A 57,671-nucleotide genomic window follows, 5' to 3' on the forward strand; every position below is an offset into this window, starting at 1 on the left:
GATTACAAACAGAAAGCGCTTGCCACTTGGCAAGCGCTTTCTGTTTTACATAAGGTCTAGATTTTTTACAAAATCCGCGGAATCCGAGCGAATCCGTGGTTCAAACAGTTATTTTTCTCGCTCGATGGTGTAGTTAATCAGCTGTTCCAACGATGTGCGGGCTGGCGAGGCCGGAAACGTGTAGAGCAGTTGTAGCGCCTCGTCGCGGTAGCGCTGCATGGTTTGGATGGCGTAGTCGAGGCCACCGGATTTCTTCACGAAGTCGATAACGGCCTGGATACGGTCTTTACGGCCGTCGTTGTTTTTGACGTTGTAGATCACGCGCCGCTTGGTAAGCCAGTCGGCTTGTTGCAGGGCGTAGATGAGTGGCAGCGTCATCTTTTTCTCTTTGATATCGATGCCCACTGGCTTGCCGATTTCGGCCGTGCCGTAGTCGAACAAGTCGTCTTTGATTTGAAAGGCGATGCCTACCTTTTCGCCGAACAAGCGGGCTTGCTCAATAGTAGCGGCATCGGCGCCGGCCGAAGATGCGCCTACAGCGCAGCAAGAAGCAATCAGCGAGGCCGTTTTTTGGCGAATGATGTCGAAGTACACGTCCTCGGTGATGTCGAGCCGGCGCGCCTTCTCGATTTGCAGCAGTTCGCCCTCGCTCAGCTCGCGCACGGCATTGCTCACGATTTTGAGCAGAGCGTAGTCGTCGTTTTCGAGACTGAGCAGCAGGCCCTTGCTGAGGAGGTAGTCGCCTACTAATACGGCTATCTTATTCTTCCAGAGCGCGTTGATGGAGAAGAACCCGCGCCGGTAGTTCGATTCATCTACTACATCATCATGCACTAAGGTAGCGGTGTGTAACAACTCGATGAGGGCCGCCCCGCGGAAGGTAGCTTCGGGCAGTGGGTCGCCGCCACAGATTTTGGCCGAGAAGAACACAAACATCGGCCGAATCTGCTTGCCCTTGCGCTTCACGATGTAGCCCATGATCTTGTCCAGCAGCAGGACATTGGACTTCATGGACTGGCGGAACTTGTGTTCAAACTCTACCATCTCGCCCGCAATAGGGGCTTGTATTTCGTCCAGGGTTACTTTCATGCGGGCAAATTGGGCGCTGCAATGATACGGTGAAAAACGATGAGATATTGTGCCTTTCTCTACCATTACATTCGTATGAGTACCGCCGAGGCAGCGCAGTGCAGCCACAAGCCCCCCTTTGTTGGTTCACTCCTCTCCTTCTCCTTGGTTTTATGCGCGGTATTGCCTCTCTTGTGCTGCTCACAATCTCCAACCTGTTTATGACATTTGCTTGGTACGGCCACCTGCATTTGTTCAAGAAAATGCCCTGGTTCGCCAAATTGGGACTGGCAGGCGTAATTTTAGTGAGTTGGGGATTAGCCTTGTTTGAGTATATTTTTCAGGTGCCAGCCAACCGCCTGGGCTTTGTAGAGAATGGCGGGCCGTTCAGTCTGTTTCAGCTCAAAGTGATACAAGAAGTCATAACGCTCACCGTCTTTACGTTGTGCGCGGTCTTCGTCTTTAAAACTGATAAGCTAGGCTGGAACCATGTGGTAGGCTTTGCGCTGCTGATAGCGGCCGTCTATGTCATTTTCAAAAAATGGTGAGCTACTGCCTCGTTGATTGGTTGTAGTGTACCTTCGCTTTTATGGCTTCTTCTACTCCCATTTCCACCGATTTTCTACTCCGTAACCCCAACCACACGCGCCCGTTTGCGGCCGATGCCCGCTACCTGCCCGATGGGCAAGCCAAGCCGGTGGTAGTGTTTGTGCACGGATTCAAGGGCTTCAAAGACTGGGGCCACTTCAACGTATTGGCCGATTACTTTGCCCAACAAGGCTTTGTATTCATCAAGCTGAACCTTTCGCACAATGGCGTGGTGGTAGGCGGCAGCGGCGATTTGGAGGATATGGAAGCCTTCGGGCACAACAACTTCAGCCTGGAACTAGACGACTTGGGCGCCCTGCTCGACGCGCTGTACACGCCCGGCGCCACGCCCCTACCCCCCGCCGAACTGGACCTAACGCGCCTAGCCCTCATCGGCCATAGCCGCGGTGGCGGGCTAGTGTTGCTGAAAGCCGCCGAAGACGCCCGCGTGACAGCCGTGGTCGGCTGGGCCGCCATCAACGACATCGACCAGCGTTGGAGCCCCGACCTGATGCAGCGCTGGCAGGCCGACGGCGTGCAATACATTGACAATGCCCGCACCGGCCAGCGCATGCCGCTCTACTACCAGCTAGCTGAGGATTACCAGCGCAACAAGGTTCGCCTCGATATCCCTACCCTGGTGCGCACCCTGCGCCAGCCCCTACTCCTGCTCCACGGCGACCAAGACGAAACCCTACCCGTACGCATGGCCCACGATTTACAAGATTGGCAGCCGCGCGCTAAACTGGTAGTAGTGCCCGGCGCCAACCACGTATTCGGCGGCCGGCACCCTTGGGAGGAAAACGGCCTACCCACCGACGCCCAGCGCGTAGCCGACGAAACCATTGCTTTTCTACGGTAGGGGCGCCTTGCATGCGCCTGTCGTTGAACGGTATTGCATGCAAGAAATAACCTTCCTAACGCCACAGGCGCGTGCAACGCGCCCCTACCTATGCCTACCCTCATCTACCTCCTACTCGGCAGCAACCTCGGCAATCGGCAGGAAATTCTGCGCACAGCCGTAGCGGAGCTGCACCAGTTGGCCGGCCCCATCGTAGCGCAATCTGGCCTTTACGAAACGGCCGCCTGGGGCCTCGCCGACCAACCCGCTTTCTTGAACCAGGCGGTAGCCGTGGCTACCTCGCTGCCGCCCGAAACGCTACTCGCCGCCTGTCAGCAAGTAGAGCAGCAAGCCGGGCGCACCCGCGAAATCCGCTGGGGCGCCCGCACCCTGGATGTAGACATTCTACTTCATGGGCAGAAAATCATCGACACCCCCACCCTACAAGTGCCCCACCCGCGCTTGCCGGAGCGTCGCTTCGCGCTAGTCCCGCTAGCGGAAATTGCGCCGGAGGTAGTTCATCCTGGGTTGGGTAGGACGGTAGCGGAATTGCTGGTGGAGTGTGAGGATATATTAGAGGTAGAGCAGATCAGTAAATAACTTCTGTAAATATATATTAATTACAATTCGTTTTCAACGTCTTATATTCCTTCTTATTATGATAAAAAAACTCACAGAAAATGAGTTATCCTTAATTAAAAAAAATCTTACAAAAATTAAGAATCAACTGTATAAAGATAGAGCATTATATCATAGAGTATGCATCAGCATATTTGAAAAATGGTTGAACGCGGATGAATGCGAAAGGATTTATGAAACTAATCCGAGCATATTATCTGATTGGCGAGGCAGGTTAGAAAATGTAATAAATGAGTTTTATAACTTGACACCTATCTATTTATGGAGACACAAGAATAATTACCGCATCGTTTTCCATAAACCGAAGAACTTAAAGCACCTACACAAAAAATGCAATATCAGAAATCAGACTTGGAGTAGCGGCCAGCGGTATGATTTACTCATGCCCGAATATTCTGCTGTCTACAGTGAAGAATTCGATTGGACCACTATTATTTGGTATAATGATTTCGAAAAAATACAACCTTTACTAGAACTAGTCAGAAAATCAGGATTGCATATTCTTCCCTAACCAGGTATAGAAAAGCCCGTCAGTTGTTGCTGACGGGCTTTTCTGTACTGCTATCATTCCCTACGCTACCGCCGAAGCCACCGCCACAGTCGGCGCAATCTTCTTCACCAGGCCTTGCAACACCTTACCAGGGCCGCATTCTACGAATTCAGTAGCACCGTCCTGAGCCATGCGCTGCACGCTCTGAGTCCAACGGACGGGGGCAGTGAGCTGGCGTACTAGGTTCTGGCGAATTTCGTCGGGGTTGGTGTGGGGGGCAGCGTCCACGTTTTGGTAGATGGGGCAGATGCCGGGCGAAAAGGTCGTTTTCTCGATGGCATCGGCCAGCGCTGCTTCGGCCGACTGCATCAGCGGGGAGTGGAAGGCCCCGCCTACCGGCAGGGGTAGGGCACGCTTGGCACCGGCGGCTTTCAGTTGCTCGCACGCCAACTCAATACCGCGTTGCGAGCCGGAAATCACCAGCTGACCGGGGCAGTTGAAGTTGGCGGCTACGACCACGTTGCCGGCATCCGTAATTTCCTGGCAGATGCGCACAGTGATATCGTCATCAAGGCCGAGGATGGCGGCCATGGTGCCGGGCTGCTCCTGGCAGGCGGCCTGCATGGCCTGGGCGCGCTGGGCTACCAGCCGCAGCGCATCAGCAAACGTGAGCACTTTGGCGGCAACCAGGGCCGAAAACTCGCCCAGCGAGTGCCCAGCTACCATGTCGGGCTGGAGGCCAGGTAGCACGGCCGCTTGCACCACGGAGTGTAGGAAAATAGCAGGCTGGGTAACGTCGGTGCGGCGCAAGTCCTCGTCGGAACCGGAGAACATGATGTCGGTGAGCGAGAAACCCAGAATGTCGTTGGCCTGGGTCATGAGAGCCTTGGCCTCGTCGTGCTGCTCGTACAAGTCGCGGCCCATGCCGCTGAATTGGCTGCCTTGGCCAGGGAAAATAACTGCCTTCATTCGGTAGAAAGGTGGGATTGGGTTGTTGATTTGATTCTGGTTGTCATTCCGAGCGGAGCGAGCGAAGAATCTGCGTAAGCAACAGAGGGATATTCAGATTCCTCGCTTCGCTCGGAATGACAAAATGTGCCTACTTCACGGGCTGCACCGTCACGACGCCGGTTTGCTTGTCCACGTTGAACGCAGCTTTGTTGGGCATGCGGCCAGCCCAATCGGTGCGGGGCACCAGCACCTGAAACTGCGCGTCGGACTCCACCACGCTAGCCGAATCGACTTGGTACACGGCGCGGTTGGGTAGCTCCTGCACGTAGTCGCGGACGGCAGTACGGGCGGCCGCTTCGGTACCAACGGATGTATTCGGCATGGTTGCAGTAGCGGGCGCCGCTGCCGAATCAGCAGTTATAGCATCGGTGGTGGTGGGGGTATCCTGGGTGCGCTGGCAGCTGCCAAGCGTGCACCCAAAGCCTATCAGAAGGGCAGGAATCGTCTTCATCATACCGCAAAGAAAAACAAAAGGAGCAGACCAGCCGGCCCGCTCCTCTTGCTACGTGCAGGGTAGGCCTGCTAGCGGTTGATTTGCACCCAGCCTTTATAGGTGCGCTTGGTACGGTTCAGATCGTTGAATTCCACCTCGGCTAGGTAAAAGTACATGCCATCCGAAAGCTGAGGGCCGCTGCTGCGCTCCTCGCTACTGCCGCCTCCGTCCCAGTTGATGAAGGGGTCTTGGTCGCCCTCATACACCTTCACGCCCCAACGGTTGAACGCCGTGAAGTGCGTGCGGCGTAGGCTGCTAGTCACTTTCGGTCGGAACGTGTCGTTTACACCGTCGTTGTTAGGAGTAAAAATATTAGGCAGCAAAAACAGCTGACACTCATCGTTGCAGGCCTCGTTGCTGAAGGCGCTCAGCTCGCCATTGCTACCTACCGCCCGCACCTGGTAGCAGCCCGATACGGTAGTAAGCCCCATGTGCACATAGTTGGGCTCCACGGTAGTAGCCAACAGCTGATACTCCGTGGCATCGGGGCTTCGGTAGTACACTTGGTACCCAGTTACGGCCAGGTTGCAGTTGGGCGGCGAGTTGGCGTCTAACTGCCAGCGCAAGTAGTTGGTGTAGCGCTGATTGGGTCCGATAACCGTAGTAGGTAACGCGTACAGATTGGCGGCCAGGCTGTCGCAATTTGTTGTCTGCAAGGTCAGGATGGGCCGGCACGGCACCGGCGCAACGCATATTTCCTGACTGGAATTCAGCAGATTAGGCAGATTAGGCGAGGTATATGCGCCGTTGGTTTGTACGTAGTAGCAGTAGGTTTCGCCCGCGACAAGGGGGTTGGCCGCCGAGCCACGGTCGGTGTAGGTGCCACTGGTGGCAGTGCCCGCCACCGTAGCCAGCAGCGTGAAGGTAGGGCTGCCTGGCGCCCGACGGTAGATGGTGGTGGGCTGCAGGGTGTTGTCCCAGGGCACGTTGTAGATCCAGGTCAGCACGTTGCCGGACGCGGCTTCATCGGCCCTACCCGACAGGCGCACACTAGAAGCCGGAGCTGTCGTCTCCCTGGTTTCGGCAGCGTTGGGGCTGGTATTGTCGCGGCTGAAAAACTCCAGCTTGTAGGTGAAAGCGCTATCTATTGTGTTGCGGCCCGCATCTACGAAAGTTGTTTCCGTGAGAGAATTCGTAGCGAATACCCGCTTGAAGGCAGTAGAGGTAGCTGCCACATTCTGACCCGGCGCCCGGTAGAGGCGGTAGCCTGCCGGCTCGGTAAAGCCCGCCTGGTTGAGAGGCGGCGTCCATTTCACGGTTACCTGGCCATTGGCGGCGGTGCGGTCTACCGTTACGTTGGTGAGCAAGGCACTGGTACCATCGAGGGTCACGCAGGCTTCGGCCGAGGCAATGCTTTCGCCACCTTTGGGCAACGGAAATATGGCGTAGATGCGGTAGCAGTACGTTTTGCCGCGCTCCAGGCCCTGTCCATTGTTATCATCCAGAAAAGAACTCAGCCCAGCATCAATGGCCCCAATCTGCGTGTAGCCTGCTGTGGCCGGAATCCCGATCTGGCAGTCGCCGGGTACAAATCCCGACGTTTCTTCCTTCCGGAAAATCAGCATTTGGCTTGCCTGCGTGCATTGGTACCGGTCCCAGGTGAGTACCACCCGCGTGCTGTTGCCCTGGCGCTGTGCTTGCAAGGTTTGGGGCGGCGGCCCAATTACACGCACCCGCCATATCTTTTCGTCAATCAGGGGCGGGTTGCCGCCAGTGGGTACGTCCTGGGCTTTGAAGGTGAACAGGTAGGGGTCGCGGCGCACATCCTCGCAGCTGGTCACCCACCGAAACGTACCACGCGCCGTGGGCGGCCCCGTGGCCGTTTGTTGAAACGTGATGGGCGGAAACGTGCCGTAGGCAAATAATTGCACCGGGTTGCGGTCGGGGTCGGTGGCCGTGATAGCGCCGTTCACCGTTGTGCCCGCTACCACGCAAATATCTTCCGGAATGGTCACCTCGGGCCGCAAGTTGGTGCTGGGTCCTACTACAATCTGCATATCCCGGATAACAGTACCGATAAGCCGGGGCCGGGCACCCGCCACGTGTCGCCATTCCTCTACCACAAAAGCAAAATTGTACTCACCGATACTCTGGCTACTCGGCGCATTCCAGACAATTAAGCCCGTATTGACGTCCTGTTGGAAGTCTGCTTGCCCACCGGCTGGCGTACCCAAATACGCTACTCGTTGGCCATTGGTGTCGTACTTATTAGGATACTGAAAGCCAGGTACGGTACTCGTATCTACTACTCCACCCCGCGTAATAATAGTAGCTGGAGTTGATGCCCGCTTACTTGGCCGAAGTTTAAAAGCTAACGAATCTCCGTCCGCATCATACGCTCCAGGACTGTGCAAAAACACTTGATTTGCCGTAGCCTGATCAATAGCCGGGGCTGTCAGGACTGGCGAGCGGTTGATACCCAATGCCGGATCAATGGTAATGCTAGTTCCTAAGTAAAACGCTTGGCTAGCTGGATTACTCAGATTGCGCACCTCTTTATTACGATACTCCCCGACAAAGCTGACCAGGTATTGCCCTGGTGCATTGTAAATGTGTTCGAAGTAATACACATTGACTTTGGTATTAGGCGCAGAAGGGATAACAGTTCCGTTGCCTACACGCTGCACTTTGTCTATTCCGGTGCTCGTACCATCGCCGAAGAAGATAGTAGCGTTTGGCTGGTCTGCCACATCACGACTCGGTAGTTTGGTATACAGCACCATCTTAAAAAAGACACGGCGCGGGTTGCGGGCAGCCGTAGTATCGGACTTAGCCTGAATGTCGCCGGCCCGGATGTGCGAAGCATGGGTAGCCAGCGGTAGTAGCCACAAAATAAAAAGGGTTACCACTGCGAGTGGTAACCCTTTGTGCCAAGTAGGTAGGCTTACGTTCATAATAGGATGGCTGATAAATGCAACTAATAACCTGATGGTTACAAGTTAACGATTTATCTGCACCCAACCCTTATACGTTCGCTTGGTGTTGTTGAAATCCAAGAACTCTACCTCGGCTTGGTAGAAATACATGCCATCGGCTAAGCGTGGCGTGCTGCTACCTTCGCCCACATTACCACCGCCACTCCAGTTGATGCGAGGGTCCTGGTTGCCTTCGTACACCTTCACGCCCCAGCGGTTGAACGCCCGGAACGTAATGCGCCGCACGGGGCTGGAAATCTTCGGCACGAAGGTGTCATTCACACCGTCGCCGTTGGGCGTGAAGATGTTGGGCAACAGGAAGAATAAGCAGTCCTCGGCACAGGCCTGGTTGCTGAGGTTGCTGCGCTGCCCAATGTTATCCACGGCCTGCACCTGGTAGCACCCTGCGGAGGAGGGTAGGTTGCGGTGCACGTAGCTCATGGTCGTCACCGAGTCGATGAGCGCGAAAGGAGCGTCAGCCGTGGCTTGATAGAAGATACGGTAGTACACAATGCCATTGGGGTTGCAACCCGCCGGGTTGTTGCTGTCTAGTGTCCAGGTGAGGCGGTTGGTGTAGGTGAAGTCCGCCGGCGGGAAAGCGACGTTCGAGGCTGAGCCTACCGAACTCAGGCTGTCACAGTTCAGGGAGCGGAGCGTGAGCACCGGCGTACAAGGTACCGCCCGAATGCACAGCTCCTGGCTCAAGTTGATGAGGTCTTTGGGTAGATTCTCGCCGCTGTATGAGCCAATGGTCCGCACGTAGTAGCAGTACGTATCTCCCGATGTCACGCTCCGGTCGGTGTAAGTGCCGCCCGTGGCAGTGCCAGTCACGGTAGCCAGTTGCGTGAAGGTAGTACTGTTCTGCTCGCGCCGGAAAATGACGGTTGGTTGCAGTGCGTTGTTCCAGGGCACATTATATGTCCAGTTCAACACGTTGCCGGCTGCACCCTGGTCGGGTCTACCGGTGAGCAGCACACTGCTGGCCGGCCCTACCGACTCGGGGGTAGTAGATGCCGCCGTGAAGAACTCCAAGCGGTAGTTGTAGCCCGTTCCAACGGTGTTCAGGCCAGTATCTACAAATACCGTGTCATTCAGATTGGTGGTTGTATACACCTGCTGGGTAGGGTTGGCGCTCTGCCCCGTGGCCCGGAACAATCGGTAACCGGCCGGCTCCGTGAAGCCCGCGCTGCTGGTCGGCTTCGACCACCGTACCGTTATCTGCCCATTGGCGTCGGTGCGGTCTACCGTTACGTTGCGCATCAGCGCCGAGCGGCCGGAGATGGTCACGCAGGCCTCGGCCGAGGCGATACTCTCGCCGCCTTTGGGTAGCGGAAACACGGCGTAGATGCGGTAGCAATAGGTTTTGCCCCGTTGCAAACCCTGGCCATTGTTATCATCTACAAACGAGCTGAGGTTAGCCCCTACCGCCCCTACCTGCACAAAGCCCAGGCCGGCCGGAATACCTGTAGTACAGGAATCAGGGTTGAAATTCGATGGTCCTTCCTTGCGGAAAATTAGAATTTGGCTGGCCTGCTGGCAGATATATCGGTCCCAAGTAAGGGTAGCCCGCGCTCCGCTACCGCTGATGAGCTGTGCCTGCAAATTCTGCGGCGGCGGCCCCACTACCCGAATGCTCCACACCTTCTCGTCAATCAGGGGCGAATTGCCGCCAACAGGTCGGTCCTGTGCCTTAAACGTTACCAGGTAGGGGTCACGACGCACATCGTTGCATTCCGTATTCCACTGGAAGGTGCCCCTGGCTGTGGGTGGCCCAAGGGACGTTTGCCCGAAGGTAGCCGGTGGGAAAATTCCACCGTAAGCAAACAGGTCTACCGGATTGCGGTCGGGGTCGGTGGCCGTCACAGCGCCGTTCACTGTCGTACCCGCTACCACGCAGATGTCGCGTGGAATCGTTATTTCGGGGCGCAGGTTGGTACTGGGTTCTACGATAATTTGCATATCCCGAATTACCTGCCCAATCAAACGCGGCCTTGCCCCTGCTACACGACGCCATTCCTTTACTATGACCTGCGTATTATATTCTCCTACGCTACTAGAGCTAGGGGCATTCCATACCAGCAAGCCAGTGTTTCTATTTATTTGAAATATGGATTTAGCTCCAACAGTAGCATTCACGTAAGGCACCTGAACTCCGGGTGCGTCTCGCGTATTAGGATACTGAAAACCAGGTATATCAGTAGGCCTAACGATGTTATTGTAAAGTTTAATAATATCATCTGCCAAAGACCCGGTACGCTGACTAGGCGCTAACTCATACGTAAGAGAGTCTCCATCTGCATCATAGGCCGCTGGATTGTGCAGATATACTTGGTTGGTAGCTGCTTTGTCAATGGCTGGCGCCGTTAGAACTGGGGCACGATTGATACCCAGGGCGGGGTCAATGGTAATGCGAGTGGCGATGTAAAACTCGTATCTATCCGTGGGGGGCGACATATTCAAGATATTAGCCTTGCGCAGTTCGCCCACAAAGCTTACATTATACTGACCGAGCGCATTATACGTGTGTTCAAAGTAGAAAACGTTGATGTCCGTATCAGCAGAAACTTGCGCAAACCCCGTACGGGGCACGTTTTGAATATTGGTGCCATCGCCAAAGAAAAAAGTCGCGCTTTCCTGCTTCACCGGTGAACTACGAGCAGTATACAGAATCATCTTGAAGAAGATGCGGCGCGGGTTGCGGGCAGCCGTGGTATCGGACTTCGCCTGAATGTCGCCGGCCCGGATGTGAGAGCCTTGCGCGCGCGGCACCAGACCCAGCAACAGCAAGAAAGCCAATGTAAGCCCCAGAAATAGCCTGCGGCCCCAGCAGAGTAGCGAAAGGTTCATATAGTGAACTTAGAGAGCGGGAAGAAGAGTAGGAGAATATCAGGAAAAATCCGGTGGAAAACCAACAAATCTAGGACCGTTAGTGTTGCCAAATGGTTTTAGGGTTCTAACGGCGGTAGCACCGGATAGATTCATGAACGACGAAACCCCTATCTAGATTGTTTCCTAGTAGGTCGGGGTGTACCTTTGGCCGTTGCAATTGAATCACCTTCGCAAACCATTTCGCAGCTTCTAAATGAGTTGGATTAGTAAAACATTTTCCAGCAGCATCGGTCGCAAAATCATTGTGGCCATCACGGGCTTGTTCCTGTGCTCCTTCCTTGTTGTCCACTTGATTGGCAACCTGCAACTATTTAAGCATGATGACGGCGTTGCCTTCAACATCTATTCCCACTTCATGGGAACGAACCCCGTTATCCGCACCGTAGAGTGGGTGCTGCTACTGGGCTTCGGCTTCCATATTTATGAGGCTTGGGCACTGTTCAGCCGCAACAGAAGTGCTCGTAGTGTTGCATACGTGTCAAACCACTCCGAGCAGAACAGTAGATGGCAGTCGCGCAACATGAGTTTGTTGGGCACTATCATTCTCGTTTTCCTGTTAGTGCACTTGTACAACTTCTTCTACCGGGCCCGCTTCGGTGAGCTGGATCCAGACATCAACAACAATGATGACTTGTACACACTAGTAGTAAGCTCGTTTCACCAGTGGTGGTACGTGGCCCTGTACGTGCTGGCACAGGTAGCCTTGTGCTACCATCTGCTACACGGCTTTAAGAGCGCCTTCCAAACGCTGGGGCTCAACCACCGCAAGTATACACCTGCCATTGAGGTTATTGGCTACGCCTTTTCAATCATTGTTTGCTTAGGTTTCGCCATTATGCCGCTGTACTTTTTCTTCTTCACCAACGAACAGGGCGAACCGCTTTCGGCGGTAGCACCCTTGGTTGATTCCATTAACCTAGCGCTGAAGTAATGTTCCCGGACTCAAAAATTCCCGAAGGCCCTATAGGCGAAAAGTGGGACAAGCATAAGTTTGATGTTAAGCTGGTCAACCCTGCCAACAAGCGTAAATACGATATCATCATCGTAGGTACTGGCTTGGCGGGTGCATCGGCTGCGGCTTCCCTAGCCGAGCTAGGCTATAACGTAAAAGCCTTTTCCTTCCACGACTCGCCCCGACGTGCGCACAGCATTGCCGCGCAGGGGGGTATCAACGCTGCCAAAAACTACCAGAACGACGGTGACTCTGTATTCCGTCTGTTCTACGACACTGTAAAGGGTGGCGACTACCGCTCCCGTGAAGCTAACGTATACCGCCTAGCGCAGGTATCGGTGAACATCATCGACCAGTGCGTGGCGCAAGGTGTGCCGTTCGCCCGCGAGTATGGCGGGTTGCTGGCTAACCGCTCGTTTGGTGGTGCGCAGGTGTCGCGCACGTTCTACGCCCGTGGACAGACTGGACAGCAGTTGCTATTGGGTGCCTACTCGGCCCTGAGCCGCCAGATTGCCTACGGTAAGGTGAAGATGTACACCCGCTCCGAAATGCTGGATTTGGTGGTAGTAGACGGCAAGGCCCGCGGCATCGTGACGCGCAATCTGATTACCGGCGACATCGAAACGCACGCTGCTCACGCTGTTATTTTGGCAACAGGTGGTTACGGGAACGTGTTCTACCTGAGCACCAACGCTAAGTATTGCAACGTAACGGCAGCATGGCGCGCTCACAAAAAAGGCGCTTTCTTTGCCAACCCCTGCTTCACGCAGATTCACCCTACCTGCATCCCTGTATCGGGCGATTATCAGTCGAAGCTGACACTGATGTCGGAGTCGCTGCGTAACGACGGGCGTGTGTGGGTGCCTAAAGAGAAGTCTGTTGCCGAGCGTTTGCGCAAGGGCGAGATTCGCGTGGCCGATATCAAAGAAGCCGACCGTGACTACTTCTTAGAGCGTAAGTATCCTGCTTTCGGTAACCTGGTACCCCGTGACGTAGCCTCGCGCAACGCCAAACTGATGTGCGACGAAGGCCGTGGCGTAGGTTCTACGGGCTTGGCTGTGTACCTCGACTTTGCCGACAGCATCAAGCGCAACGGTGCCGACTGGGTAGCCGCTAAATACGGTAACCTGTTCGAGATGTATGAGAAGATTACGGGTGAGAATCCGTATGAGCTTCCCATGCGCATCTACCCTGCTGTGCACTACACTATGGGTGGCCTGTGGGTAGACTATAACCTGCAAACCACGGTACCCGGCTTGTACGCGGCCGGTGAATGTAACTTCTCCGACCACGGCGCCAACCGCCTCGGTGCTTCGGCACTGATGCAAGGCCTGGCTGATGGCTACTTCGTTATTCCTTACACCATTGGTGACTACCTAGCTAAAACGCCGCCAACCCCTGTTACCACGCAGGACCCCGCCTTTGCGGAGGCCGAAGCCGGTGTACGGGCGCGCATCGATCAGCTGATGAGCATCAACGGCACGCGCACGCCTACCGAATTCCACAAAGCTCTAGGCCATATTATGTGGGAGTACTGCGGTATGGCTCGCTCTGCCGAAGGTCTGCGTCATGCGAAAGCTGAGATTCAGAAGCTGAAGCGCGAGTTCTGGTCTGACCTGAAAGTAGTTGGCGTAAATGCTGACCTCAACCAAACCCTGGAGAGTGCCGGCCGTGTAGCCGACTTCATCGAGCTGGGCGAGTTGATGGTGGACGACGCCCTGGACCGCAACGAAAGCTGCGGTGGTCACTTCCGCGAGGAGTACCAAACGCCGGAAGGCGAGGCGCTTCGCAACGATGACGACTACGCGTACGTGGCGGCTTGGGAATACCAAGGCGAAAATCAGCCGGAGAAACTAAACAAAGAGGAGTTGCAGTTTGAGAACGTGAAGCTCACGCAACGCAGCTATAAGTAATTTTCGAGCTGTTAGCCACTAACTGTTAGCTATTAGCGATATGCTGGTAGTTTCACAGTCCACAAAAGCTAACAGCCATCAGCTAACAGCTAATAGCCAAAAAATAAAATGGCCGGAAGTAACCCCAACGCCAAGCCGATGAACCTCACCCTAAAAGTGTGGCGGCAAAAAAATCGTAACTCGGAGGGTAAGATAGTGGACTATCAGGTGAAGGATATTTCGCCGGATATGTCGTTTCTGGAGATGCTGGACGTGCTCAATGAAGACCTTCTGCATAGAGGGGAAGAGCCGGTGGCTTTCGATCACGACTGCCGTGAGGGCATTTGCGGATCGTGCAACCTGTTCATCAATGGGCGGGCGCACGGACCAGAGAAGGGCACCACTACCTGCCAGCTTCACATGCGCAAGTTCAGCGACGGTGATACTATTACCATCGAGCCCTGGCGCGCCAATTCTTTCCCCGTAAACAAAGACCTGAGCGTAGACCGCTCGGCTTTTGACCGCATTATTCAGGCCGGTGGCTACATCAGCATCAACACGGGTGGCACCCCCGACGCCAACGAAATTCCCATTCCGAAAGAAATTTCGGATCGGGCGTTCGAGGCGGCTACCTGTATCGGTTGCGGCGCGTGCGTAGCAGCCTGCAAAAATGCTTCGGCCATGCTGTTCGTATCGGCTAAGGTGTCGCAGTTGGCACTGTTGCCTCAGGGCCACGTGGAGCGTAAGTCACGCGTGGAAAACATGGTAGCGCAGATGGACAAGGAAGGTTTTGGTGCCTGCACCAACATCGGCTCGTGCGCCGCAGAGTGCCCAGTGGGTATTTCGCTGGAAAACATTGCCATCCTGAACCGCGAATTTTTGGCCGCTAAGGCTACCTCGAATAACCTATCGTAGGCAGCGCGGTTGTACTATATGGAAAGGCGAAGTGGAGTTCCACTTCGCCTTTTTGTTTTCCCTAGTTTCTTTACGCGCATGATTACCATTATCGCAGGCACCAATCGGCCTAACTCCCGCGCCCGGCTGGTAGCCGACTTATATGGCCAGTTGCTGGCCGATTTGGGGGCAGACTACCAACTGTTGGATTTGGTAGAACTGCCAGCCGATTTCATCGAAACGGCCCTATACGCGAATACCGGCCAGCACGCTGGTTTCAACCAGTTGGCCGCAAAAGCGGCTGCGGCTGAGAAGCTAGTGTTTATCGTACCTGAATACAATGCGTCGCTGCCTGGGGCGCTGAAGGGTTTTATCGATGGTCTACCCTACCCCGGCGGCATTCGCGGCAAGAAGGCTGCAGTGGTGGGGCTGGGTACTGGTGCGCAAGGCGGGGCGCTGGCACTCTGCCACCTTACGGATATTTTGATGTATCTGGGCACAGTGGTGCTTCCTACCCGCGTGCGCCTACCCTTTATCGACCAATACCTTACGCAGGATGGTACGCTTAGCCATGAGCTATATATGCAGTTGCTACGCGAGCAAGCGGCTCAATTCCTAGCTCTCTGAGAAGCAATCTGGTTGCCAGTATCACTTCGTACAACAAGGTAGATACACTCATTCTCCTTTGGTTTTGCCGTGATGTGTCTACCTTTACGAACGTTTTTGCTGCCGCACTTGCCTGTATGACTCGCTGGTTTGCTGTTTTTTTCACTGCCTTGGTGCTTCTTCAGACGTTCAGTCAGGAGTTGCGGGTGGTGGATTATCAGCTACACAAAGAGCGGATTACGGAGTTATTCTGCGTGAACAAGGCCCGGCCGCAGTTGCATTGCAACGGCAAGTGCCATTTGGCCAAACAACTCCGCAAAGCTGCCGACGAGGAAAGCAAAGCGCCTAATGGGGCTAAGGTCAAGCTTAAGTTTGAGGCCCTACCCTTGCTACGTGTGTACGCTGCCCAACAGGCTTTCTATCCTGTCGTAGTGCAGCAGTTTGCACCGCTACGCGCTGTGCACTACACATTTTCGCCGGAACACGGCATTTTCCATCCTCCAAGCTTCTGGGCTTAGTTTTCGAATAAGACGTGTTGCCATACGGCAAGCGTCCTATAGCGCGTTTCTTATAAGAAGCGCGCTCGATTATCTATTTGCTTTTCAGAAGTTTACCGATGAAATTTTCCCTACCTACCTTTTGGGTAGCCGCTGTGGCTATCCTATTTTCTCTGGCTGGCTGCGACGATAAAGAAAAAGACGCTCAACCTGCCGTAGGCACGCTGGATGTTGAAATGGAGCACGTAGTGGGTAATAGAGCATTAGCTCTCAACACCACTACTTACACCAATCCAGTTAGCAACGAGCAGTTCACCATTTCCCGCTTCAACTACTACGTTTCCAACGTTAAGCTGCAAAAAGCCGACGGTACGGAGTACGCACAGCCCGAGAGCTACTACCTAGTGCAGGAGTCAGATGCTGAATCGAAACACCTGCACTTCAAGGACATACCTACCGGCGATTATACGGGCATTTCCTTCGTGGTAGGCGTGGATAGTGCCCGCAACACGGCCGGGGCCCAAACCGGCGCTTTGGACGTGAACAATAACATGTTCTGGAGTTGGAACACGGGCTACATTTTCTTTAAGATGGAAGGCAACTTATTGGCTTCCAGCTCCTACCCTGCCAAAACCTTTCTGATGCACGTAGGTGGTTTCACCAAACCGTACAACGCCGTGCGCACCGTGAAGCTGACGTTTCCGAGCAGTAACCTGCTGGTGCGCGCCGACCACAGTCCCGAGCTACACTTAAAAGCAGATGCTCTGAAAGTGCTGAATGGCCCTCAACCCATTCAATTGGGCACCTTTATGGGCGCGCACATGCCGGGCAGCAATGCCATGCAGGTAGCCAACAACTACGCGGCAGGCATGTTCTCGGTGGAGCACATTCACGCTAACTAGCAGTGAGCGTATCCATTTCGCGGACTCTAACAGCCTCGCTAACCCTATTCATGGGGCTGGCGGGGCTGCTGGTGGCCGGTTGCCAACCCGACGCGGACATCCTAAAGCAACAGGCTGTACCGGGCGATACGCTCCCCAGCAATTTTCCTACCCCTGCCTACGCGCTCGAAACCAACCCACCCGACCGGGCGACTTTTGAGTTGGGCCGCACGCTGTTTTACGACCCGCGCCTGTCGCGCACCGGAGACGTGTCGTGCGGCTCGTGCCATCAGCAATTTGTCGCTTTTGCCCACGCCGACCACCGCGTGAGTCATGGCGTGGATGGCTTGCTGGGGCCGCGCAATGCGCCGGCGCTGCAAAACCTGCGGTGGCGCCGGGAGCTGTTGTGGGACGGCGGCGCCAAAAATCTCGAAACCATGCCACTGGCCCCGCTCACCAACCCCGTGGAGATGGACGAGACGCTCGACAATGTGCTCAAAAAGCTCAATGCCGATGCCGACTATCAGCGCCGGTTTGCAAAAATCTATGGCAAGTCGCCCATCGATTCGTACCAGTTTCTGCGGGCGCTGGCGCAGTTCACGGCCGCGCTGACCTCGGCCAACTCGCGCTACGACCACCACGTGCGCGGCGAAGCTGGCGGGCAGCTGAGCGAGCCGGAGCTGCACGGCCGTGCGCTGCTCGCGCAGAAATGCACGCCCTGCCACAGCACCGATTTATTTACCGACGAGACCTACCGCAACAACGGTCTGGACCGGGAGTTTTCGGCCGACTCGGGTAGGGCACATATTACCAACGTAACGCAGGATCGGGGCCTTTTTAAGGTGCCGTCCCTGCGCAACGTGACCAAGACCGCGCCCTACATGCACGATGGCCGCTTTGCTACCCTGGCGGAGGTATTAGCCCACTACGACCACGGCGTGCAGGTCTCTCCTACCCTCGACCCGCTCCTGCGCCGCCCCAATGGACAGTTGGGTATTCCGCTCACAGCCCAAGAACAAGCCGATTTGCTGGCGTTTCTGGAGACGCTGACTGACACGGAGTTTTTGCAGGACCGCCGCCTGGCCGAGCGACAGTAAGCGCCTACGGCAGCCGCACGGCTAGCCGCTTCTCATCTCTTTTTTGCTTTTTCTTATGAAGAAAATAGTACTGCCTACCCTGGCTTTTCTATTGCTAGCCGCGCCTGCCTGGGCCTGCGATATTTGCGGTTGCTTTATGGGCATCACGCCCTACGACAACCAAAGCGGCTTCTCCATCATGCACCGCTACCGCGTGTTCAATGGCTACCAGCTCCTCGGGCAGCGGCACCGACTTTTTCCGACAGGTGTGCAGCCCTTTTTTCCATCGAACCCAAACTCTGACACAGGCTACAAACACAGCCACCAAGGTGACCCAACCGATTACGAAGCCTACCGCGTAGTAGAGCTACGCGGTAAATATTTTCTAGCCAAGCGGCTGGAGCTGAACGCCTTTGTGCCCTACGTGATGAATACCACCCAGAGCAACGGCCAGCAGCTAAACGTAGCCGGCGTGGGCGACATAACGGTTTTTGCGGGCTACCATCTCATCCGCAACATTGAAACGCTGGGTATTCAGAGTCGTTTGATTGTGGGCGGCGGTGTGAAGTTTCCTACCGGCGACTACCGCCGCACCAACGCCGACGGCCAGCGCTACGCCATGCTGAACCAAGTAGGCACCGGCACTACGGATGGGTTTGTGTATGCCAACTACATCGGCAGTTTGCACAGCTTTGGGCTGAGTGTGAATGCCAGCTACCGACGCACTACGCGCAACAGCTTCCAAAACAGCATCGCGCCCAGCGCTACCAACTTTGCTACCCTATTCTACCGCCTACCCCTGGGGCCTAACTGGCAGGTTTATCCTTCGGCGCAGTTCTACTACGAGCGCACCAAGGGCGAAATGTTGGACGGTCAGCTCACGCACGAGCACGAGATGAACGACGCCCTACTCGGCCCTGGTCTTGATGTGTACTACAAGAACTTCTCTTTGAATACCAGCGTGCAGCTCCCCGTCTACACCGCCCTCACCGACCACCCCGCCAGCGCTGGCCGCATCGTGCTGGCTGTTGGGTATAGTCTCAAGCAGACGAAGTATTTGGTGAAATGATGGAGTGGTGAGTTTGTAAAGTGGTGAGATGGTCAGTGAAAAAGCACCTGTCAACCTGAGCTTGCGAAGGACCTTATGTTAGTTGAACGAGTCGTTGGTACGAGCATCGTGCTGACGTGAGAAGGTCCTTCGCAAGCTCAGGATGACAGGTGCTTTTTCACTGACCATCTCACCACTTTACAAACTCACCACTTCATCATTTCCCTATAATTCCCGCAGGTGCTTGCCGGTTTGCCTACTCCAAAGTCCGTGCTTGCTTTCGCCTACTATCTGGGCACTGTAGATGCCTTGGTGCCCTGAGAACAAGTAGCTAACTACGCAGGCCAGGCCAATATACAGCCCACCTTCGGCCCCGAATAACTCCAGTCCCATGAGCGTGCAAGCCAATGGCGTGTTGGCCGCCCCCGCGAAAACCGCCACGAAACCCATGCCCGCCAGCAGCGGCAAAGGCAACGGCAGCAGCAGCGCCAAAGCGTTGCCCAGGGTAGCGCCCACGAAAAACAACGGCGTCACTTCGCCCCCCTTGAAGCTAGCACCTAGTGTAAGCGCCGTGAGCAAAATCTTGAGCGCAAACGCATACGCCGGTAGCTGCACGCTGAACGACTTCACTATTACGGGCACGCCTAGCCCAATGTAGCGCGTGGTACCCAGCGCCCACACCAGCAATGCCACCACGGCTCCGCCTACTACCGGGCGCAGGGGTGGGTAGGCAATCAGCTTTCTGTAGAAGCCACTCACCAGATGAGTAGCCGAGGCAAACGCCCTACCTGCCAGACCAAAGGCAATACCTGCCACAGCCGCACTCAGCAAGCCTAGCACACTGGCCGTAGGCGCTACCATGTGGGGATAGTGCGTGTGGCCTAGGCCATGTATATCAGGAAGATACAGACCCCACCAGCGCGTTACGTAATCGGCGCTAATGGCGGCCAGGAAGCTGGGCAGGATGGCATCGTAACGCAGGCGACCAATCAGAAACACTTCCAGCCCGAAAACCGCCCCGGCCAGCGGCGTGCCGAAGATAGACGCAAAGCCCGCACTAACGCCCGCAATGAGCAGCAGCTTCCGCTCGCGCCGATGCAGGTGTAGGGGGAGCATAAGCTGGTCGGCGAGGGTGCCACCCATTTGCACGGCCGTGCCCTCGCGGCCCGCTGAGCCGCCAAACAGGTGCGTGAGTACCGTGCCCAGGAGTACCAGCGGCACCATGCGCAGGGGCAACGTATCCTGGGGCTGGTGGATTTCGTCCAGAATCAGATTGTTGCCTTTCTCGGCCCTACCCGCCAGGTGATGATACATCAGGCCGATGAGTAGGCCGCCCGCTGGCAGCCACCAGATAATCCAGGGGTGTAGCTCGCGCCAGTCGGTAGCCCAGGCTAGCGCCGCCAGAAACCCCGCTGAGGCAGTGCCGGCCAGCAGTCCGATAAGCGTACTCAGTAGCAGCCAGCGTAGCAGAAAAAATACCTGCGAACGGTATTCACTCAGAAAAACCAACGGAAAGTAGCGCATAGTGCGCTCAAAATACGCAATTGCCAGGGGTAGGCGTTATGCCAATGGCACACTGTTGCTCGGCGATAAGGAGCGAGAACCATTTGCCCAACGCGCAACGTTGCGACCTTAGCTTGTATCTTGCTTACTGCATGACCTTTTCTACCCTGCCGATGGCTCTTCTGCTCCGTTTTGTGCGTGCGCGCTTCTGGCTCGCTATGCTGGTATTGGCGGTGGCGTGCAGTCCGAAGGGCACGATGGATGAGGAAGAGGACCCCATAGTAGCGCCTACCCCGTACACGCTTACCCTGCCAGCTACTTTTCCGCAGAGCCCTACCATCCCAACCGATAACCCACTCACCAACGAAGGCGTAGCGCTGGGTCGGATGTTGTTCTACGAAACGCGCCTTTCGCGCAACAATACTCTATCGTGCGGCTCTTGCCACCAGCAGAGCAAGGCCTTCACCGACGGCCGGGCGCGGGCGATGGGCGTAGACGGGCGTCAACACCCGCGCGGTTCCATGTCGCTGACCAACCTGCTCTGGGAAACTACCCTGAACTGGGACGGCGCCGCCACGACCCTCGAAACGCAGGCCCGCATCCCCATTGAGAACGAGGTAGAGCTGCACCAGTCGCTGGCCGCAGGCGTAGCCAAGCTTCAGCAAACCGACCTCTACCCGCCTCTGTTTCTGAAGGCGTTTGGCTCGAAAACCATTACGGAGGAAAACACACTGAAGGCGCTGGCACAATTTGAGCGTACACTGATTTCGGCCAATTCGCGCTACGACCGCTACTACACGGGCAACCGGTCGGTGCTGACGCCGGATGAGGTGCAGGGCCTGATGCTGTTCAACAACCACCCCGAGCCCAGCCACGGTATTGCGGGGGCCAACTGCTTTCACTGCCACGGCGGTACGCTGTTCACGGCTCGAGACTTTTTCAACAACGGCCTCGACCTCAGCTTTGCAGATAACGGCCGCGGCCAAGCCACCGGGCAAGCCTTCGACAACGGCAAGTTTCGGGCACCCACCCTGCGCAACATTGCCCTCACGGCCCCCTACATGCACGATGGCCGTTTTGCTACCCTAGAGGAAGTGGTAGACCATTACAGCGACCATGTGCAGCGCCAGAGCCCCAACCTCGACCCCAATATGCTGGACGCTACCAACGTGCCATTTGGCAGTCAGCTCAGCCTTTCGGCTACTCAAAAACGGCAACTCGTAGCCTTCTTAAAAACCCTGACTGACACGACGTTTGTGCAGGACAAGCGCTTCGCCAATCCGTTTACTCCCTGATTGGCAAGCACTAACCGGTTGCTTGCGGGCAAATTGTGTACTTTGCACACATGAAACGCTGGTTTGCCTACGTGCTGCTCCTGCCGGGGCTCTTCTTGTTGATGGGCTGCTTCACCACAGCGCGGGAGCCACACTCACCGGCCACACGCCCAGCCCGCGCCCCCCGCACGCTCACCCCCGACCGGGAAATTGCTGAACCTGCGCAACCTGAAAAGGAAACCCCGCCTAAGTCGTAGCGTGGTGTGGCCGCAAGTAGTGTTGCTACAACGGCGGAATATTCACTGGCTTCTGTGTGCCAATACGTTGCGTTAGTACGATCCGCTACTTTCTGCTCCTACCCTTTCTATGTCCCGATTACTATTTCTATCCTTACTGGCCGGCTTATCGCATAGCCCCGCCTTTGCTCAGTCGCAGCCCGCTACCCCTACTACCTTAGATTCGCTGAAGCTGGTCTATATGGGTTCTTCCGTACCTGCCGGTGTAGGAGCCACCAATCAACACGGCTACACGGCGCTTTACTCTGATTTGCTGACGAAACGAGCCGCAGCTGGGGTAGGGCTACCTTGGAAAACGGCCAATATCAGCATCTCCGGCAATAACACTATTGCCGTGATGAAGCGCTTTGATGCTGATTTGCTGCCGCAACACGCCAAGTATGTGGTATTTGCGCTGGCGCTTGGCAACGAGGGTATAAAGGAAAAGGGCCAGCCAATTTTTGAGCAGTTCAAGACCAATCTGGTCACGCTTATCAACCAGGCGCGGGCACTTGGCATGGTGCCCATCATCACCAACGGCTACACGCGCAACGACTACGGCCCCGAACAGTACGAGTTCACGCGCCGCATGAACTTGCTGATTCAGGGATGGAATGTGCCCAGTATTAATCTGCTCGGTGCTGTCGACGATGGGCAGGGCCGCTGGACCACGGGCTACTGGTTCGACGGCCTGCACCCCAACGACCGGGGCCATGCGGAAATGGCGCATACCATTGTGCCTTCGCTGTTTGATGCTCTGCATGCGGGCAAGCCGCAGCCCACGCGCCGCACCAGTATGGGCATCAAGCTCACCAACACCGCCAGTCGGCCAGCGCCTACCATCCGGTTGGTGCCCGAGGATGTGGTGCACCCTTTCACCACCATTATCCGCTTCAAAACCGGCACCGCAGGCCAACTACTGGCCATCCGCGACAGTGCCGGCCTTGCAGTAGGCACGCTACAGGTAGCACCGGGCGGCGTGGTTTCCTACAACTCTGCTAAGGGACAGCGCATCACCGGCAAAGTACCCGTGGCAGACAATCATTGGCACCAGTTAGCCCTTACGCACTACTACGCGCGCGGGGCTACCCAACTCTATGTTGATAGCACCCAGGAAGGTAGCGTGGCGGAGCGCCTGCGCCCTACCCAACTCGACTTGGGCGGCGCCACTGCCCCACGCCGGGTGCAGCTACGCGACTGGTTTTTCTACCGCTCCGGCATGAACCAAGATGAAATCCTGGCCGTTGCAGCCGACTCTTTGCTCAAATCCAGTTTGGAACTCTATGCCCCACTCAACGGCCGCCAAAATGCTTCCGATTCACTCAGTAATCTGGCACAGAGCCTAAATACGTTGCATGTGGTTTCTGCCGCGCAGAAAATGCAGAAAATGCAGAAAATGAAGCGACCCGCCTCCCCTACCCGCTCGGCAACACCGCAGCCTGCTACTACCCCTACCTCTACCAAGCGTCGTAAGTAAAGCGGAAGCTATAATTAGCTTATGCTGATTAGCCTTAGAAAGACATCGGCCCGCTGAAGTTACTTCAGCGGGCCGATGTCTTTCTAAGGCTTTCTTGTTTTTAATCCACGTTGTCGTGCAGGAAGCGGTTATCACCCAACAGCTCGTTATCATCCGAGAGGTTGAAACGGCTGATGTTCTGCTCGCTGGAAGGCGTCACGTTTTCCAGCTTCACTTGGCGGCGTAGGTAGGCCGGCGTTTCCAACTGGTCCTTAATGGCTTCGTTGGTGAGGCCATTGCTCAGGCCCTGCAAGCGGCGGCGGCGCTCCTCGGCGCGGGCATCATGAACAGGTCGGGCCGAAGGCTGGTAGGGTGTAGCGTGCACCGGCTGCTGCTGATACTGTTGCGGCTGGGGTTGCAGCACCGGCTCCGGGTTAGGCGTCGGCGACGGATTAACGGGTGGCTCGTAGGTATACGGCGACGTTTCTAGGTCAAAAGTAACCTTAGGCGGCTCGGGAGTAACCGGGGCCGCTGGAATCGGAGCGGGCGCTGGAGCCGGCGCGCCAAACGAAGGCACAATCGAATTATCGGAACGCGGCTCAGCAGGAGCAGCCGGCGCAGTCGCTTCCGGCGCGCTAGGTGTTTCCTTGCTCACCATGCTGTCGGTGATGGTGTGCGCCTCGCGGGCGAAGCCGGTAGCAATTACCGTCACCCGAATGCTCTGGCCCAGGGTAGAATCGATGCCGTGGCCGAAAATCACCTCGGCGTTCTGGCCCGCTTTGTCTTGGATGCACTCCGTAATTTCGGTCAGCTCGTCCATTTCCAGCTCTGCCTGGTCGCCCGACATGATGCTGAGCAGAATGCGCTGGGCGCCGTGAATATCGGTGTTGTTGAGCAGCGGCGAAGCCAGGGCCTCTTCCGCAGCACGGCGGGCGCGGTTTTCGCCATCCGTGATGGAACTACCCATTACGGCGGCGCCCGAGTCCTTCATCACCGTTTTCACGTCTTCAAAGTCCACGTTCACGTCGGCCGTCACCGTAATGATTTCGGCTATAGACTTGGCAGCCGTGCTCAGCACGTTATCAGCCTTAGCAAAGGCCGAGCGGATGGGTAGGTTGCCGTAAATCTCGCGGAGTTTGTCGTTGAGAATCACCAGCACCGTGTCGCAGTTCTCGCTTAGCTCCTTGATGCCCTGCTCGGCTTGCTGACGCTTCTTCTTACCCTCAAACATGAAGGGTGCCGTCACGATACCTACCGTGAGAATGTCCAGCTCTTTGGCCACGCGGGCAATAACCGGAGCAGCACCGGTACCGGTACCACCACCCATACCGGCCGTAATGAACACCATTTTGGTGCCGTGGCTCAGCAGCTCCCGGATTTGCTCTTTGCTCTCGATGGCGGCCTGCTTTCCCCGCTCGGGGTTCGCGCCCGCACCCAGGCCCTCGGTCAGGTCCAGACCGATTTGCAGGCGGTTAGGCACCGTCGAGGAGGCTAGGGCCTGCTTGTCGGTGTTGCAGATTACAAACTCAACGTCCTTAATGCCCTGATTGAACATGTGGTTCACGGCGTTGGAGCCGCCCCCACCCACGCCAATCACCTTAATGATGGACGTGTTTTGCGCTGGTATATCGAAGGTGAAATTCATGGGGTTTAATTAATAATTAAGAATTAAGAATTAATAATTGGGAAGTATACGTGCTGCGTGCCTGACGGCCTAGTTGCAAAAGCACAATCCTTAATTATTAATTCTCAATTATTAATTAAATGGTTAGTACTGCTTATCGTCAAAATCGTCGATGAGCAGACCTTTGGTGCGACTAATAATGTCCTGGAAGAACTTACTAGCGCCCGAAGGCTTCTTGGGCTTTTCCGGCTCCGGTGCAGGAGCAGGTTGTTGCGCTACGGGCGTTGGCGGCGTGTAGCGTGGCTCAGGAGCTTGCGGCTGGTAGTAGGTCTGCGGCTGCTCCTCTTCGTAGATGCTCTGGTTGACACGCTCGTCGAGGGGACGGTAGCCGGCCAGCACTAGCCCTACCGTAGTAGCATACATCGGTGACTTCACCGCCTCGATCTTGCTCTTACCCAGGTGCTCATTGGGGTAGCCAATGCGCGTATCCATGCCGGTCACGTACTCCGTGAGTTGCACCAGGTTTTGCAACTGCGAGCCACCACCCGTCAGTACAATGCCAGCGGCCAGTTTATCGGCGTGGCCGGTACGCTGAATTTCGGCATACACCAGCTCCACGATTTCCTCCATCCGAGCCTCAATAATGTAGGCCAGGTTTTTAAGGGAAATCTCCTTGGGAGCCCGGTCGCGCAGGCCAGGAATGCTCACGATTTCGTACTCGGAAGCTTCCTCAGCAATGGCTTTACCGAACTTCACCTTCAGTTGCTCCGCCTGATTTTGCATCACGGCGCAGCCCTGCTTGATGTCGCTGGTCAGGATATTGCCGCCGAAGGGTAGCACTGCCGCGTGGCGGATGATGCCGTCCTTAAAGATAGCCAAGTCCGTGGTACCGCCGCCAATGTCGATTAGGGCCACGCCCGCCTCTTTTTCCTCATCCGACAGCACCGACATCGACGAAGACAGCGGCTCCAGGATCAGGCTATCAATCTCCAGCCCAGCCTTGGTTACGCACTTGTTGATGTTGTTGATGGCCGTGCTTTGGGCCGTGATAATGTGAAAATTACCCTCCAAACGCACACCCGACATCCCCACCGGATCCATAATACCTTCCTCGTAATCCACCTTGTAGTCCTGGGGCATTACGTGGATGATTTCGGAGCCGGGCGGGGTCACCAGCCGGTACATATCGTTGGTCAGCCGGTTCACGTCTTCCACCGTGATTTCGCTGTCGGTAGAGGCGCGCGTGATGCTGCCGTTGTGTTGCAAGCTCTTGATGTGCTGGCCTGCAATACCCACGTTCACTACGCCGATATTGATACCGGATTGCTCCTCCGCCTGCCGGATGGCGCGCTTAATGGCGTCCACCGTCTTGTCGATGTTCGACACGATACCCCGCACAACACCTTCCGACACAGCTTTCCCCATGCCCAAAATTTCGAGCTTACCGAATTCATTCTTGCGCCCTACCAGCGCACAGATTTTGGTGGTTCCAATGTCGAGACCGACGACAATTTTATCGTTTTGCATGAGGCGGAGGCGTGTAGGTAGGGTGTTGCAGCTAGGTAAGCTAAGGAATATGACGCAAAAAACGCGTATTTCAGGCGTTTTTAAAAGAGTATGGCTATTCGCAGATGATTTGATCTTTGAACTCCACGTTAACGCGGTGGTAGGTATTCCAGCCCAGGGCGGGCGGAATTTGGCGGTAAAATACCATTAGTTTCGCAAATTTTTCCGATATATTCTTCGGAAAACCAAATTCTATGCGCTGGTCACCTACCTGTTGGGTAAGGGCAACCTTACCATTTGGGTCAATAAAAACTTCTGCTACTTGAGCCCGCCAAAAAGGATGCTCATCTATGTAGCGCAGTAGCTCCAAATAGTGACGGCCAACCGAATCCTGAAAGAAACCAGCCTGCAACGGTGCCCCGCCCTGCCGGGCCACGGGCACCACGCGGGCCGTGAAGAGCGGTGAGAGCGGCAGTTGCCGGCCATCAGAATCGAGGTAGGAGTCCTGGCGGGTATCCGAGTGCGTGAGGCGGGCAATGGGACGGCTCTGGCGCACATCAGCATGCAGGTTGCCCGACAGGTCGCGGTAAACCTGCGCATCCTTCACGAAGCTGTGCGCCTTTAGGCGCCCTTCCAGCGCCCGCAGGTTCAGGGCCTCGGGGGCGCTACCCTCCAGCCGGTCCCGGCCGTTTCTGGTCAGCAGTTGCGTCACTTCCCGTTCGCTAATGAAGTAGTTATTGAACTCATTACTAATTTTAACAATGACTTGTCCCACAGGACGATGCGCCTGCCGGATCCCAGCAAACACCAGTAGCCCAACCAGCAGCACGAGGCAGCCGGTGGCAAACAGTAGATTATTGGCTTTACGCTTCAGCTCCATTCCACTTGTTATCTAAAAGAGTCCGCAAGCGCGGCACCAGTTGGTCGATGTCGCCGGCGCCAACTGTTGCCAGCACGTCGAATGAATCATCGGTTTGGGCGGCAGCCAGCACCTGCTCTTTCGTCTGCAACGACTTTACGGGGGCCGTTATCAGATCCAGGAGCAGCGCCGATGTGATACCGGGCAAGGGTAGCTCCCGCGCCGGATAGATATCGAGTAGCACCACCTCGTCGGCCAGACTTAAGCTGTCGGCGAAGCCCGCAAGAAAGTCGCGGGTACGGGTGAACAAATGGGGTTGAAACACCACCCGCAGCCGTTTGCCGGGGTAGAGCGCTCGTAAGGAACGCAGAAAGGCGTCGATTTCGCGTGGGTGGTGGGCATAATCGTCCACATACACTTTTGGCCCAGTGCCCGAAGTGGCCGTTACGATGAACTCGAACCGCCGCTTTACGCCCCGGTACGCCGCCACACCCGTTTTCAACGAGTCGGAATTGACGCCTTGCAACTGCGCTACGCAAGCAGCGGCCAACATGTTTTCCACATTGTGGTATCCGGGCACCGATAATTGCAAACCCATTACGCTACCCGCTACGCTATGTAGGTCGAAATGAAACTGATGGCCCTCCGCCGTAATGGCCGAGGAATATAATTCTGGCCCTTCGCTTTTTGTGAGCCCATAGCGGATGACGCGCACCTCCGGCCCCACCGCATCGGCCACGCTGGCATCGGCGGTATGGTTGAGCAGCAGCGTGCCACCGGGCTTTATCTGCCCCGCAAACTGCCGAAACGACTCCACCAGCGCATCCTTGTCGCCGTAAATGTCGAGGTGGTCGGCATCGGTACTGGTGATGATAGCGACGTCGGGGTGTAAGGTCAGGAAGGACCGGTCGTACTCGTCGGCCTCTACTACTATTTTAGCTGTTGGCTCTTCCCCAGAAATTTCTACACCATTATTTTTAATTCCTTCAGGCAACAGCAGGTTGGAACCGAGGTTGACGCTGATGCCGCCCAGAAACGCTCCTACCGGTAGGCCGGCGTGGTGCAGCAAGTGCGCCAGCATACTGCTGGTAGTGGTTTTGCCGTGGGTGCCAGCTACGGCTAGAGTAGGACGGCCTTCGGTAAGCACGCCCAGCACCTGGCTGCGCTTGCGGATATCATAACCATTCTCCCGCAGCCATGCCCATTCCTGGTGGTCTTTCGGGATGGCCGGTGTGAGAACCACTAGCGTTTGCTCGCGGTTGTCGCGCACTACCGCCGGAATGTTCTCCACCGCATCGGCATAGTGAATGGCAATGCCTTCGGCGGTGAGTGCCTCGGTGAGGGGAGTAGCGGTTTTGTCGTAGCCGCTCACCTGATGACCGTTGGCCTGAAACCACCGCGCCAGCGCCGACATGCCAATGCCGCCAATGCCCAGAAAATAGACGTAAGGTTGCAAGTAGTTGAATCGTTAAGAATTAAAATTCGGCTGCATCAGCTTCTCTAGCTCGTCTACAATCGTGTTGGTGGCAGCAGGGCGCGCCAGCGTCAAGGCATTAGTAGCGAGTTGCTGACGGCGCTCAGGTTGGTGCAGCAGAGCCAGCGCTTCATCGTAGAGACGGGCGGCAGCTTGCGTGTCCGTTACCAGTAGGGCGGCGTTGCGCTGCACCAGGGCCATGGCGTTTTTGGTTTGATGGTCTTCGGCCACGTTGGGCGAGGGCACCAGAATGCTCGGTTTGCCTGTGAGGCATAGTTCCGATACCGATAGTGCTCCGGCCCGGCTCACGACTACATCGGCGGCGGCGTAAGCCAAATCCATACGCTGGATGAACTCCAGCGCGTGCAGCCCTTCCCCCACGTAGGGCGCAGCGGCCGGGGCAGCCTGGGGATAGTAGGTTTTGCCGGTTTGCCACAGCAGTTGCACACCTCCTTGCTGAAGACGCGGTAGCGCGGCGACCGTGGCCTCGTTGAGGGTGCGAGCACCCAAGCTACCCCCGACTACCAGTAAAACTGGTCGGCTGGCATCCAGCCCAAAGAAAGCCAACGCTTCGGCGCGGTTGCCGCTGGCAATTTCGGCGCGGACGGGGTTGCCCGTGAGCACCAGCTTATCGGCCGGAAAGAACTTCTCCATACCCTCGTAGGCCACGCAAATACGGTCGACGCGGCGAGCCAGCAGCTTATTCACGAGGCCCGCGTAGGAATTCTGCTCCTGAATGAGGGACGGAATTCCGCGCGAGGTGGCGGCCAGCAGCACCGGTGCCGAGGCGTAGCCCCCTACCCCCACCACCGCATCGGGCTGAAACTCTTCGAGCAGCTTGCCCGCCTTGCGCACCGACCGAATCACGCGCACCGGAAACAGCAGGTTCTGAGGCGTCAGGCGACGTTGTAAGCCCGTCACGTCGAGGCCCACAATGCGGTAGCCGGCCTCGGGCACGCGCGTCATCTCCATGCGGCCGTTAGCGCCCACAAAGAGAATTTCCGCGCTGGGGTGGCGGCGGCGCAGTTCGTTGGCAATGGCCACGGCCGGGAAGATGTGCCCGCCCGTACCGCCGCCGCTGATGATTACTTTCATGTTGTGCTTAAGCTATTAGCTTCGTCGAATGTCATTCCGAGCTGATCGAGGAATCTCGCGTGCTGATGGCAGGTAGTAATTACTATCAAGCGAGATTCCTCGACCAGTTCGGAATGACGTTCCGTTTCGTTGACTTTCTGGAGATGGGCGGCTGCAAGCCGCCCCTACCCCATTGCTACCCGCGGAATCCGGGCGGTATCGGCAGGCTCGCCCACTATGGGGCGTACCTCCCGCTCGCCCCTACTCACGGCCAGGATAATACCGATGCTGATACCAGTGAAAATGAGCGAGGTACCGCCCATACTCAACAACGGCAGGGGTAGGCCCGTAATCGGACCCAGGCCTACGGCCACGCCCATATTTACCATCGCCTGCAAGACCAGACTAAAGCTGAGGCCCGCCGAAAGCAACCCTCCAAAGGCGCCGGCGCTGTTCATCACGGTTTTCAGCCCTCGATAGAGAAAAGCGAGGTAGAGAAACAGCACGAAGGCACCTCCTACCATGCCATATTCCTCAATAATTACAGCGTAAATGAAGTCGGAATACGGGTGCGGTAGGATGTTGCGCTCGGTGCTCTTACCGGGGCCTTTGCCCGTAACGCCACCCGTAGCAATAGCTATGTAGCTGTGCTCCAGCTGAAACGGCACCGGCTTCGATTTATCCGTGAAACTTGATACGCGACTCATTACCGTTTTATAGCGCTGCCCTGAGGCCAGCCCTACCCCACCTACTACCAAGCCAATGGCTACCATCACGGCCATCTGCTTCAGTGGCACCCGACCAATGAACATCAGCAGCAAACAGGTAATAAATAGCAGCAGTGCCGTAGAAGCGTTACTCATAATGATGATGCCGCAAATCAATCCTACCCACAGCATAACGGGGAGCAGGGTGGTTTTGAAGTCTTGCACGTGTTGCTGACGGCGGCTGAGCATACTGGCCAAGTGGGCAATGAGGGCCAGCTTGGCTAAGTCGGAGGGCTGAAAGGTTTGGTTGATAACCGGGATGGTCAGCCAGCGCGAAGCGTCGTTGAGGGTAGTGCCCCCAAAAAAGAACGTGAAGAGCAGCAACGGCACCGAAATCAATAGTGCATACAGCGACAACCGCGAGTAATAGCGGTAGTCGATGCGGTGGGCCAGCCACATGAAGAACAGCCCCACCAGAATCAGTCCGGTATGCTTAAACAGAAAATATTCGGTGTTGCCGCCCATCTTCTTGTAGGCCAGCGTACCCGTAGCCGAGTACACCACCGCAATACTGATCAGCGAAAACAAAATCACGATACCCCACAGGACCGGGTCGCCCTTGAGGTTGCGTTGCAGCCAGTTTTTAATGGGTTCCATGGAGTGAAATTGTGAGATAGTGGGTTTGTCGTTCTGCTGGCGTGGCTTGTTTGAGATGGTACTTATGTAATGGATAGAGAGCTACATGTTTCACAAACTGGACATCATGCTCACCCGCTCACAATTACACCATTTCCTGCACTGCCGCCGCAAATTGCCTACCCCGGTCCTCATAGTTCTTAAAGAGGTCGAAGGAGGCGCAGGCGGGTGAAAGCAACACTACGTCGCCGGGGCGGGCCAGGGTGGCGGCACGCTCCACGGCATCGGTCATGCTTTGGGTCTCGACGAGGTAGGGCACCACGCCGGTGAAGGCAGTGCGTAGCTTTTCGTTGTCTGCCCCCAGGCAAATGAGCGCCTTCACGCGTTCCTGCGCCAGGGGCAGCAACGAGGTGTAATCGTTGCCCTTATCGGTGCCCCCAGCAATCCAGATGATGGGTTTGGTAATACCATCCAGGGCGTACCAGGCGGCTTCCACGTTGGTGGCTTTGGAGTCGTTGATGAAGGTAGCGCCGTTGATTTCGCCCACGGGTTGCAGGCGATGGTCGGCGTTGCGGAAAGTAGCCAGAGCACTTTCTATCTGCTCTTTCCCTACCCCCGCCACGCGGGCGCAGAGCACAGCTGCCAGGATGTTCTGGCGGTTGTGCTTCCCAATCAGCGGCGAGTTGGCAGTGCTGATTTCCTCAGTTTCGCTATAAAAACCGGGCAATAAATCTAGGCGTACCAGGCTTTCTTCTTCGTAGTAGCCCGCCAAGTGAAAATCGGGGCGGTGGTGCAGGCTGAACGGTAGCTGTCGCACCGGCCGAAAGGCCCCCTTAAAGTTGCGCTGGATGTTCTCGTCGTCGGCGTTGTAGATGAAATAGCCGTTGCTGTCCTGCCGGCGCATGATGCGCAGCTTGGACTCGGCGTATTTTTCCATCGAGTAGTCGTAGCGGTCGAGGTGGTCGGGCGTGATGTTGAGCAGCACCGACACCCAGGGCTGAAAATCGTGTGTGTCGTCGAGCTGGAAGCTGCTTAGCTCTACCACGTAGTAGTCGTGCTGGTCGTCGATTACCTGCTCGGCCAGGGAGTAGCCCACGTTACCGGCCAGGCCTACCTTCAGGCCAGCCTCTTTCAGCAGGTGGTAGGTGAGCAGGGTGGTAGTGGTTTTGCCGTTGGTGCCCGTGATGCAGATGCACTTCGCTTTGGTGTAGCGCCCAGCTAGTTCAATCTCGGAGATAATAGGCGTATTCTGTGCCCGCAATGCCTGCACGATGGGGGCCTTCTCCGGAATGCCAGGGCTTTTCACCACCTCATCGGCTTGTAAAATGCGCGCTTCGGTGTGCTGATTCTCCTCAAATTCGATACCAGCCGCCGTCAGCTTTTCCTTGTAACGTGGTTGAATCGGGCTTTTGTCGGACACAAATACGGTGTGGCCTTTGGCGTGCGCTAACAGCGCCGCCCCTACCCCACTTTCCGCAGCTCCTAAAATGACGATGTTCATGCGTTATTCTGTTGAGGTTTCTCGCGAAGATTGCGCCCTGCGAGAAGCCTGTCATTAGCGTAGTTTCAGCGTTACCAGCGTCAAGACGGCCAGCATAATGCCCACAATCCAGAACCGCGACACGATTTTGGATTCGTGGTAGCCCAGTTTCTGGTAGTGGTGGTGCAGCGGCGACATGCGCAGCAGGCGCCTACCCTCACCGTACTTTTTGCGGGTGTATTTAAAGTAGCTCACCTGCACAATCACCGACAGGTTCTCAATCAAAAACACCCCACACAGTACCGGAATCAGCAACTCCTTACGGATGATGAGGGCCAGCACTGCAATGATACCACCAATGGCCAGCGAGCCGGTATCGCCCATGAACACCTGCGCGGGGTAGGAGTTATACCACAAGAAGCCCACGCACGCCCCCACAAATGCCGTACAGAAAATAACCAGCTCTCCGGAATTCGGTATATACATAATATCGAGGTAGTCAGCCAGTACTGAGTTGCCACTCACAAAAGCGAAGATGGCAATGGTAGTCCCGATGATGGCCGAAGTACCCGCCGCCAGCCCATCGAGGCCATCGGTGATGTTGGCGCCGTTGCTCACGGCCGTGATGATGACGATGACGATGGGAATGTAGAGAAAGGCATAGAGGCCATTGAAATACGGCCCAGCGTAGCTAAACAGGTTACCGTAGTTCAGCTCGTTGTTTTTGGCGAAGGGGATGGTGGTAATCATCAGCTTCACATCCTGGTATACCTGGCTGGCATCTACGGCCGAGAGCTGACCATCGGGCAGCAGGTACTGGCGCACAGTTACGTCGTTGGAAAAGAACAACACCCAGCCCACCGTGATGCCCAGCCCTACCTGGCCCAACACCTTGAAGCGGCCTGCCAGGCCTTCCTTATCCTTCTTTACTACCTTAATATAGTCGTCGAGGAAGCCAATCAGCCCTAGCCACACCGTGCTCAACAGCATCAGAATGATGTAAATATTATCGAGGCGGGCGAATAGCAGCACCGGCACCAAGATGGCTAGCAGGATAATCAGGCCACCCATGGTAGGCGTCCCTTTCTTCTCCATTTGCCCCTGCAACCCCAGGTCGCGAATGCCTTCACCAATCTGGCGGCGCTGCAACACGCGAATGAGACGCCCCCCAAATACCTGGGCAATCAGCAGGGAAGTGATAACGGCCATGGCCGCCCGAAATGTGGTGTATTGGAATACCCCCGCGCCCGGTAGGTGATAGGTTTTGTATAAATACGTGAAGAGGTGGTAGAGCATGAGCGCAGGAAATCAGCAAAAAAGGACAGTTGAAGGTCTTTCAAACTGCAAATGTTCAGCTTTTTGACGAGGCGTCAGGTATTGCGTTTGTTCGGAATTTGATTAGTGCTGGTCACGGTCCACGGGCCAGCTAGGGCATCGTGGTAGGTGGTGTGCACGGCGCGCAGCTGCTGCACTAAGGCATCGGCCCGAATCAGCGTAGTCGACAGCGCTGGACTAACGAAGCGAGGCGACGTGTCATTTTTCTCGGTTTGCTTCATCCACAGCGTGGGGGTAGCAGGACGGCTTGGGTTCTTCTTCATTTTGCCAACAGCTCAAACATCTCACGCAGCACTTGCTTGTCGTCGAAAGGCGTACGCACTCCCTTAATTTCCTGGTAGGTTTCGTGGCCTTTGCCCGCTACCAACACAATATCACCGGGTTGGGCCAGCGCCACGGCCGTTTTAATGGCCTCGCGCCGGTCGGCAATGGTCAGCACCTTTCCCATATCGGCTGGCGCTACGCCGGCCTGCATCTGGTGTAAAATGTCGTTGGGGTCTTCGAAACGCGGATTATCGGCGGTTAAGATTACACGCTCGGAGCCCTGACAGGCCAATTTAGCCATAATCGGGCGCTTGGCCGCGTCGCGGTTGCCACCGCAGCCTACCACCGTAATCACTTGCTGCCGCGGCTGGCGGATGTCGGCAATGGTATCAAGCACGTTTTCCAGCGCGTCGGGCGTGTGGGCATAGTCCACGATGCCGGTCACGCGCGTCTGCGCCGACACTACTGGCTCAAACCGCCCCGGCGCCGACAGCAAGCCGGAGAGAATGGTCAGCACCGCGTCGGCGTCTTCGCCCAACAGCACGGCCGCGCCATACACGGCCAGCAGATTGTAGGCGTTGAACACGCCGATAAGGCGAAACTGCACCTCACGGCCGTCTACCTCCAGGTGCAAGCCGTGCACAGCATTTTCGAGCAGCTTGCCCCGAAACGTGCCTACCCCCCGCAGCCCATACGACTCACGCCGGGCCACGGTGTTTTGCAGCATCACCGGGCCGCGCTTGTCGTCAGCGTTGGTGAGGGCGAAAGCGGTTTTAGGGAGTTTATCGAAGAAGCCTTTCTTGGCCTTGAGGTAGGCGTCGAAGGTGCCGTGGTAGTCGAGGTGGTCGTGGGTGAGATTGGTGAAGATGCCGCCCGCGAAGTGCAGGCCCGTAATGCGGTGCTGCACCACAGCGTGCGAACTGACTTCCATAAACACGTAGGCGCAACCCGCCCGCGCCATGCGCGCCAGCAGCTCGTTCAGCCGGATGGCGTCGGGCGTGGTGTGCGTGGCCGGAATCACCTCCTCATCAATCTGGTTCTGCACCGTGCTCAGCAGGCCCACGTGGTAGCCTAGCTCCCGGAACAGCTTGTGCAGCAGGGTAGCGCAGGTCGTTTTGCCGTTGGTACCGGTTACGCCCACTAAGCGCAGTTTTTGCGACGGATGGTCGTAGAAGGTGGCTGCCATCAGAGCCATGGCGGCGGCACTGTCGGGCACCAGCACGTAGCTCACGGCATCGGCTTGCTCGTCGGGTAGGGTTTCGCACACCACCACGGCAGCGCCTTGCTCCACGGCTTTCGGAATGAACTGGTGGCCATCGGCCGCCACCCCGCGCAGGGCAAAGAACACAGTGCCCGGTCCCGCTTGGCGCGAGTCAAGGGTAAGGCCTTGCACCTCTACCTCGGTAGGGCCCTGTTGGTCGAGTACCGGAATGCCGGTAAGCAGCGCAGAAAGAGAATGTGTTGTCAAGAGAAGAAACGACGCGGCAGGCGCCGGTTAAGCTTTGGGTTTGGTTTCGGGGCGGCGGGGCGTTTGCTGCGTGATGGACGACGGCGCCGACCGTTTTTTGGTTGGCTCGGCGGGGTAGGTCACGGCCGGCTTAGGTTCGCTGGCCACCGAGGGTAGCAGCACCGGCACCATCTGGCGGCCAATGGGCGCCAGTTCCAGTACTACGGTAGTACCCCGTTTCAGGGCGCTACCCGCAGCCAGCGACTGGCGTTGCACACGGCCCGTACCTACGGTTTTCACGCGCAGCCCCCGGTTTTCCAGCAAAAATAGGGCATCTCGCAGTGTCATGCCCTGCACGTTGGGCACATGGTCGCGCGACACGGGCTGGGCCACCACGGCCAGCTTGGCCGAGTCGCGGGCGGGCGTCACACGCACCCAGTCCTCGGCTACCGCCTGCGGCGCGTCCATTCCTATCGCGAGTTTTTCGCACACCAGTTGCAGTTCGTCTTGCATACCGGCGCGCACGTAGGGCACTCGCGAGCGAGGGCCACTACCCCGCGCCAGCAAGGGCCGCTGACTGGCCGCGTCGCGGGCCATGGCCTTGTCGGCCACCTCCCGGAACACTGGCGCGGCCACCGTGCCACCATAGATGCGGCCGCGGCGAGGTGAGTCAATCACCACAATGCAGCTGTACTTAGGCTTGTCGGCGGGGAAATAGCCACAGAAGCTGGTGGAGTACATGCGGGTATAGTGGCCGTTCTTGAACTTCCAGGCAGTGCCGGTTTTACCAGCAATGCTGTAGTCGTCGGTTTTGATGCCGCGGGCCGAGCCGTTCAGCACTACCCCTTTCAGCATAGATTGCAACTTGGCAACCGTTTTTTCCGAACAGATGCGCGGGTTCAGCACCCGCGCGTCAAAGCTCTCTAGCACCTTATCGGCCTGCTTGATTTCCTTTACAATGATGGGCTCAATTTTCACGCCGTCGTTGGCAATGGCGTTGTAGAACGCCAGCGTTTGCAACGGGGCCAGCTTCAGCTCATAGCCGATGCTCATGGTAGAGAGCGAGGTGCGGCTCCAGCTCCGGTCGTTGGGGTCCTTCACATAAGGCCGTGCCTCGCCCGCCATCTGGAAGCCTAGCGGCTTGTCTAGCCCGAAGCTCTTGAGATGGTCGGTGTACTTTTCGGGGTTGGCCGAAAAATGGTCGTTGATGAGCTTGGCTACCCCAATGTTCGACGACTGCTCAATGGCCTTCTGAATGGTCACGCGGCCGTTGGGATGGGTGTCGGTTTTGATGGCGCCGGCAATCTTCATAGAGCCCGAGGTGCCGGTGTTCACGGTGTCGGTCAGCTCAATGTCGGGGTCGTCCTCAAACAAGGCCATCATGGAAGCCAACTTGAAAGTAGAGCCCGGCTCGGTGCGGCCCTGGTCGGCAATGGCGTAGTTATAGTTCTCGGTGTACACGCCGTCGCCAATCTTGCCCAGGTTGGCAATGGCCTTGATTTCACCGGTTTTCACCTCCATCAGCACCACGCAGCCATACTGCGCATCGTTGTCTACCAACGACTTATACAGTGCGTTTTCGGCTACGTCCTGCAAGTTGATATCGAGGGTAGTCCTGATATCGTAGCCGGCTTGGGCCTTCACCTCCGAGCCATCGTAGATAGGTTTGTTGCCGCCGGGTAGGCGCTCAAACAGGGCCTCGCCGTCTTTGCCGGCCAAGCTGCGGTTGTAGGTAAACTCTAGACCCGCGCCGTTTTTGTCTTCGTTCAGGAAGCCAATAGTGCGCTGGGCCAGTCCGCCAAAAGGCCGAAAACGCTTGTCGACCTTCTCGAAAATAACCCCGCCCTTGTTCTTACCTAGCCGGAAAATCGGCCACGCAGCCAGCTGTTTTTTCTCCTGAAAATTGATCTGCCGCGAGTTCAACCGAATATAGCGCACCACAGGCGAGGCGTTGCGGGCGTTTTTGAGCTTGCGGGCATATTCCTGCGCCGACTTATCCCCGAAAAAGCGCGAGAGCAACAGCCCCAACGAATCGGCCTTGGCGCGCAGCACATCTTTGTCGACCACGCTTGGGTCCCAGGCTACCCGGTAGAAGGGTAGCGAGGTAGCCATAATGCTCTTGCCGTCGCCGGCCAAAATGGTGCCCCGCGTGGCAAATACCGGCTGGTACACCACCCGGCGCTCCTGCTCCAGCGCCCGCCACTTGGCCCCCTCCTCTTCCGACTGAATCCGCGACACCTTCCAGACAATGGCCGCCGAAAACAGGCACACTCCCAAAAAGGCCAGGCGAACCCGCGTAACTATGGCTTTTTTTACGTTTCCCTTCATTTCTTCTTCGCAGGTTTAGTGCGCGCTTTCGGGGCTTCAATCATGCGCGGCGCACGGACAGGCGCAGCCACCGAGTCAGGTGGCAGTGCCCCGGCCTCTTCCTCGGCGGCTAGGCGGGCCAACGAGTCGGCCACGGCCCGCGCCGCCATCGAGTCGGCGGTGATAACAGGTAGGCGGTCCAGTTGGGCCTCGTCGAGGCGGCCGGCTGGTACTTTAATGCGGAACGGCGGCGAGGAGCTTTCCACTAACCCGTAGGCCGCTACTTTGCGGGCTACCTCGCTTTGCTTGCTAGCCTCCATATAGTCAGAGGATAGGGTAGTAAAGTCGGCGCGCAAGTCCTCAGTTTCCAGTTTCAGCTTCTGAATATTGCGGTTCATCCGCGTGGCATAGTGCGTATTGCCGATGTAGAGCAACGTTAGGAACATCACGAACAGCAAATGCGGCAGGTAGCGCACCGGCAACCCCTCGCGGAACAGCCCATCCATGCGCATGATGCGGTCAACCACCGTAAATACACTCCAGGTGCTAGCGGGCCGCCGCGGGGCGCGGTAGGGCTCCGGCTCTTCCTCGGGCTCCGGCTCGGGCACGTGGGTAGGCTCGGGTACTACCTCCGGCACAGGCATGGGCGCTGCCACCTCGCGCGGCACATTGGCGCGGGGTGTAGTTTTTTGCGGTGGTCTGACGGTATTAACGGCCATGTTTTTAATTAATAATTAAGAATTAGAAATTAATAATGGATACATAAGCATTCATTAGCTGGCGCTGATAATTCAATTAGCAAATATTTCATAGTTGACATTAACAGATAATTTTTCATTTCTAACTATTTATTTTTAATTCCGCTATGCGGAGTTTCGCGCTTCGGGCGCGGCTGTTTTCGGCAATTTCGGCGGCGGTGGCTTCTACGGGTTTGCGCGTGAGCACGGCGAAGGGCTGGTGCGTGTTGCCGAACAAATCTTTTTCTACTTCGCCGAAAAACTTGCCTTTGGCGAGGTAGTTTTTCACTAGCCGGTCTTCCAGGGAGTGGTAGCTCATTACCACCAAGCGGCCGCCGGGGCGTAGCACTTGCGCCGTTTGCAGCAGCATTTCCTGCAGGGCTTCCATTTCCTCGTTCACCTCGATGCGCAAGGCCTGGAACACTTGCGCTAGGTACTTATTCTCTTTCCCGCGGGGCGTGCAGGGTGCAATGGCTTTCTTTAGCTCCGCGATGGTGGTGATGGCCCTACCCCGACGGGCGGCCACTACAGTGGCGGCCAGGGTGCGGGCATTCGTCACCTCACCATACATCCCGAAAATGCGGTGCAGCTCGGCCTCAGAGTAGTCTTGCACAATGTCGGCGGCGGTTTGGGAAGCCTCGGGGTTCATGCGCATATCCAACGGCCCGTCGAAGCGGGTAGAGAAGCCGCGCTCCGGCGTGTCGAACTGGTGCGACGACACCCCCAAGTCAGCTAATATTCCATCGACGGGTAGGGCGCCGTGGCGGGCTAGCTCGGCGTGCAGGTCGCGGAAGTTGGCGCGAATGAAGGTGAACTGCGGCCGGGACAGGCGGGCGGCTTCGGCCTCGGCATCAGCGTCCTGGTCGAAGCTGTAGAGGTGGCCGGTGGTGAGATGCTCCAAGATGCGCGCCGAGTGCCCGCCTCCGCCAAAAGTTACGTCTACGTAGCGACCATCGGGACGCAGGTCGAGGGCGTCGAGGCACTCGCGTAGCATCACGGGGCGGTGGTAGGCGGTATCGTTGGGGTAGGAAGTGCTCATGCAGCAAGTGGACTGGTAGGGGCCGTGTCAGGGGTGGTCAGGAATTTTTGGGCCAGCTTGGAGAAGCTCTGCTGGTCTTTGATGAGGAAGTTGTCGTAGCGCTCAGGGTCCCAGATTTCGCACCGGTTGCCGATGCCTACAATAATGGCCTCCTTCTCGATGCCGGCGTAGCGCAGCATGGTGCGCGGCAGCATAAACCGGCCGATGCTATCGAGCTCCACCTCCGTCATGCCCCGCAAAAAATTGCGCTGAAACTGACGGTATTCCTCATTGAACTCGTCCAGCGCCATCACCTTCTCGTGAATCACGCGCCACGCCGAGCGGGGATACAGCACTAGGCACGGCTCAAAACCGCGTACCAGTATCAATTGGTTGCCGGTTTCCTCTGGCAGACTACCCTTCACCTTAGCCGGCAGCACCAGGCGCCCTTTCGGGTCCAGCTTGCATTCATATTCGCCGGAGAGAAGGTTCATGGCATTGCCTGGCATCGTTTCAGGGATACTAGCAAAAGTACGGATTGCCTGGGAAAAGCCCACCACGATTTACCATTTTCTACCACTCCACTGAAAGCGCGTTTTCAGGGTATTTAAGCGGTTTTGCACTTCTATTACCGTAAAAAGCAAAGCGGCGCTACCACTTGGTAGCGCCGCTTTGTCAAAATGGCAGACGTTTATCGTTCCGAACGAATCCGTGGGTCCAGACATTACTTCGTGCGCCACAGGCGCCACCAGGGTAGGTAGGGCTGGTCGTGGTGCTCGTAGTGGTAGCCGAAAAAGTAACAGCTCACGAAAGCCCACGCATGGTGCCGCAACTGCGTGCGCGACTTGTGCGGATTGTCGGGGGCGTGCTCGCCCCGGTGCGGCAGGTAGGTCCCAAAAAAGAACAATTGCAGGGTAGCCAGCACGGCCGGTATCATCCAGAAGACAATGATGTTCGCCTGCGGAAACCACAACTTCAGCACGTTATAGGTAGCGGCCATTAACACTACTTGCCACCAAGTCACGTAGTTCCAGGCGAAGCGCACGAACCAGAACAGGAAGTTGGGATGCTCGCCATCGTGGTAGTCGGGGTCGTCGGGGGTAGCTACGTGGCGGTGGTGCTGGTGGTGCTTAGGCAGCATCCCAGGGAACCAGTTGTAGGCAAACAGCAGCGCGGCGACGGTGCCAATGGCATTGTTCAGGCGCGGGTTGGGGCTCACCACACCGTGCATCGCATCGTGGGCGGTGATGAACAGGCCGGTGTAGAGGTGCATCTGCACCAGAGCCAGCAGGTAGGGCCAGGGCGTGCGCCAATCGGGCTGGTAGTAGGCCAGCAGGTAGGTGAGTAGACCTGCCCACAACGTCATAATTAACAACGCAATGCCTACCCCCTTATACCCTACCGACGTAGGTTTCAGGCGTTTTTGCGTGGATAGAGTAGCAGTTGTTGACATAGGGATTTCGCAGGGATACGCGAAAGTAACACAGGATGAGACCGCGTACGTTCAGAAAGTCACTCAGTCACTCTGCCACTCAGTCACTGCTTAGAGTCGCAGCAGCGTGTCGCGCACCTTTTCCATCAGCCACATGGGTGTGCTGGTGGCGCCGCAAATACCGATGGACTGCCCCGGCCGGAACCACTCGGTTTGCAACTCCTCCACCTTCGACACGAAGTGCGTGTTGGGGTTGGTTTCGAGGCACACATGGTAGAGCACCTTGCCGTTGGAGCTTTTGGTGCCCGATACGAAAATCACCTGGTCGAACTGGGCAGCAAACCGGCGCAGATCTTTGTCGCGGTTGCTAACTTGGCGGCAAATCGTGTCGTTAGCGTTTACGGTGTGGCCCCGCTGCTCCAGCTCGCCCTTGATGCGGTAGAAGCTGTCGGTGCTCTTGGTGGTCTGGCTGTAGAGCGTGATGTTGTCGGGCAGTTCGTGACGCAGCAGCTCGTCGAGGTTCTCAAACACCACCGCTTCGCCGCCAGTCTGGCCCAGCAAGCCGCGCACCTCGGCGTGGCCATGCTTGCCGTAGATGAAGATCTTATCCTTTTTGTCGAAGCTGGCCTTGATGCGGTTTTGCAGCTTTAGCACCACCGGGCACGAGGCATCAATCAGCGTCAGGTTGTTTTCCAGCGCCATCTGGTAGGTAGCGGGTGGCTCGCCGTGGGCCCGAATGAGCACGGCCTCGCTACGTAGGGTAGCAAAGGTATCGTAGTCGATGATGCGCAGGCCACGCTGGCGCAGACGTTCTACTTCTTCGTCGTTATGTACGATGTCGCCTAGGCAATACAGGTAGCCTTGCTCATCCAGCAAGTCCTCGGCCATCTGAATAGCATAGATGACGCCGAAGCAAAAGCCGGAATTGGGGTCGATACGGACGCTCAGGTGGTGCGGCATAGCTTTCGGAATAACCGCAAAAACCGGCATAAGGTTACAGTGCGGGGGAGTATCCGGGAAAAGATACGCAAACTCATCCTTTCGGGCTGCAAAACCCGCGCATTTTCAGCACTATAAGCGGCCGAATACCCGGCGTCCCTCAAAGGACTTAATTACACTTTCCTCCACCGGACTGGCCCGAATAATCTCGTTCTCCTGCCAGAATTTGGCGTTATAGGGCCGCCCCTGTAGCATTTGCAAGTCATCGGCGCTGTGCTTCACTCGGCCGTAGGCCTGGCTGGGTAGGCGGCCAGTGTATTGATATAATAGCAGATAGGCCGATATCAACGACTGCACGGGCGGACGGTTACCGGTTTGCACTGTTACGGCCAGCTCACCCCGCGTGCTGGCCAGACGCGTGAGCGAATCAGCCACCGGCGCAAAATCCGACACCAGCCGCAATGAATCTGATAACGGCTGAAAACCCTTCGTAAATGCCAGCATAGAACCTACTCGCAGGCGTAGTTCCTGGCGGCGCAGGGCTGCTGTCTGACGGTCGAGGTAGAGCGTGCCAGCGGGAGCGGGCTTGTCTATCCCCGGTCGCGGCTGGAAATCGATGACAGCGGTTTCGCGGCCGTTTTCAGTCTGTATCTCGCGTAGCGTGAAGGTGAACCGCTTGGCTGCATCCGAAGCCAGTGGCAGGTACAGACTACCCCGTTTGGGGTGCTGGGTGAAGGTAGGCAGCCGCATCAGGGTAGAGAAGTTTTTCATGTGAAATGGCCCTGCCACAGCCGCGTAACGCGACTCGCCTAGCTCCCACCCTACTATCTTCTGCGGTGTCAGCTCTACATCATAAAACGCGTCCGACAGTTCGTCGTAGGTGCCGTTGGTGCGGGTTTTCTGGCGGTAGAAAGCCTTGCCGTAATACGTATCTTTTTCGTGACGAACCAGTTGGGCGTAGGCGCGCTGCACCAGGTCTTCGGCCACGCGCTGGGGGTTGCGCACTACCACCTCCGGCAGCTGTACCGTGCTGGCGGGCAGGATGATAGTGAGCGGCGCAGCCGAAGTAGCCACTACTTCTGTGCGGGCGTACCCAATGCTGAGTGCCACCAGCCGTTGCGGCAGGGCGGGCACGGTCAGGCTGAATTCTCCTACCTCGTTGGTAGCAGTACCCGCCGCTCCGTCGGGCAGGGCCACGCTGGCATAAGGAATAGGGTGATGCTCGGTGTCTTCTACTCGCCCCGTCAGGCGAATACTTTGGCCAAAAGCCGTTAGGCTACTCAGTAAGAGACACCCTACCAGTACTACGTTGTGCATCATGCTAACAAGGGTAGAAATACAAACTAGCCTAAACAAAAGAAGCTCCAAACAGGAGCTTCAGGATAAAATATGGTATGGTGCAACGCTATAAGGAGGTTAGGCGCTGGGCGTCGGGACCAGATACGTGGCCGCGTTCTACCATAAAATCGCGCACCAGAGCAAAGGATTCGTTGTCCATACCGGACTCGGGGTGCTGCAAGAGCGTGCGTACCAGAAACTGCCGGTCATCATCTACGTGCTGGCTGAGGCCCAGGAAGGCGGGCAGGTTGCTTTCCACGCTCAGGCGCAGGAACCGAATTTCGGCGTTGTCATCGTCGCGGCGCACGGCTTCGTCAAACAGCTTGGCGGCCTGCTGTACGTAGGTGAGCTTATTGAACATGGAAGCGTCGCGGGCCCGAATAGCTTCAGCGGCGGCTTTATAGGCTAGCACCACAGCATCGTGCTGGGTGTAGGCAGCCATTAGTTGGTGAAACTTCTCACCACCTTCTTTGCTTGCAGCGGCTTGCTGATACTGGCGGCGCAGGTTGGCAACGGAGTAGGGATTGGCGTCGGACACGAGACTGGAGAGAATGAAGAACAGGGTAAGACAGAACGGCAGCAGAACCTTCACGCAGTACGAGTTTGTTGGCTAAATGGCCCGGAGGCGATAACGAAAGTACGAACCTAGCAGCAAAAGCATTTTAGTGTTGTTGGGCACACGCACTCGTTCACCCAAAATATGCGCCGCCGGCAACTGCCGGATTTTATAAAAAAGCTTTAAGTAATATACGTAGGCTAGGTATACGCCTAATCGCGCCGCGCGTGGCAGCTGCACAATACCCGCGTAGCCCGCCTCAAAATCGGCCAGGATATCTGCTTCGATTTCGCGCTTTACTTGGTCATCGAATTGCTCGTACTGCACGCCTGGGAAATACACACGGCCACGGTCTTCGTAGTCGGAGCGAATGTCGCGCAGGAAGTTCACCTTCTGAAACGCCGAGCCCAGCCGCCGCGCCGGTTCGCGCAGGTGCTCAAACAGCGCCTTATCCCCCTCGCAGAAAATGCGCAGGCACATTAGCCCTACCACTTCCGCCGAGCCATAGATATACTCCTGGTACAAGGACTGGTTGTAGCTCTGGTCCTCCAAGTCCATCTCCATGCTGCGCAGAAACGCATCAATAAACTCCTGGTCGATGCCGTAGCGGTGCACCATCAGCTGGAACGCGTGTAGCACCGGATTCAGACTGAGCCGCTCGCGCAGGGCCTCGTCGGTCTGGCGCTTAAAATCCTGAAACAGTGCGGCTTTATCGTGGCTATGGAAGGTGTCCACGATTTCGTCGGCCCAGCGCACAAACCCATACACCGCGTACACGGGCAGGTGAAAGCGCTTGTCGAGCGTCCGGATGCCCAGCGTAAACGAGGTACTGTAGCGGGTGGTAATCAGCTTGCTACACGCCAGCGTGGTTTCATCAAAAAGGGCAACGTGGTCCACGGGGGTAATTGAGAATTAAAATTTATGAATTAGAAAGTAGAACGTCATTTCGAACGGAGTGAGAAAGCTCGCGTGCTCCCGCTAATTCCTGACGATTGAGCTTACCATTGCACGCGAGCTTTCTCACTCCGTTCGAAATAACGTTCTACCCTACCCCGCCGAAGTCCTTTTCAATTTCCTGCGCTACTACCTGGCCCGAAATGAGCGAAGGCGGCACGCCAGGGCCAGGCACGGTGAGTTGGCCCGTAAAATACAAATTGCTGACTTTCTTGCTTTTCAGCGCGGGTTTCAGGATGGCCGTCTGGCTTAGCGTGTTGGCCAGGCCATAGGCGTTGCCCTTGTAGCTGTTGTAGTCCTGGATGAAGTCGCGGTGGGCGTAGCTGCGCCGGAATACTACCGCGTCGCGGATGCTTTGGCCGCAGTGTTTTTCCAGGCGCTCCATGATGAGGTGGTAGTATCGTTCGCGGGTTTCCTCGGTATCGTCGAGGTTAGGGGCCACCGGAATCAGTAGGAACAGGTTTTCGCTGCCCTCGGGCGCCACACTGGGGTCGGTTTGGGAAGGGGCCGAGGCGTAGAACAACGGCCGCGTAGGCCACTGGGGCTGCTCGTAAATCTCGTGCGCGTGCCGCCCAAAGTCCTCATCAAAGAACAGATTATGGTGGCGCAGGTTGTCGAGGCGCTTGTTGACGCCGATGTAAAACAGCAGCGACGAGGGCGCCAGCGTGCGCTTGTTCCAGTAGCGCTCAGTGTAGTTTCGGTGTTCGAAGGCCAGTAGGTGCTGCTCGGCGTGGTGGTAGTCGGCACCAGCTACTACCACGTCGGCCGGCCGGAAGCCGGTGGCGGTGCGTACACCCGTGGTACGGCCGTTTTCCACCACAATTTCCTCCACAGCCTGGCTGTACTCGAACTGTACGCCCAGTTCCTGGGCCAATTGCACCATGCCTTCCACAATCTTGTGCATGCCGCCCATGGGGTACCACGTGCCCAGCGCGAGGTCGGCGTAGTTCATGAGGGAGTAGAGCGCGGGCGTGTTTTGCGGGGTAGCCCCCAGAAACAGCACCGGAAACTCAACCAGCTCCAATAGGCGCGGGTCTTTGAAGAACTTGCGCACGTGCTTGTGCATGCTTTGCAGCAAATCGAGACGCAGGGCGTCTACCAGCAGGTGGGGCTTGGCAAATTCCAGCACCGAGCGACCCGGCATGTGCACAAATTTGTGCATCCCTACCTCATATTTATAGGCAGCCTGCCGCAGAAACTCGTCCAGCCGCGCGCCGCTGCCCGGCTCAAACCGCTCAAACAACGCCCGCAGCTCCTGCATGGCCGCCGGAATATCCACGGCCTCGCCTCCCCGAAACACCACTTGGTAGGACGGATCCAGCCGCACCAACTCGTAGTAGTCCGCTACTTTTTTGCCGAAGCGGCCGAAGTATTGCTCAAACACATCGGGCATCCAGTACCAGCTGGGGCCCATATCAAAGGTGAAGCCGGCTGACCGAAACTGGCGGGCGCGGCCGCCAGGACTTTCGTTTTTTTCCAGTACCGTGACGCGGTGGCCCTGTTGCGCCAGGGAAGTAGCGGCTGCCAGCCCGGCAAAACCGGCCCCAATTACAAGTACATTCATTATCGCAGATTGTGCAGATTGAGCGGATTTCGCAGATGCAGATACGCGTTGTTCCGCTCCGTCTCGCTATTCCGATACGGAAGCCCGGCCAACTCGTTCCGCCCTACCTTGTTCAGCTTGCAACAAACATACGGCCTACCCCCGCAATTTCGGCAACGCCCTATGGCCCGCCGCCCTACCCCACAATCTTCCCAAGGCTAAAGCACTAGGCTACCAACAAAATAGGTATGCACTCCGTCCGCATCAGCCCAATCTCATCAAGCTGCAATATCCGCAACAAAAAAACGGGCCGCGAACAACGTGACTTGCGTCAACACTGTTTGCGACCCGCTATACGCCCGGGGCAGTTGTACTCTCTCCCTATTCCCTACACGCCGGGAGCGTATACCTTTAATGCGTCCTTCAGTTCCTTCCGGGCAATGTGAATCCGGTTTTTAACCGTGCCAATAGGAATCTGAAGCTTCTCGGCTATTTCCAAATATTTGTAGCCGATGTAATACATCATAAACGGGGTGCGGTAATCGGCCGGGAGGTTGCCGATAGCCTCATTAATATCCGTTACTACGAAATCCGAGCTGGCGCCGTTGTGCGTAATGTAGTTTTCGTCGGTGTTGAAATACTGAAAATACTCTGTGCTGTCAATATTGCTATTGCGCTTGGTAATCTTGTTGTAGTTGTTAATGAAGGTGTTGCGCATGATGGTGTACAACCATGCCTTCAGGTTGGTGCCCGCCTTGAACTTGTCCTTGTTCAGCAGCGCTTTTAGCAAAGTTTCTTGTACAAGATCTTTCGCATCGTCAGCGTCGCGGGTCAGGTTCATCGCCACGGGCTTTAGAGAGTAAGAAATCTTCTGTACTTGGTTGGTGAATTCCAAAGAGGTCATACTGTTTAGCTTTTCGTGGCAAAAAGTTAAACAAAGATACGGGAGAAATTAAAAGTTGTGCACAATTGATCAAAAATAATTTTGATTATTTCCAAACAACGCGCCTAACGGCATAGTAGGCGTACGAAGCTGTTGATTTTCAGATCGTCATCTGAACCCTTAAAAAGCGAAGGCCCTTCTTCTGCTGCCAGAAAAAGGGCCTATATGCAATCTGAGGGACGAAAAACGCCTTGTTAAAAAATTATGACTTCTGCGTAGCGCACTCAGTCAGCGGGCTTAGCTCAAGACTTCCGTAGGCTCTGGGTGTAAAGTCAGGGAGTTAGCCAAAGCCAGGAAATCGGTCATCAGGCGGAGTTGTACCGCGTTGCCGGGTAGTTGCAGGCACTCGCGCTGCACCAGCGGGCCATACAAAAACAAGGGCGTGTGCGGACTGATACGAGCCAACTCCTCTATGAAACCCTGTACCTGGTCGCGCTCCGGCACCGATGTGAGTACCGTACACAAGGCGTAGGGCTGATAAGCCTCACACACTGCTGCCAGTTCTTTCACGGGCAGGTTTTGGCCCAGATATAATACGTGGTGCTGCCGCGCCCGCAGTGCGTAGCTCATAAAAAGCAAGCCCAACTCGTGCAGCTCGCCCTGCGGTAAAAACAGCACCCAGCGCCGGGCCTCTGTCGGCGGCACGTAGGGTAGGGCATCAATAGCGGCCACCATTTTCTGCCGTATCAGGTTGGCTACCAGATGTTCCTGCGCCGGGTTGATGGTGCCTACCTGCCACATAATCCCTACCCGTCGCAGAAACGGATACAGGATATGAAGCATGGCTTCCTCGAAACCCAGGTGGTCGAGAGCGGCGGTTATTTGCAGTTGCAGTTGGGGCTCGTCCATGGCCACGGCAGCGGCCAGCAGGGCATTTACCTGCGGCACATGATCCTGGCCCTCTTCGCCGCATTGCATCACGGCCTGACATAACTCCTGCTCCGACAGTTGGGCCACGCGCGAAATGCGGTGCCCACGGTTGCACAGGGTAGCCACGTTCAGCAGGCGGCGTAAGTCGCTCTCGCAGTACGTACGGATGTTGGTAGAGGTGCGCACCGGCCGCAGGATACCGTAGCGCTGCTCCCACATCCGAATGGTGTGTGCTTTTATTCCGGAGAGATTCTCCAGGTCGCTGATTGAAAACTTTCCCACGGCTGTTTTTAATTAATAATTACGAATTAATAATTATTAATTTTTCTCTATTCTTTTATTGGCTTTACAACGCATTAACCTTGCACATCAGCAAAGGTTTTAATTAATAATTATTCATTATTAATTGTCTTTTTCCGCTGGCGCGCCATTTCCAAATATTTAGGCGATACCCACAGTAAACCAAATTCCACGGAGCCGTCGCGGCCAGTGGTTTTGTGGTGCATTTTGTGGGCCATATTCAAGGCCCGCAGGTAGGTGTTTTGTGATTTGCGCCAGAACCGCAGGCGGCCATGAATCAGTACATCGTGCACGAAAAAATAGACAGTACCGTAGGCGGCAATGCCTACCCCTACCCAAAACCACCAACGCTGGCCATTGTCGCCGGTGATGATGAGCGCAGCCGACAGGCCACCGTACAGCAGAAAGAACAGATCGTTGTGTTCGAAGGGGCGCGGACTAGGCCGCACGTGGTGCGAGCGGTGCAAAAACCACAGAGGACCGTGTTGCACGAATTTGTGCATGAACCACGCCCAAAATTCCATTCCCAGAAAAGTAGCCGTCGTTACGGCCACGGCTGCCAGCGTTGTCATGAGGTGGTAACTTGCTTTTGGGTTAATTGTTTCGACCCTAATTTTTAAGAAAACGCGAAATTTCTTTTTCACTCCCTACCTCTGTGCGAAACCTATATAAGCCCAAAGACAGTCTCGCACGGAGTTATGAAGAGTGAAAAAAGTTAAAATAACAGGGTAGCGGAGGAATGAATACTGGGCTCAGTATGCCAGTGTAAAACTAGAAATTAAAAACTCACATACCGAAAGCTTCCTTAATTCTCCCAGTTTATTTTCTCCCGATTTAAAAAAGCAGCAATGCCCCGGCGGCAGTCCAGGGAGCTGCGGGCTTCGGCGTTGAGTTGCGCCACGTAGCGCAGGCTGTCTTCCAAGGGCATTTCGGGGAGTCGGGCCAGCATTTCTTTGGTTACTTCCATGCTTTGCGCCGAGTTTTCGACGCACAGGCGACGGGCAAACTGCTGCACCTGCTCGTCTAGTTCCACTGCTGAGGTCAGGAAGTTGACCAACCCAAACTCCTGCGCCCGCGGGGCGGAAATCACGTCGCCTGTCAGCAGCAGTTGCTTGGCGCGGCTCTCGCCTACCTTGCGCAGTAGAAAGACGCTCACAATAGCTGGCAGAAAACCTATTTTCACCTCGGTGTAGCCAAGCTTGGCTTCGGGCACAGCAAAGGCAAAGTCGCAGACGGTCACCAAGCCACACCCACCGGCCAGCGCGTGGCCCTGCACCTGTGCAATGACTACTTTGTTGAGGGTATAGATCTGGTGGAACAGCTGCATGAGGTGGGTACTGTCGGCCAGATTATCCGTGTAGCCGAAGCCTTGCAACTCCTGGATGTAGGCTAGGTCGGCGCCGGCGCAGAACACGTTGCCTGCGGCCCGCAGCACAATCACTTTGCAGTTTTCGTCTTCCTCGGCGGTGTCAAAAGCCAGCTTCAGTTCGGTTACCATCTCAGCGCTGAGGGCGTTGCGCTTTTCGGGGCGGTTCAGGGTGATATAGCCAATGGCATCGCGGCACTCATACTGAATATAGCGCAGGGCTTCCAGCTCCTGGGTAAGTATATTGTCCATGGTCGGCAGGGCTAAACAGTGAACGAGCGGCCGACGACCTGGTACATAACAGGTTCGACTGCTCCGTGATACGCAGGGCAGTAAAACCAAACGTAACGAAAAGGAGGCAACAGTGAAACTATATAGCGCAAGTCATATAGCCTGGGTTGCGCCGCTGCCCGCCCCTACCCTTCAGCGAAGCCGAACCGTGTAGGCCCCTTGGGCCGTGACATCGTGCGGCCGAAAACCGGCGGCCCGCAGCACCGAATCCTGCCGCGCCACGTACCACGACCGGCACGACGAATCGAACACTACCTGCGCCTGCCGGCCAAACACAGCAGCCAGCACCTCAGGCGATACGCGGGCGTTGCGGCGCAGCACGACTACCTCTACCGGCTGCGGCTGGGTAGCGCTGCTCAACTTACCCGACACAAAGGCCAGGCGCACGCCCCGCCACACGCTGAGCACCAGATTTTTGTCGGCTTTTGCGGCCGGCACCGGTGCCCCACGCCAGCCGGGGTGATAGGCCACCCGCCGGGCTTCGCGCTGAATAATGCCAGGCACGATGCGGTAGGTACGCTCGGTTTCGGTGAGGGGTAGGGAATCGGGAGTGACGATGGTGGCCGCGGCGCCCTGCCAGAAGCCCACCGCCGAGCGGCGCGGAATGCTGTAGATAATCAGGCGCTCATCGGGGGCGAGCTGGTGGGCCGCCCACACGCAGTTGCCGGCAAACACGCCCAGTAAGGCGCAGGCAAGACCCAGCCAGGCCAGTCGGCGCGCCGCAAAAAAGACGAGCAGGGCCAGAATCACCGCAAAAATCAGCCAGGCTTGCAGTGCCGTGATGTGGATGCCTGCAATAAGGGCGCCGGGTAGGACGCGGCCAATCCAGAAGATATACTCGTTGAAAAACCAGATCATCCCCTCAAACAAGGCGGCTACAGCCCGCGGCGCCCATTCCAGCGCTGGCGCGGCGGCGGGTAGGGCCAGCGCCGCTAGGGTCGTCAGTCCCTTCACCACCAGCAGCACAATGCCCACGTACACCGCCCCCGAAGAGACGGGTACCGCAATTAGATTGGATAGCAGAAAGCTGAGTGGAAACTGATGAAAATAAAACAGGCCCAGCGGAAACGTAGCCACCTGCGCCGCCAGCGAAAGGGCTGTGGCCTGCCACGTAGCGTTAAGCAGCCAGCCGGCACCCCGCCATGCCTTTTGCTGCCACTGCGGCTGCCAGGGCCGCAGGCGGCTTAGGGCCCAGTCGCGCAAATCGAACCAACCGGCAATGCGCGGCTGCAAGTACACGATGCTGAGCACGGCCAGAAACGACAGCTGAAACCCCACGTCTACCAGCAGGTAGGGATTGTAGCAGAGCAGCACAAACGCTGCCAGCGCCAGCGTGTTGTACATACTGCTCTGCCGGTCCAAAGCCCGCGCTAGAATGATAAAGGAGAACATAACAGCCGCCCGCAGCACCGACGCCGACAGGCCCGTGAGGAAGGCGTAGCTCCAGATAACGGCCAGGCCCAACAGCGCCGTCACCAGCCGAAAAAGCGGCCCGCGCCTACCCGGCACCAGCGTCAGCACCCACGACACGGCTCCAAACAACAGCCCTACCTGCAAGCCCGACACGGCCATGATGTGCGTGGTGCCCGTGTTGGCGTAGGCTTGCTGAGTTTGCTGATCTACGTCGTCTTTGATGCCCAGCACTAGCGCCGCCGCCAAGGCGTACTCGCGCTTGCGGTGCACATACTGCTTGAATACGCCCTCGATGACACGGGCGGCGCGCAGGCTCACGGCCACCAGTACATTGGGTGGTGCCATGCCCGTTTTCAGGTATTGATCGGGGTGTACGAACTGCTGATGATACACCTGATGGTAGGCAAGGTAGCGGCGGTAGTCGAACTCGCCGGGATTGAGCGGGGCCTTGCTGGGTGCGGGTGCCCCGCGCACCAGCCACACGTCGCCGTAGCGCGGCAGGGCCACGTCCTTACCCTGCTCCGTGCGCGGAACCGACACCCGGATACCACCCGTAGCGGGCCGCCACTGCCCCGCCACCCGCACCGCCTGCACGCGCACGGTAGTAGCATAGGTAGCGGGCCGCACCACAGCAGGCTCATCCACCACAGCCCGATAAAACTCAATGTGGTTGCCGAAGCGGTAGAGGTGGTCGGTGCGGCGCGACTCGGTGGCGTGCTGCGTGAGTGTAAGGCCGGCCACGTACAGGACCACCAACGCCAACAAACCTGCTGCATCGGTAGGGCCAGGGGTAGGCTGGCGAGCTGCCCAAAGTTGAAACGAGATATAGCTGAAAATCAGCGTCAATAACATCCATTGCAACTCTGGCAGTACAGCGCCTGCATACAAGTACGTGAGAATACCAGCCGCCAACGCCAGCGTTAGGCGCACGAAGGCAACAGGAGCCCAATGCAACATATAACACTCAGGATAAGAGGAATAGAAAATCGATTACATAAGCCGACAGGACTCTAGCTGATTGTATAAAAAATATGCCATTCAAAAGCAGCGAGAAACCAAAGACAGCAGCAACGGCTGCAGCCTCAGATTCCTCGCTGCTTTTTGCACAAAATGCTCGGAAGGATACGCGGGGTTATTTCCGCAATTCCATCTTGTAGTGCTCGATATCGCACTCCGAGAACTGCTCACCTACCTTCTCAAACCCGTGCCGCTCGTAGAAGCGCACGGCCGGCAGCTGGGAGTGTAGGTAGACGGTGGCGTCGGGATGGGCTGCCTGCACATCGTGCAACACGGCGCGGAGCAAGGCCGCACCAGCTTCCTGGTTGCGGTAGCTGGCCAGCACGGCAAACCGCTCCAGCTTCACGCCTTTGTCAGTGGGGCGCCAGCGGGCGGCGCCGCAGGGCGTACCGTCGGCCGACGTGACCAGGTAGTGGGTAGCGTCGGAACGGTCGTGTTCGTCGTATTCAGCGTCGGGCGGCACACCCTGGCCCTGCACAAACACAATCTCGCGGATATGGAGGGCCGCGGCTATTTCTTCGGTGGTGGTGATTTGCTGAGCGGTCATAAGGAAGGTGGCGTTTAGCTGACTCAAATAGCTTCTTGGATAACAAAGAAAACTGAAAGCAAAGAAAAAGCAGCTTGCGACCTGCAAGCTGCTTTTCCTTGTGAAAAACACTACGTCTACCCGTTACTACAGCTGCTGCTCGTGGTTCACGGGTAGGTCCTGCATGCCGTCGTCCTCGGGGCGGGCGTCGGGGTGGCGGGCCGGGTCGGCGGTTTCCCGCGTGAAACGCGGGGCGCCGTTGCGAGGCGTATACTCGCGGGGTGGGCGGTTGGCCTGCTCGCGCTGCTGCTGCACGTCGAATTTGTCGTAGGCCTGCACGATTTCCTTCACCAGCTTGTGGCGCACCACATCGTCGGCACTCATCTCTACGAAACCGATGCCTTGCACCCCCTTCAGAATATCCAAAGCCTGCATCAGCCCCGATTTCTGCTTGGTAGGTAGGTCAATCTGGCTCCGGTCGCCGTTCACCATCACCTTGGCTGAAGGTCCCATGCGGGTCAGGAACATTTTCAACTGCGAAGGCGTCGTGTTCTGCGCCTCATCCAGCAGCACGAAGGCGTTGTTGAGCGTGCGGCCACGCATGTAGGCCAGCGGTGCAATTTCGATGATCTTGTTTTCTTGGTAGAACTTCAGCTTTTCAGGCGCAATCATGTCCTCTAGGGCATCGTAAATCGGGCGCAGGTAGGGGTCCACCTTTTCCTTCATATCGCCGGGTAGGAAGCCCAGGCTTTCGCCAGCCTCCACCACAGGGCGCGAGATGATGATCTTTTTGACCTCTTTGTTTTTGAGCGCCCGCACTGCCAACGCCACCGATACATAGGTTTTGCCCGTACCAGCCGGCCCCAGCGCAAAGGTCAGATCGTGCTTCATCACCGTGTCTACCAGCTTCTGCTGATTGGGCGTTTTGGCTTTGATCACGCCGCCTTTGGCCCCAAACACAATCACGTCGGCAATGGGCGCCGTGGCCATAATGCGCTCCTGCTGCTCGTCGTCTACGGCCCCAATATATTCACTCACCGTTCGGTCCGTAATCTGGCCGTATTGGTGGTAGTGCTCAATGAGTCCCGATAGGATTTCATTGATGCGGGTAATGACGGGCGTTTGGCCCTGAATCTTAATTTCATTGCCGCGGGAAATAATTTTACTACCTGGAAAGGCAGCCGCGAGTTGACGAATATTCTGGTTGTCGGCCCCCAGGAAATCAATCAGGGACACGTTTTCGAGCGTGATGACTTTCTCGACCAAATCAGGAATTTTTAGAGGGATGGGAATACATGAAAAGAAGTATCGGCTATCGGTTTCCACCGAAAAGGCCTACTTTTGCCGCCCCCGCAGGGGGTAAGCAATAGTACGAATAACTCAGGATTTCGGCATGGGGTTGATTACGTTTCTGTCTGACTTCGGCTACCGCGACCATTACGTGGCGGCCGTGAAGGCGCGGATGCTGCAACTTGCCCCCGCGCAGGCGGTGCTCGACATTAGCCACGCCATTGAACCCTTTAACATCGCGCACGCCGTTCACGTTCTCCAAGCGGTATTTCGTGACTTCCCACTGGGCACGGTTCACCTCATTGGCGTCAACGATTTGGGTAGTGCGCAGCCCGCCTGGCACGCTGCCAGCTACGAGGGGCACTATTTTGTAGTGGCCGACAACGGTATTTTGTCACTGCTCACGGAGGGCCGCCCCGAGGAAGTAGTGCGTCTGCAAGCCGCTCAGCCTACCCCCTCCCCCACTCGCGACATCCTGACGCCGGCGGCCGTGCATCTGGCCCAGGGCGGCCAACTCACCGACCTCGGCCTGGAAACCGCTACGTTCCGCTCTTTGGTAAACCGGCAGCTGCGTTTGCAGGACCACCGCATTACGGGGCATGTGGTCCACATCGACCACTATGGCAACCTCATCACCGACATCACGCGCACGGCCGTGGATGCTGTGGGGCACGGCCGGGCCGGCACCATCCACTTTGCCCGCGAGACGGTGCGAGAGCTACACCTGCACTACCAAGCCGCTCCGCCCGGCGACGTAGCATGCATTTTCAACAGTCAGGATCAGCTCTGCATCGGTATCAACCAAGGCAATGCCGCCGAATTGCTAGGCCTCCATTTTGACTCACAAATAGAGGTTCATTTTCCCACAGAAGCTTCTGTTCCAGAGCTAAAAGCCTAACTATTGGCTTTAAATCAACTTATTATACTTGTTTTTATATTATGTTAAACAGAAATGTAGTGCCATATCGTACTGCTTTTGTTTAATGAGACCTATTGTTTCCTACCTCTCCGAAACCCGTAGCGAGTAGGCTTGTTGCTTACTTTCACCCGGCACCGGCTGCTCGTATTTTTTCCTTATGACCACAGACTACTTCGAGTTTTATCATCTTCCCGAAAGCTTCCGTCCCAACGAGGCTGATATTAAGCGTCAGTACTACGCGCTCAGCCGCGAGTATCACCCCGATTTTCACGCCACAGCCCCACCCGAGCGTCAACAGGAGATCCTGCGCCTGGCTACTCTTAATACCAACGCCTACCGTACCCTCTCCGACCCTGATGCACGCATGGCGTACATTTTAGGCTGCTATGGCCTGCTAGAAGAGGGAAAACAAGAGCTTCCACCAGATTTTTTGATGGAAGTGATGGAGCTAAATGAACAGCTGATGGAGCTGGAATTTGACCCGGACCAAGCAGTAGTAGCGCGCGTAGAAAATGAGGTTAACGAATTGAGCGACACCTTAGAAGCTGGTATCGAACCTGTACTAGTTGGGTACGAACAGCTACCCACCGATACCCGCCCGCAAGCCCTACAGCAAATCCGCACATATTATTTGAAACGGCGCTACCTGTTGCGTATTCGAGAAAGTCTTGCTAAGTTTGCCACCCGTTCGTGAGTTACCGACCCGAACGGTTGTTCAGAAGCCCAGATGGCGGAATCGGTAGACGCGTTGGTCTCAAACACCAATACCGCAAGGTGTGCCGGTTCGACCCCGGCTCTGGGTACTAGGATACACTACGGAAGCCCCCGAAAAGTAGCTTTAAACATCGTTTAAGCCACTTTTCGGGGGTTTTTGCGTTCGGTGCGCAACGGGCCGAAAACCGATATACTACGGTTTTTACGCCCCCAAATGCGCCCCCAGCAACGCCCCCAGTATTCCTAACCTTTTTCACTTATGACCATTCAATTTGAGCGGCGGGCTGATCGGCCCGACTCGGCCGGGCGGTGCGTGATTCACCTGCGGGCCTACTTCGACGGACTACGGTTGCGCATGGCCACGGCGGAGCGGTGCCTGGCCTCGGAGTGGAACGAAAGCAAAGGGCGGTTCCGCAAGTCCTTTCCGGGCTACCAGGAGGCCAACGACAGCCTGGAGGCGCTGGCGGAGCGGATGGCCAAGGCTTACCGCGAACTGCGCACGGAGGGCATGGCCGCCACCCCTACCCTACTGAAGGCGGCGTTGCAGCCGAAGGTAGCAGTGACAGACCTACCGCCGGCCCCACTGCTGGTGGATCTGTTTGGGGAGTACATCGAGGTGCTGAGGGCGCGGGGGTTCCGGTTTCACACCCTCAAGGGTTACAAAACGGCCCACAACACGCTGATTGGGTTTGCGCAGGCGCGGCCCAAGCGGCTAACGGTGGCCGACTACGACGCGGCGATGCACGACGAATTGCTCGGGCACTTGAGGGACGTCCGCGGCGCGGCGCAAAATACGGTGGCCAGCCTAGTGAAGCAGCTGAAGCCCTTTCTGGCCTGGGCGCAGGAAAACCGAGGGCAGACGCTGGCCGTGAATCCGGCCAAGTTGCGCGTGGAGTGGGAAGATATGGACAAGGTGTGGCTGAGTGCCGCCGAGCTGACGCAGTTGGAAACCGCGTTATTACCCTCCAACCTAGTGAAGGTGCGCGACGCCTTTTTGTTCTGCTGCTACACGGGGCTGCGCTACTCCGACCTAACTAGCCTACACGCGGGCAACGTGAAGGAGTGGAACGGGGAGCGAGTGTTGAAGCTGACGCAGACGAAAACACGCACGGGCGTCAGCATCTACCTGAGTGCGCCGGCGGCGGCTATTTTGGACAAGTACGCCGGGACTCGGGAACGGCTACTTCCCTCGACGGCCAACCAGGTGATGAACCGCTACCTCAAGCAGATTTGTCGGCTGGCCGGGGTAGAGGAACTAGTGGAGGTAGTGGAAACCGTGGCGGGCCGGATCATGAAGCGGCCGGTGTCGAAGTGGGAGTTAGTGACGATGCACACGGCGCGGCACACCTTCGCCACGCAAAGCCTACTGCGTGGAATGCCGGTAGAGGTGCTGCAGAAGGTGCTGGGGCACTCCAAGATTCAGACAACCATGATTTACGCCAAGGTAGTCGAGGACTTGCAACACCAGACGATGCGGCGGATTTGGGACGGTGCGCCAGCCATG

At 56.6% G+C, this 57,671-nt stretch carries 50 protein-coding genes and 1 tRNA gene (1 of these 51 running past the window's edge); 18 read left to right on the forward strand and 33 right to left on the reverse strand.

The window, feature by feature from the left end; genetic code table 11:
- Positions 1-108: 108 nt before the first annotated feature.
- Positions 109-1,089, reverse strand: coding sequence for a polyprenyl synthetase family protein (locus KYK14_RS01505; RefSeq protein ID WP_185282854.1), 981 nt, complete (start codon positions 1,087-1,089; stop codon positions 109-111).
- Between the two features lie 152 nt (positions 1,090-1,241).
- On the opposite strand from KYK14_RS01505, the gene KYK14_RS01510 reads away from it, so the two are divergent.
- The 3 genes from KYK14_RS01510 to folK all read left to right on the forward strand — a co-directional run bounded on the left by KYK14_RS01510 (position 1,242) and on the right by folK (position 3,097).
- A complete protein-coding gene (locus KYK14_RS01510; RefSeq protein ID WP_185284203.1) occupies positions 1,242-1,616 on the forward strand; it encodes a DMT family protein in 375 nt (124 codons plus the stop codon).
- A 41-nt stretch (positions 1,617-1,657) separates the two neighbouring features.
- Positions 1,658-2,518 carry an alpha/beta hydrolase family protein gene (locus KYK14_RS01515; protein ID WP_219156375.1) on the forward strand — a complete coding sequence of 287 codons (861 nt, stop codon included), beginning with the start codon at positions 1,658-1,660 and terminating at the stop codon, positions 2,516-2,518.
- A gap of 90 nt (positions 2,519-2,608) precedes the next feature.
- A complete protein-coding gene (gene folK / locus KYK14_RS01520) occupies positions 2,609-3,097 on the forward strand; it encodes a 2-amino-4-hydroxy-6-hydroxymethyldihydropteridine diphosphokinase (protein WP_219156377.1) in 489 nt (162 codons plus the stop codon).
- A 610-nt stretch (positions 3,098-3,707) separates the two neighbouring features.
- On the opposite strand, the gene fabD is transcribed toward folK, so the two are convergent.
- From fabD to KYK14_RS01540, 4 genes are all read right to left on the reverse strand, one after another.
- Positions 3,708-4,595 (reverse strand): ACP S-malonyltransferase, encoded by an 888-nt coding sequence (gene fabD, locus KYK14_RS01525; protein ID WP_219156379.1) that lies wholly within the window; start codon positions 4,593-4,595, stop codon positions 3,708-3,710.
- A gap of 130 nt (positions 4,596-4,725) precedes the next feature.
- Positions 4,726-5,091, reverse strand: coding sequence for a hypothetical protein (locus tag KYK14_RS01530; protein WP_219156381.1), 366 nt, complete (start codon positions 5,089-5,091; stop codon positions 4,726-4,728).
- A 68-nt stretch (positions 5,092-5,159) separates the two neighbouring features.
- Positions 5,160-7,961 carry a T9SS type B sorting domain-containing protein gene (locus tag KYK14_RS01535; RefSeq protein ID WP_219156383.1) on the reverse strand — a complete coding sequence of 934 codons (2,802 nt, stop codon included), beginning with the start codon at positions 7,959-7,961 and terminating at the stop codon, positions 5,160-5,162.
- 108 nt (positions 7,962-8,069) lie between these two features.
- Entirely contained in the window at positions 8,070-10,892 is a 2,823-nt protein-coding gene (locus tag KYK14_RS01540; RefSeq protein ID WP_219156385.1) for a T9SS type B sorting domain-containing protein, read from the reverse strand.
- 235 nt (positions 10,893-11,127) lie between these two features.
- Here KYK14_RS01540 and KYK14_RS01545 point away from each other — a divergent pair, with 235 nt between their 5' ends.
- From KYK14_RS01545 to KYK14_RS01580, 8 genes are all read left to right on the forward strand, one after another.
- Complete coding sequence (locus KYK14_RS01545; RefSeq protein ID WP_185282847.1) at positions 11,128-11,865, forward strand: succinate dehydrogenase cytochrome b subunit; 738 nt, start codon at positions 11,128-11,130, stop codon at positions 11,863-11,865.
- Entirely contained in the window at positions 11,865-13,799 is a 1,935-nt protein-coding gene (locus KYK14_RS01550; RefSeq protein ID WP_185282846.1) for a fumarate reductase/succinate dehydrogenase flavoprotein subunit, read from the forward strand. Before KYK14_RS01545 ends, KYK14_RS01550 begins: the two co-directional genes overlap by 1 nt.
- A 138-nt stretch (positions 13,800-13,937) precedes the next feature.
- A complete protein-coding gene (locus KYK14_RS01555) occupies positions 13,938-14,693 on the forward strand; it encodes a succinate dehydrogenase/fumarate reductase iron-sulfur subunit (RefSeq protein ID WP_185284202.1) in 756 nt (251 codons plus the stop codon).
- A 78-nt stretch (positions 14,694-14,771) separates the two neighbouring features.
- Positions 14,772-15,299, forward strand: a complete 528-nt coding sequence (locus KYK14_RS01560; protein WP_185282845.1) for an NADPH-dependent FMN reductase — start codon at positions 14,772-14,774, stop codon at positions 15,297-15,299.
- A 116-nt stretch (positions 15,300-15,415) separates the two neighbouring features.
- Positions 15,416-15,796 carry a hypothetical protein gene (locus KYK14_RS01565; RefSeq protein ID WP_219156387.1) on the forward strand — a complete coding sequence of 127 codons (381 nt, stop codon included), beginning with the start codon at positions 15,416-15,418 and terminating at the stop codon, positions 15,794-15,796.
- Positions 15,797-15,894: 98 nt separating this feature from the next.
- Positions 15,895-16,677 carry an MbnP family protein gene (locus KYK14_RS01570; RefSeq protein ID WP_219156389.1) on the forward strand — a complete coding sequence of 261 codons (783 nt, stop codon included), beginning with the start codon at positions 15,895-15,897 and terminating at the stop codon, positions 16,675-16,677.
- Positions 16,678-16,679: 2 nt separating this feature from the next.
- Positions 16,680-17,753 carry a cytochrome-c peroxidase gene (locus KYK14_RS01575; RefSeq protein ID WP_219156391.1) on the forward strand — a complete coding sequence of 358 codons (1,074 nt, stop codon included), beginning with the start codon at positions 16,680-16,682 and terminating at the stop codon, positions 17,751-17,753.
- Positions 17,754-17,808: 55 nt separating this feature from the next.
- A complete protein-coding gene (locus KYK14_RS01580; protein WP_219156393.1) occupies positions 17,809-18,801 on the forward strand; it encodes a transporter in 993 nt (330 codons plus the stop codon).
- A 204-nt stretch (positions 18,802-19,005) separates the two neighbouring features.
- Here KYK14_RS01580 and KYK14_RS01585 read toward each other — a convergent pair whose 3' ends face one another.
- Entirely contained in the window at positions 19,006-20,304 is a 1,299-nt protein-coding gene (locus tag KYK14_RS01585; RefSeq protein ID WP_219156394.1) for a voltage-gated chloride channel family protein, read from the reverse strand.
- Positions 20,305-20,435: 131 nt separating this feature from the next.
- On the opposite strand from KYK14_RS01585, the gene KYK14_RS01590 reads away from it, so the two are divergent.
- The 3 genes from KYK14_RS01590 (at position 20,436) to KYK14_RS01600 (ending at position 23,309) form a co-directional block, all read left to right on the forward strand.
- Entirely contained in the window at positions 20,436-21,578 is a 1,143-nt protein-coding gene (locus KYK14_RS01590; protein ID WP_219156395.1) for a cytochrome-c peroxidase, read from the forward strand.
- A gap of 50 nt (positions 21,579-21,628) precedes the next feature.
- Complete coding sequence (locus tag KYK14_RS01595; RefSeq protein WP_219156396.1) at positions 21,629-21,814, forward strand: hypothetical protein; 186 nt, start codon at positions 21,629-21,631, stop codon at positions 21,812-21,814.
- A 109-nt stretch (positions 21,815-21,923) separates the two neighbouring features.
- Entirely contained in the window at positions 21,924-23,309 is a 1,386-nt protein-coding gene (locus KYK14_RS01600; RefSeq protein WP_219156398.1) for an SGNH/GDSL hydrolase family protein, read from the forward strand.
- A 100-nt stretch (positions 23,310-23,409) separates the two neighbouring features.
- Here the strand turns inward: KYK14_RS01600 and ftsZ are convergent, their stop codons facing one another.
- The 27 genes from ftsZ to KYK14_RS01735 form a co-directional block, all read right to left on the reverse strand.
- A complete protein-coding gene (gene ftsZ / locus KYK14_RS01605) occupies positions 23,410-24,933 on the reverse strand; it encodes a cell division protein FtsZ (protein WP_219156400.1) in 1,524 nt (507 codons plus the stop codon).
- Positions 24,934-25,056: 123 nt separating this feature from the next.
- Positions 25,057-26,439 (reverse strand): cell division protein FtsA, encoded by a 1,383-nt coding sequence (gene ftsA, locus KYK14_RS01610; RefSeq protein WP_208308035.1) that lies wholly within the window; start codon positions 26,437-26,439, stop codon positions 25,057-25,059.
- Between the two features lie 94 nt (positions 26,440-26,533).
- Positions 26,534-27,298 carry a cell division protein FtsQ/DivIB gene (locus KYK14_RS01615; RefSeq protein WP_243900310.1) on the reverse strand — a complete coding sequence of 255 codons (765 nt, stop codon included), beginning with the start codon at positions 27,296-27,298 and terminating at the stop codon, positions 26,534-26,536.
- On the reverse strand, positions 27,282-28,733 hold the full coding sequence (murC, locus tag KYK14_RS01620; RefSeq protein WP_219156402.1) for a UDP-N-acetylmuramate--L-alanine ligase: 1,452 nt from the start codon (positions 28,731-28,733) through the stop codon (positions 27,282-27,284). Before murC ends, KYK14_RS01615 begins: the two co-directional genes overlap by 17 nt.
- A gap of 12 nt (positions 28,734-28,745) precedes the next feature.
- On the reverse strand, positions 28,746-29,846 hold the full coding sequence (gene murG / locus KYK14_RS01625; protein WP_219156404.1) for an undecaprenyldiphospho-muramoylpentapeptide beta-N-acetylglucosaminyltransferase: 1,101 nt from the start codon (positions 29,844-29,846) through the stop codon (positions 28,746-28,748).
- Positions 29,847-30,010: 164 nt separating this feature from the next.
- On the reverse strand, positions 30,011-31,189 hold the full coding sequence (locus KYK14_RS01630) for an FtsW/RodA/SpoVE family cell cycle protein (protein ID WP_219156406.1): 1,179 nt from the start codon (positions 31,187-31,189) through the stop codon (positions 30,011-30,013).
- Positions 31,190-31,313: 124 nt separating this feature from the next.
- Entirely contained in the window at positions 31,314-32,669 is a 1,356-nt protein-coding gene (murD, locus tag KYK14_RS01635; RefSeq protein ID WP_219156408.1) for a UDP-N-acetylmuramoyl-L-alanine--D-glutamate ligase, read from the reverse strand.
- Positions 32,670-32,723: 54 nt separating this feature from the next.
- The gene (mraY, locus tag KYK14_RS01640) at positions 32,724-33,944 is read right to left on the reverse strand and encodes a phospho-N-acetylmuramoyl-pentapeptide-transferase (protein WP_208308031.1); all 1,221 of its coding nucleotides are present in this window, start codon (positions 33,942-33,944) and stop codon (positions 32,724-32,726) included.
- A gap of 74 nt (positions 33,945-34,018) precedes the next feature.
- Positions 34,019-34,246 carry a hypothetical protein gene (locus tag KYK14_RS01645; RefSeq protein WP_208308030.1) on the reverse strand — a complete coding sequence of 76 codons (228 nt, stop codon included), beginning with the start codon at positions 34,244-34,246 and terminating at the stop codon, positions 34,019-34,021.
- The gene (locus tag KYK14_RS01650) at positions 34,243-35,715 is read right to left on the reverse strand and encodes a UDP-N-acetylmuramoyl-L-alanyl-D-glutamate--2,6-diaminopimelate ligase (protein WP_219156410.1); all 1,473 of its coding nucleotides are present in this window, start codon (positions 35,713-35,715) and stop codon (positions 34,243-34,245) included. Before KYK14_RS01650 ends, KYK14_RS01645 begins: the two co-directional genes overlap by 4 nt.
- A gap of 27 nt (positions 35,716-35,742) precedes the next feature.
- The gene (locus KYK14_RS01655; protein WP_219156412.1) at positions 35,743-38,022 is read right to left on the reverse strand and encodes a penicillin-binding protein; all 2,280 of its coding nucleotides are present in this window, start codon (positions 38,020-38,022) and stop codon (positions 35,743-35,745) included.
- Positions 38,019-38,720: an FtsL-like putative cell division protein gene (locus KYK14_RS01660; protein WP_246601634.1), complete on the reverse strand. Its 702-nt coding sequence runs from the start codon at positions 38,718-38,720 to the stop codon at positions 38,019-38,021. Before KYK14_RS01660 ends, KYK14_RS01655 begins: the two co-directional genes overlap by 4 nt.
- A 121-nt stretch (positions 38,721-38,841) precedes the next feature.
- Entirely contained in the window at positions 38,842-39,777 is a 936-nt protein-coding gene (gene rsmH / locus KYK14_RS01665; protein ID WP_219156414.1) for a 16S rRNA (cytosine(1402)-N(4))-methyltransferase RsmH, read from the reverse strand.
- Positions 39,774-40,250 (reverse strand): division/cell wall cluster transcriptional repressor MraZ, encoded by a 477-nt coding sequence (gene mraZ, locus KYK14_RS01670; RefSeq protein WP_185282825.1) that lies wholly within the window; start codon positions 40,248-40,250, stop codon positions 39,774-39,776. The genes rsmH and mraZ overlap by 4 nt, the downstream gene beginning before the upstream one ends.
- Positions 40,251-40,480: 230 nt before the next feature.
- Entirely contained in the window at positions 40,481-41,209 is a 729-nt protein-coding gene (locus KYK14_RS01675; protein WP_219156416.1) for a fatty acid desaturase, read from the reverse strand.
- A 90-nt stretch (positions 41,210-41,299) separates the two neighbouring features.
- Positions 41,300-42,178 carry a 4-hydroxy-3-methylbut-2-enyl diphosphate reductase gene (locus KYK14_RS01680; RefSeq protein WP_243900309.1) on the reverse strand — a complete coding sequence of 293 codons (879 nt, stop codon included), beginning with the start codon at positions 42,176-42,178 and terminating at the stop codon, positions 41,300-41,302.
- 81 nt (positions 42,179-42,259) lie between these two features.
- On the reverse strand, positions 42,260-43,447 hold the full coding sequence (locus tag KYK14_RS01685; protein WP_219156418.1) for a carboxypeptidase-like regulatory domain-containing protein: 1,188 nt from the start codon (positions 43,445-43,447) through the stop codon (positions 42,260-42,262).
- Positions 43,448-43,532: 85 nt separating this feature from the next.
- Positions 43,533-44,003 carry a hypothetical protein gene (locus tag KYK14_RS01690; RefSeq protein ID WP_208308022.1) on the reverse strand — a complete coding sequence of 157 codons (471 nt, stop codon included), beginning with the start codon at positions 44,001-44,003 and terminating at the stop codon, positions 43,533-43,535.
- Between the two features lie 72 nt (positions 44,004-44,075).
- Positions 44,076-44,918, reverse strand: coding sequence for a phytoene/squalene synthase family protein (locus KYK14_RS01695; protein ID WP_219156420.1), 843 nt, complete (start codon positions 44,916-44,918; stop codon positions 44,076-44,078).
- A 145-nt stretch (positions 44,919-45,063) separates the two neighbouring features.
- Entirely contained in the window at positions 45,064-46,539 is a 1,476-nt protein-coding gene (locus KYK14_RS01700; protein WP_219156422.1) for a phytoene desaturase family protein, read from the reverse strand.
- A gap of 367 nt (positions 46,540-46,906) precedes the next feature.
- On the reverse strand, positions 46,907-47,422 hold the full coding sequence (locus KYK14_RS01705; RefSeq protein WP_185282819.1) for a sigma-70 family RNA polymerase sigma factor: 516 nt from the start codon (positions 47,420-47,422) through the stop codon (positions 46,907-46,909).
- Between the two features lie 276 nt (positions 47,423-47,698).
- Positions 47,699-48,613 (reverse strand): MerR family transcriptional regulator, encoded by a 915-nt coding sequence (locus KYK14_RS01710; protein ID WP_208308019.1) that lies wholly within the window; start codon positions 48,611-48,613, stop codon positions 47,699-47,701.
- A 110-nt stretch (positions 48,614-48,723) separates the two neighbouring features.
- Entirely contained in the window at positions 48,724-49,203 is a 480-nt protein-coding gene (locus tag KYK14_RS01715) for a sterol desaturase family protein (protein ID WP_208308018.1), read from the reverse strand.
- 233 nt (positions 49,204-49,436) lie between these two features.
- Positions 49,437-50,249 (reverse strand): enoyl-CoA hydratase/isomerase family protein, encoded by an 813-nt coding sequence (locus KYK14_RS01720; RefSeq protein WP_219156424.1) that lies wholly within the window; start codon positions 50,247-50,249, stop codon positions 49,437-49,439.
- A gap of 171 nt (positions 50,250-50,420) precedes the next feature.
- Positions 50,421-52,658, reverse strand: coding sequence for a ComEC/Rec2 family competence protein (locus KYK14_RS01725; protein ID WP_219156426.1), 2,238 nt, complete (start codon positions 52,656-52,658; stop codon positions 50,421-50,423).
- Positions 52,659-52,833: 175 nt separating this feature from the next.
- Complete coding sequence (locus KYK14_RS01730; protein ID WP_208308015.1) at positions 52,834-53,265, reverse strand: GNAT family N-acetyltransferase; 432 nt, start codon at positions 53,263-53,265, stop codon at positions 52,834-52,836.
- Between the two features lie 126 nt (positions 53,266-53,391).
- Positions 53,392-54,510, reverse strand: coding sequence for a PhoH family protein (locus tag KYK14_RS01735; RefSeq protein WP_185282813.1), 1,119 nt, complete (start codon positions 54,508-54,510; stop codon positions 53,392-53,394).
- Positions 54,511-54,637: 127 nt separating this feature from the next.
- On the opposite strand from KYK14_RS01735, the gene KYK14_RS01740 reads away from it, so the two are divergent.
- The 4 genes from KYK14_RS01740 to KYK14_RS01755 all read left to right on the forward strand — a co-directional run.
- The gene (locus KYK14_RS01740; RefSeq protein WP_208308013.1) at positions 54,638-55,432 is read left to right on the forward strand and encodes an SAM hydrolase/SAM-dependent halogenase family protein; all 795 of its coding nucleotides are present in this window, start codon (positions 54,638-54,640) and stop codon (positions 55,430-55,432) included.
- 178 nt (positions 55,433-55,610) lie between these two features.
- Positions 55,611-56,147: an iron-sulfur cluster co-chaperone HscB C-terminal domain-containing protein gene (locus KYK14_RS01745; protein WP_219156428.1), complete on the forward strand. Its 537-nt coding sequence runs from the start codon at positions 55,611-55,613 to the stop codon at positions 56,145-56,147.
- 27 nt (positions 56,148-56,174) lie between these two features.
- Positions 56,175-56,256: transfer RNA gene (locus KYK14_RS01750), tRNA-Leu, on the forward strand.
- Between the two features lie 170 nt (positions 56,257-56,426).
- A protein-coding gene (locus KYK14_RS01755) for a site-specific integrase (protein WP_219156430.1) crosses the window boundary here: on the forward strand, positions 56,427-57,671 show its 5' portion. 54 nt of this gene lie beyond the right edge of the window; 1,245 of the gene's 1,299 nt are visible here — the first part of the coding sequence; it begins with the start codon at positions 56,427-56,429; its stop codon lies off the right edge, out of view.

The organism is Hymenobacter profundi (assembly GCF_019334315.1).
GTDB lineage: Bacteria > Bacteroidota > Bacteroidia > Cytophagales > Hymenobacteraceae > Hymenobacter > Hymenobacter profundi.

Coding starts and splice junctions, on each gene's coding strand:
- KYK14_RS01505 (WP_185282854.1), bottom strand. CDS start 1,089: ATGAAAGTAACCCTGGACGAAATACAAGCCCCTATTGCGGGCGAGATG.
- KYK14_RS01510 (WP_185284203.1), top strand. CDS start 1,242: ATGCGCGGTATTGCCTCTCTTGTGCTGCTCACAATCTCCAACCTGTTT.
- KYK14_RS01515 (WP_219156375.1), top strand. CDS start 1,658: ATGGCTTCTTCTACTCCCATTTCCACCGATTTTCTACTCCGTAACCCC.
- folK (WP_219156377.1), top strand. CDS start 2,609: ATGCCTACCCTCATCTACCTCCTACTCGGCAGCAACCTCGGCAATCGG.
- fabD (WP_219156379.1), bottom strand. CDS start 4,595: ATGAAGGCAGTTATTTTCCCTGGCCAAGGCAGCCAATTCAGCGGCATG.
- KYK14_RS01530 (WP_219156381.1), bottom strand. CDS start 5,091: ATGATGAAGACGATTCCTGCCCTTCTGATAGGCTTTGGGTGCACGCTT.
- KYK14_RS01540 (WP_219156385.1), bottom strand. CDS start 10,892: ATGAACCTTTCGCTACTCTGCTGGGGCCGCAGGCTATTTCTGGGGCTT.
- KYK14_RS01545 (WP_185282847.1), top strand. CDS start 11,128: ATGAGTTGGATTAGTAAAACATTTTCCAGCAGCATCGGTCGCAAAATC.
- KYK14_RS01550 (WP_185282846.1), top strand. CDS start 11,865: ATGTTCCCGGACTCAAAAATTCCCGAAGGCCCTATAGGCGAAAAGTGG.
- KYK14_RS01555 (WP_185284202.1), top strand. CDS start 13,938: ATGAACCTCACCCTAAAAGTGTGGCGGCAAAAAAATCGTAACTCGGAG.
- KYK14_RS01560 (WP_185282845.1), top strand. CDS start 14,772: ATGATTACCATTATCGCAGGCACCAATCGGCCTAACTCCCGCGCCCGG.
- KYK14_RS01565 (WP_219156387.1), top strand. CDS start 15,416: ATGACTCGCTGGTTTGCTGTTTTTTTCACTGCCTTGGTGCTTCTTCAG.
- KYK14_RS01570 (WP_219156389.1), top strand. CDS start 15,895: ATGAAATTTTCCCTACCTACCTTTTGGGTAGCCGCTGTGGCTATCCTA.
- KYK14_RS01580 (WP_219156393.1), top strand. CDS start 17,809: ATGAAGAAAATAGTACTGCCTACCCTGGCTTTTCTATTGCTAGCCGCG.
- KYK14_RS01585 (WP_219156394.1), bottom strand. CDS start 20,304: ATGCGCTACTTTCCGTTGGTTTTTCTGAGTGAATACCGTTCGCAGGTA.
- KYK14_RS01590 (WP_219156395.1), top strand. CDS start 20,436: ATGACCTTTTCTACCCTGCCGATGGCTCTTCTGCTCCGTTTTGTGCGT.
- KYK14_RS01595 (WP_219156396.1), top strand. CDS start 21,629: ATGAAACGCTGGTTTGCCTACGTGCTGCTCCTGCCGGGGCTCTTCTTG.
- KYK14_RS01600 (WP_219156398.1), top strand. CDS start 21,924: ATGTCCCGATTACTATTTCTATCCTTACTGGCCGGCTTATCGCATAGC.
- ftsZ (WP_219156400.1), bottom strand. CDS start 24,933: ATGAATTTCACCTTCGATATACCAGCGCAAAACACGTCCATCATTAAG.
- ftsA (WP_208308035.1), bottom strand. CDS start 26,439: ATGCAAAACGATAAAATTGTCGTCGGTCTCGACATTGGAACCACCAAA.
- KYK14_RS01615 (WP_243900310.1), bottom strand. CDS start 27,298: ATGGAGCTGAAGCGTAAAGCCAATAATCTACTGTTTGCCACCGGCTGC.
- murG (WP_219156404.1), bottom strand. CDS start 29,846: ATGAAAGTAATCATCAGCGGCGGCGGTACGGGCGGGCACATCTTCCCG.
- KYK14_RS01630 (WP_219156406.1), bottom strand. CDS start 31,189: ATGGAACCCATTAAAAACTGGCTGCAACGCAACCTCAAGGGCGACCCG.
- murD (WP_219156408.1), bottom strand. CDS start 32,669: ATGAACATCGTCATTTTAGGAGCTGCGGAAAGTGGGGTAGGGGCGGCG.
- mraY (WP_208308031.1), bottom strand. CDS start 33,944: ATGCTCTACCACCTCTTCACGTATTTATACAAAACCTATCACCTACCG.
- KYK14_RS01645 (WP_208308030.1), bottom strand. CDS start 34,246: ATGAAGAAGAACCCAAGCCGTCCTGCTACCCCCACGCTGTGGATGAAG.
- KYK14_RS01655 (WP_219156412.1), bottom strand. CDS start 38,022: ATGAAGGGAAACGTAAAAAAAGCCATAGTTACGCGGGTTCGCCTGGCC.
- KYK14_RS01660 (WP_246601634.1), bottom strand. CDS start 38,720: ATGGCCGTTAATACCGTCAGACCACCGCAAAAAACTACACCCCGCGCC.
- rsmH (WP_219156414.1), bottom strand. CDS start 39,777: ATGAGCACTTCCTACCCCAACGATACCGCCTACCACCGCCCCGTGATG.
- mraZ (WP_185282825.1), bottom strand. CDS start 40,250: ATGAACCTTCTCTCCGGCGAATATGAATGCAAGCTGGACCCGAAAGGG.
- KYK14_RS01675 (WP_219156416.1), bottom strand. CDS start 41,209: ATGTCAACAACTGCTACTCTATCCACGCAAAAACGCCTGAAACCTACG.
- KYK14_RS01680 (WP_243900309.1), bottom strand. CDS start 42,178: ATGCCGGTTTTTGCGGTTATTCCGAAAGCTATGCCGCACCACCTGAGC.
- KYK14_RS01685 (WP_219156418.1), bottom strand. CDS start 43,447: ATGATGCACAACGTAGTACTGGTAGGGTGTCTCTTACTGAGTAGCCTA.
- KYK14_RS01700 (WP_219156422.1), bottom strand. CDS start 46,539: ATGAATGTACTTGTAATTGGGGCCGGTTTTGCCGGGCTGGCAGCCGCT.
- KYK14_RS01705 (WP_185282819.1), bottom strand. CDS start 47,422: ATGACCTCTTTGGAATTCACCAACCAAGTACAGAAGATTTCTTACTCT.
- KYK14_RS01715 (WP_208308018.1), bottom strand. CDS start 49,203: ATGACAACGCTGGCAGCCGTGGCCGTAACGACGGCTACTTTTCTGGGA.
- KYK14_RS01720 (WP_219156424.1), bottom strand. CDS start 50,249: ATGGACAATATACTTACCCAGGAGCTGGAAGCCCTGCGCTATATTCAG.
- KYK14_RS01725 (WP_219156426.1), bottom strand. CDS start 52,658: ATGTTGCATTGGGCTCCTGTTGCCTTCGTGCGCCTAACGCTGGCGTTG.
- KYK14_RS01730 (WP_208308015.1), bottom strand. CDS start 53,265: ATGACCGCTCAGCAAATCACCACCACCGAAGAAATAGCCGCGGCCCTC.
- KYK14_RS01740 (WP_208308013.1), top strand. CDS start 54,638: ATGGGGTTGATTACGTTTCTGTCTGACTTCGGCTACCGCGACCATTAC.
- KYK14_RS01745 (WP_219156428.1), top strand. CDS start 55,611: ATGACCACAGACTACTTCGAGTTTTATCATCTTCCCGAAAGCTTCCGT.